Annotated in this window: 58 protein-coding genes, 1 pseudogene and 1 riboswitch (2 of these 60 cut by a window edge); of the genes and pseudogenes, 22 read left to right on the forward strand and 37 right to left on the reverse strand. The window is 64.8% G+C overall.

Features of this window, described 5'->3' with window-relative positions:
- Positions 1-722: the 5' portion of an NAD-dependent epimerase/dehydratase family protein gene (locus JCM7686_RS05730; RefSeq protein ID WP_020949914.1), read on the reverse strand. The gene continues 265 nt to the left of window position 1, outside the view; 722 of the gene's 987 nt are visible here — the first part of the coding sequence; the start codon lies at positions 720-722; the stop codon falls past the left edge of the window.
- Positions 722-1,744, reverse strand: coding sequence for a 3-oxoacyl-ACP synthase (locus JCM7686_RS05735; protein ID WP_020949916.1), 1,023 nt, complete (start codon positions 1,742-1,744; stop codon positions 722-724). The genes JCM7686_RS05730 and JCM7686_RS05735 overlap by 1 nt, the downstream gene beginning before the upstream one ends.
- Before the next feature lie 100 nt (positions 1,745-1,844).
- Between JCM7686_RS05735 and JCM7686_RS05740 the strand changes: the two genes are divergently transcribed.
- The 3 genes from JCM7686_RS05740 to JCM7686_RS05750 all read left to right on the forward strand — a co-directional run bounded on the left by JCM7686_RS05740 (position 1,845) and on the right by JCM7686_RS05750 (position 5,067).
- The gene (locus JCM7686_RS05740) at positions 1,845-2,480 is read left to right on the forward strand and encodes a TetR/AcrR family transcriptional regulator (protein ID WP_041527155.1); all 636 of its coding nucleotides are present in this window, start codon (positions 1,845-1,847) and stop codon (positions 2,478-2,480) included.
- Complete coding sequence (locus JCM7686_RS05745) at positions 2,480-3,508, forward strand: hypothetical protein (RefSeq protein WP_020949917.1); 1,029 nt, start codon at positions 2,480-2,482, stop codon at positions 3,506-3,508. Before JCM7686_RS05740 ends, JCM7686_RS05745 begins: the two co-directional genes overlap by 1 nt.
- 179 nt (positions 3,509-3,687) lie before the next feature.
- Positions 3,688-5,067, forward strand: a complete 1,380-nt coding sequence (locus tag JCM7686_RS05750; RefSeq protein ID WP_020949918.1) for an aspartate aminotransferase family protein — start codon at positions 3,688-3,690, stop codon at positions 5,065-5,067.
- Positions 5,068-5,130: 63 nt separating this feature from the next.
- Here JCM7686_RS05750 and JCM7686_RS05755 read toward each other — a convergent pair whose 3' ends face one another.
- Positions 5,131-6,000 (reverse strand): PfkB family carbohydrate kinase, encoded by an 870-nt coding sequence (locus JCM7686_RS05755; RefSeq protein WP_020949920.1) that lies wholly within the window; start codon positions 5,998-6,000, stop codon positions 5,131-5,133.
- 121 nt (positions 6,001-6,121) lie between these two features.
- Here JCM7686_RS05755 and JCM7686_RS05760 point away from each other — a divergent pair, with 121 nt between their 5' ends.
- On the forward strand, positions 6,122-6,508 hold the full coding sequence (locus tag JCM7686_RS05760; protein ID WP_041527156.1) for a rhodanese-like domain-containing protein: 387 nt from the start codon (positions 6,122-6,124) through the stop codon (positions 6,506-6,508).
- Between the two features lie 28 nt (positions 6,509-6,536).
- Here the strand turns inward: JCM7686_RS05760 and JCM7686_RS05765 are convergent, their stop codons facing one another.
- The 7 genes from JCM7686_RS05765 to JCM7686_RS05795 form a co-directional block, all read right to left on the reverse strand.
- A complete protein-coding gene (locus tag JCM7686_RS05765) occupies positions 6,537-6,950 on the reverse strand; it encodes a TonB family protein (protein WP_020949921.1) in 414 nt (137 codons plus the stop codon).
- Positions 6,951-7,053: 103 nt separating this feature from the next.
- Positions 7,054-7,947 (reverse strand): LysR family transcriptional regulator, encoded by an 894-nt coding sequence (locus JCM7686_RS05770; protein ID WP_020949922.1) that lies wholly within the window; start codon positions 7,945-7,947, stop codon positions 7,054-7,056.
- A gap of 85 nt (positions 7,948-8,032) precedes the next feature.
- On the reverse strand, positions 8,033-8,764 hold the full coding sequence (cobF, locus tag JCM7686_RS05775) for a precorrin-6A synthase (deacetylating) (protein ID WP_020949923.1): 732 nt from the start codon (positions 8,762-8,764) through the stop codon (positions 8,033-8,035).
- Complete coding sequence (locus JCM7686_RS05780) at positions 8,761-10,074, reverse strand: cobyrinate a,c-diamide synthase (RefSeq protein ID WP_020949924.1); 1,314 nt, start codon at positions 10,072-10,074, stop codon at positions 8,761-8,763. Before JCM7686_RS05780 ends, cobF begins: the two co-directional genes overlap by 4 nt.
- Positions 10,071-10,862, reverse strand: a complete 792-nt coding sequence (gene cobM, locus JCM7686_RS05785; RefSeq protein ID WP_020949925.1) for a precorrin-4 C(11)-methyltransferase — start codon at positions 10,860-10,862, stop codon at positions 10,071-10,073. The genes JCM7686_RS05780 and cobM overlap by 4 nt, the downstream gene beginning before the upstream one ends.
- Entirely contained in the window at positions 10,859-11,233 is a 375-nt protein-coding gene (locus tag JCM7686_RS05790) for a cobalamin biosynthesis protein (protein ID WP_041527157.1), read from the reverse strand. The genes cobM and JCM7686_RS05790 overlap by 4 nt, the downstream gene beginning before the upstream one ends.
- On the reverse strand, positions 11,230-12,417 hold the full coding sequence (locus tag JCM7686_RS05795; protein ID WP_020949928.1) for a bifunctional cobalt-precorrin-7 (C(5))-methyltransferase/cobalt-precorrin-6B (C(15))-methyltransferase: 1,188 nt from the start codon (positions 12,415-12,417) through the stop codon (positions 11,230-11,232). The genes JCM7686_RS05790 and JCM7686_RS05795 overlap by 4 nt, the downstream gene beginning before the upstream one ends.
- Here JCM7686_RS05795 and JCM7686_RS05800 point away from each other — a divergent pair.
- Entirely contained in the window at positions 12,416-13,162 is a 747-nt protein-coding gene (locus tag JCM7686_RS05800) for a cobalt-precorrin-6A reductase (protein WP_041527158.1), read from the forward strand. The genes JCM7686_RS05795 and JCM7686_RS05800 overlap by 2 nt on opposite strands.
- Here the strand turns inward: JCM7686_RS05800 and cobJ are convergent.
- The 7 genes and pseudogenes from cobJ to JCM7686_RS05830 form a co-directional block, all read right to left on the reverse strand.
- Positions 13,132-13,872 (reverse strand): precorrin-3B C(17)-methyltransferase, encoded by a 741-nt coding sequence (cobJ, locus tag JCM7686_RS05805; RefSeq protein ID WP_020949929.1) that lies wholly within the window; start codon positions 13,870-13,872, stop codon positions 13,132-13,134. The genes JCM7686_RS05800 and cobJ overlap by 31 nt on opposite strands.
- Complete coding sequence (locus JCM7686_RS05810; protein WP_201769416.1) at positions 13,869-14,606, reverse strand: precorrin-2 C(20)-methyltransferase; 738 nt, start codon at positions 14,604-14,606, stop codon at positions 13,869-13,871. The genes cobJ and JCM7686_RS05810 overlap by 4 nt, the downstream gene beginning before the upstream one ends.
- Positions 14,606-15,235 carry a precorrin-8X methylmutase gene (locus JCM7686_RS24895; protein WP_041527633.1) on the reverse strand — a complete coding sequence of 210 codons (630 nt, stop codon included), beginning with the start codon at positions 15,233-15,235 and terminating at the stop codon, positions 14,606-14,608. The genes JCM7686_RS05810 and JCM7686_RS24895 overlap by 1 nt, the downstream gene beginning before the upstream one ends.
- A gap of 807 nt (positions 15,236-16,042) precedes the next feature.
- Positions 16,043-16,270: pseudogene (locus JCM7686_RS25010) on the reverse strand (precorrin-3B synthase); the annotation flags it as partial.
- Positions 16,267-19,416, reverse strand: a complete 3,150-nt coding sequence (gene cobN, locus JCM7686_RS05820; protein WP_020949932.1) for a cobaltochelatase subunit CobN — start codon at positions 19,414-19,416, stop codon at positions 16,267-16,269. The gene cobN and the pseudogene JCM7686_RS25010, both read right to left, overlap by 4 nt.
- A gap of 1 nt (position 19,417) precedes the next feature.
- Positions 19,418-20,422 carry a cobalamin biosynthesis protein CobW gene (gene cobW, locus JCM7686_RS05825; RefSeq protein ID WP_020949933.1) on the reverse strand — a complete coding sequence of 335 codons (1,005 nt, stop codon included), beginning with the start codon at positions 20,420-20,422 and terminating at the stop codon, positions 19,418-19,420.
- The gene (locus tag JCM7686_RS05830) at positions 20,419-20,790 is read right to left on the reverse strand and encodes a DUF1636 domain-containing protein (protein ID WP_041527159.1); all 372 of its coding nucleotides are present in this window, start codon (positions 20,788-20,790) and stop codon (positions 20,419-20,421) included. The genes cobW and JCM7686_RS05830 overlap by 4 nt, the downstream gene beginning before the upstream one ends.
- A gap of 86 nt (positions 20,791-20,876) precedes the next feature.
- Positions 20,877-21,100: riboswitch (cobalamin riboswitch) on the reverse strand.
- A gap of 135 nt (positions 21,101-21,235) precedes the next feature.
- Here JCM7686_RS05830 and cobO point away from each other — a divergent pair.
- Positions 21,236-21,841, forward strand: a complete 606-nt coding sequence (gene cobO, locus JCM7686_RS05835; RefSeq protein WP_020949935.1) for a cob(I)yrinic acid a,c-diamide adenosyltransferase — start codon at positions 21,236-21,238, stop codon at positions 21,839-21,841.
- A 9-nt stretch (positions 21,842-21,850) separates the two neighbouring features.
- Positions 21,851-23,302 (forward strand): cobyric acid synthase, encoded by a 1,452-nt coding sequence (locus tag JCM7686_RS05840; protein ID WP_020949936.1) that lies wholly within the window; start codon positions 21,851-21,853, stop codon positions 23,300-23,302.
- Here the strand turns inward: JCM7686_RS05840 and JCM7686_RS05845 are convergent.
- The 3 genes from JCM7686_RS05845 to epsC form a co-directional block, all read right to left on the reverse strand.
- Positions 23,292-23,822: a hypothetical protein gene (locus JCM7686_RS05845; protein ID WP_020949937.1), complete on the reverse strand. Its 531-nt coding sequence runs from the start codon at positions 23,820-23,822 to the stop codon at positions 23,292-23,294. The genes JCM7686_RS05840 and JCM7686_RS05845 overlap by 11 nt on opposite strands.
- A gap of 112 nt (positions 23,823-23,934) precedes the next feature.
- On the reverse strand, positions 23,935-24,957 hold the full coding sequence (locus JCM7686_RS05850; protein ID WP_020949938.1) for an LLM class flavin-dependent oxidoreductase: 1,023 nt from the start codon (positions 24,955-24,957) through the stop codon (positions 23,935-23,937).
- A gap of 101 nt (positions 24,958-25,058) precedes the next feature.
- A complete protein-coding gene (gene epsC, locus JCM7686_RS05855) occupies positions 25,059-25,997 on the reverse strand; it encodes a serine O-acetyltransferase EpsC (protein ID WP_051201622.1) in 939 nt (312 codons plus the stop codon).
- Positions 25,998-26,474: 477 nt separating this feature from the next.
- Here epsC and JCM7686_RS05860 point away from each other — a divergent pair, with 477 nt between their 5' ends.
- A complete protein-coding gene (locus JCM7686_RS05860) occupies positions 26,475-27,065 on the forward strand; it encodes an RBBP9/YdeN family alpha/beta hydrolase (RefSeq protein ID WP_020949940.1) in 591 nt (196 codons plus the stop codon).
- Positions 27,066-27,082: 17 nt separating this feature from the next.
- Here JCM7686_RS05860 and JCM7686_RS05865 read toward each other — a convergent pair whose 3' ends face one another.
- Positions 27,083-27,634, reverse strand: a complete 552-nt coding sequence (locus tag JCM7686_RS05865; protein ID WP_236635872.1) for a helix-turn-helix domain-containing protein — start codon at positions 27,632-27,634, stop codon at positions 27,083-27,085.
- Positions 27,635-27,660: 26 nt separating this feature from the next.
- On the opposite strand from JCM7686_RS05865, the gene JCM7686_RS05870 reads away from it, so the two are divergent.
- Positions 27,661-28,593: a DMT family transporter gene (locus JCM7686_RS05870; RefSeq protein WP_020949942.1), complete on the forward strand. Its 933-nt coding sequence runs from the start codon at positions 27,661-27,663 to the stop codon at positions 28,591-28,593.
- Positions 28,594-28,647: 54 nt separating this feature from the next.
- Here JCM7686_RS05870 and glnQ read toward each other — a convergent pair whose 3' ends face one another.
- The 8 genes from glnQ to JCM7686_RS05910 form a co-directional block, all read right to left on the reverse strand.
- The gene (gene glnQ / locus JCM7686_RS05875; protein WP_020949943.1) at positions 28,648-29,373 is read right to left on the reverse strand and encodes a glutamine ABC transporter ATP-binding protein GlnQ; all 726 of its coding nucleotides are present in this window, start codon (positions 29,371-29,373) and stop codon (positions 28,648-28,650) included.
- Entirely contained in the window at positions 29,370-30,065 is a 696-nt protein-coding gene (gene glnP, locus JCM7686_RS05880) for a glutamine ABC transporter permease GlnP (RefSeq protein WP_020949944.1), read from the reverse strand. Before glnP ends, glnQ begins: the two co-directional genes overlap by 4 nt.
- 78 nt (positions 30,066-30,143) lie before the next feature.
- A complete protein-coding gene (gene glnH / locus JCM7686_RS05885) occupies positions 30,144-30,884 on the reverse strand; it encodes a glutamine ABC transporter substrate-binding protein GlnH (protein WP_020949945.1) in 741 nt (246 codons plus the stop codon).
- Positions 30,885-31,073: 189 nt separating this feature from the next.
- Positions 31,074-31,907, reverse strand: coding sequence for a sulfate ABC transporter permease subunit CysW (gene cysW / locus JCM7686_RS05890; protein WP_020949946.1), 834 nt, complete (start codon positions 31,905-31,907; stop codon positions 31,074-31,076).
- On the reverse strand, positions 31,904-32,749 hold the full coding sequence (gene cysT, locus JCM7686_RS05895) for a sulfate ABC transporter permease subunit CysT (protein ID WP_020949947.1): 846 nt from the start codon (positions 32,747-32,749) through the stop codon (positions 31,904-31,906). Before cysT ends, cysW begins: the two co-directional genes overlap by 4 nt.
- Positions 32,746-33,744 carry a sulfate ABC transporter substrate-binding protein gene (locus JCM7686_RS05900; protein WP_020949948.1) on the reverse strand — a complete coding sequence of 333 codons (999 nt, stop codon included), beginning with the start codon at positions 33,742-33,744 and terminating at the stop codon, positions 32,746-32,748. Before JCM7686_RS05900 ends, cysT begins: the two co-directional genes overlap by 4 nt.
- Complete coding sequence (locus tag JCM7686_RS05905) at positions 33,741-34,853, reverse strand: sulfate/molybdate ABC transporter ATP-binding protein (RefSeq protein ID WP_020949949.1); 1,113 nt, start codon at positions 34,851-34,853, stop codon at positions 33,741-33,743. Before JCM7686_RS05905 ends, JCM7686_RS05900 begins: the two co-directional genes overlap by 4 nt.
- A 366-nt stretch (positions 34,854-35,219) precedes the next feature.
- Entirely contained in the window at positions 35,220-35,981 is a 762-nt protein-coding gene (locus JCM7686_RS05910; protein ID WP_020949950.1) for a CDGSH iron-sulfur domain-containing protein, read from the reverse strand.
- 202 nt (positions 35,982-36,183) lie between these two features.
- Between JCM7686_RS05910 and JCM7686_RS05915 the strand changes: the two genes are divergently transcribed.
- From JCM7686_RS05915 to JCM7686_RS05960, 10 genes are all read left to right on the forward strand, one after another.
- Positions 36,184-37,218: an XdhC family protein gene (locus JCM7686_RS05915; protein ID WP_020949951.1), complete on the forward strand. Its 1,035-nt coding sequence runs from the start codon at positions 36,184-36,186 to the stop codon at positions 37,216-37,218.
- Positions 37,211-37,843 carry a nucleotidyltransferase family protein gene (locus JCM7686_RS05920; protein ID WP_020949952.1) on the forward strand — a complete coding sequence of 211 codons (633 nt, stop codon included), beginning with the start codon at positions 37,211-37,213 and terminating at the stop codon, positions 37,841-37,843. The genes JCM7686_RS05915 and JCM7686_RS05920 overlap by 8 nt, the downstream gene beginning before the upstream one ends.
- Before the next feature lie 75 nt (positions 37,844-37,918).
- Complete coding sequence (locus JCM7686_RS05925; RefSeq protein WP_020949953.1) at positions 37,919-39,244, forward strand: c-type cytochrome; 1,326 nt, start codon at positions 37,919-37,921, stop codon at positions 39,242-39,244.
- A 62-nt stretch (positions 39,245-39,306) separates the two neighbouring features.
- On the forward strand, positions 39,307-39,780 hold the full coding sequence (locus JCM7686_RS05930; RefSeq protein ID WP_020949954.1) for a (2Fe-2S)-binding protein: 474 nt from the start codon (positions 39,307-39,309) through the stop codon (positions 39,778-39,780).
- Positions 39,773-42,124, forward strand: a complete 2,352-nt coding sequence (locus tag JCM7686_RS05935; protein ID WP_020949955.1) for a xanthine dehydrogenase family protein molybdopterin-binding subunit — start codon at positions 39,773-39,775, stop codon at positions 42,122-42,124. The genes JCM7686_RS05930 and JCM7686_RS05935 overlap by 8 nt, the downstream gene beginning before the upstream one ends.
- A gap of 162 nt (positions 42,125-42,286) precedes the next feature.
- On the forward strand, positions 42,287-42,553 hold the full coding sequence (locus JCM7686_RS05940; protein ID WP_020949956.1) for a DUF2171 domain-containing protein: 267 nt from the start codon (positions 42,287-42,289) through the stop codon (positions 42,551-42,553).
- A 262-nt stretch (positions 42,554-42,815) separates the two neighbouring features.
- On the forward strand, positions 42,816-43,118 hold the full coding sequence (locus JCM7686_RS05945) for a hypothetical protein (RefSeq protein ID WP_020949957.1): 303 nt from the start codon (positions 42,816-42,818) through the stop codon (positions 43,116-43,118).
- A 280-nt stretch (positions 43,119-43,398) separates the two neighbouring features.
- Positions 43,399-43,833, forward strand: coding sequence for a 50S ribosomal protein L21 (gene rplU, locus JCM7686_RS05950; RefSeq protein WP_020949958.1), 435 nt, complete (start codon positions 43,399-43,401; stop codon positions 43,831-43,833).
- A 5-nt stretch (positions 43,834-43,838) separates the two neighbouring features.
- Positions 43,839-44,111: a 50S ribosomal protein L27 gene (gene rpmA, locus JCM7686_RS05955; protein ID WP_020949959.1), complete on the forward strand. Its 273-nt coding sequence runs from the start codon at positions 43,839-43,841 to the stop codon at positions 44,109-44,111.
- A gap of 102 nt (positions 44,112-44,213) precedes the next feature.
- Complete coding sequence (locus JCM7686_RS05960) at positions 44,214-44,762, forward strand: GNAT family N-acetyltransferase (RefSeq protein ID WP_020949960.1); 549 nt, start codon at positions 44,214-44,216, stop codon at positions 44,760-44,762.
- A gap of 91 nt (positions 44,763-44,853) precedes the next feature.
- Here JCM7686_RS05960 and JCM7686_RS05965 read toward each other — a convergent pair whose 3' ends face one another.
- Positions 44,854-45,375 (reverse strand): hypothetical protein, encoded by a 522-nt coding sequence (locus JCM7686_RS05965; protein ID WP_041527161.1) that lies wholly within the window; start codon positions 45,373-45,375, stop codon positions 44,854-44,856.
- 131 nt (positions 45,376-45,506) lie between these two features.
- Here JCM7686_RS05965 and JCM7686_RS05970 point away from each other — a divergent pair, with 131 nt between their 5' ends.
- Entirely contained in the window at positions 45,507-45,914 is a 408-nt protein-coding gene (locus JCM7686_RS05970; RefSeq protein ID WP_020949962.1) for a SufE family protein, read from the forward strand.
- Positions 45,915-45,976: 62 nt separating this feature from the next.
- Here JCM7686_RS05970 and mnmA read toward each other — a convergent pair whose 3' ends face one another.
- The gene (gene mnmA / locus JCM7686_RS05975) at positions 45,977-47,146 is read right to left on the reverse strand and encodes a tRNA 2-thiouridine(34) synthase MnmA (RefSeq protein WP_020949963.1); all 1,170 of its coding nucleotides are present in this window, start codon (positions 47,144-47,146) and stop codon (positions 45,977-45,979) included.
- Between the two features lie 159 nt (positions 47,147-47,305).
- On the opposite strand from mnmA, the gene sciP reads away from it, so the two are divergent.
- Both sciP and JCM7686_RS05985 read left to right on the forward strand, forming a co-directional pair.
- Positions 47,306-47,581, forward strand: a complete 276-nt coding sequence (gene sciP / locus JCM7686_RS05980) for a CtrA inhibitor SciP (RefSeq protein ID WP_020949964.1) — start codon at positions 47,306-47,308, stop codon at positions 47,579-47,581.
- 91 nt (positions 47,582-47,672) lie between these two features.
- Positions 47,673-48,359, forward strand: coding sequence for a response regulator (locus JCM7686_RS05985; protein WP_020949965.1), 687 nt, complete (start codon positions 47,673-47,675; stop codon positions 48,357-48,359).
- Here the strand turns inward: JCM7686_RS05985 and JCM7686_RS23875 are convergent.
- The 6 genes from JCM7686_RS23875 to JCM7686_RS06015 form a co-directional block, all read right to left on the reverse strand.
- Complete coding sequence (locus JCM7686_RS23875) at positions 48,258-49,268, reverse strand: tyrosine-type recombinase/integrase (RefSeq protein WP_020949966.1); 1,011 nt, start codon at positions 49,266-49,268, stop codon at positions 48,258-48,260. The two genes, JCM7686_RS05985 and JCM7686_RS23875, sit on opposite strands and share 102 nt — an antisense overlap.
- A gap of 279 nt (positions 49,269-49,547) precedes the next feature.
- Positions 49,548-49,808 (reverse strand): hypothetical protein, encoded by a 261-nt coding sequence (locus JCM7686_RS06000; protein WP_020949967.1) that lies wholly within the window; start codon positions 49,806-49,808, stop codon positions 49,548-49,550.
- 73 nt (positions 49,809-49,881) lie between these two features.
- The gene (locus tag JCM7686_RS06005; protein ID WP_041527641.1) at positions 49,882-50,700 is read right to left on the reverse strand and encodes a YfdQ family protein; all 819 of its coding nucleotides are present in this window, start codon (positions 50,698-50,700) and stop codon (positions 49,882-49,884) included.
- Between the two features lie 64 nt (positions 50,701-50,764).
- Positions 50,765-51,091 (reverse strand): hypothetical protein, encoded by a 327-nt coding sequence (locus tag JCM7686_RS06010; RefSeq protein ID WP_020949522.1) that lies wholly within the window; start codon positions 51,089-51,091, stop codon positions 50,765-50,767.
- A 71-nt stretch (positions 51,092-51,162) separates the two neighbouring features.
- Positions 51,163-51,315, reverse strand: a complete 153-nt coding sequence (locus JCM7686_RS24650; protein WP_020949523.1) for a hypothetical protein — start codon at positions 51,313-51,315, stop codon at positions 51,163-51,165.
- Positions 51,312-51,756 carry the 3' portion of a tellurite resistance TerB family protein gene (locus JCM7686_RS06015; protein WP_236635873.1) on the reverse strand. The gene runs 86 nt beyond the window's last position, so 445 of the gene's 531 nt are visible here — the last part of the coding sequence; its start codon lies off the right edge, out of view; it ends in the stop codon at positions 51,312-51,314. Before JCM7686_RS06015 ends, JCM7686_RS24650 begins: the two co-directional genes overlap by 4 nt.

Genomic DNA, 51,756 nt, shown 5'->3' on the forward strand with positions numbered 1-51,756 from the left:
GGGTAAGAGCGCCCCGAGGTGATGTTGAAGGCGCGCCCGCCTGCCTGCTCGGCATGGTCCGCGGCCAGACGCATGGCGCGGGCGGCATCGCTGACATGGGTGAGGTCGATCAGGCTGGCGCCGCCGCCGATCAGCGGTACGCTGCCGCGCCCGATCGCCGCCATCAGTCGCGGCATCAGAGCACGGTCGCCGCGCCCGTAGATCGCGCGCGGTCGCAGCGCCACGGTGCGCATCCCGCCCGGCTGGTCGGCCGCCAGCACCAGCCGCTCGGCCTCGTATTTGCTGCGCGCATAGGCGGTGGCAAAGCGTGCGGGTAGGGCCGCATCCTCGCGCAGATCGAGCCGGTCGGTGCCATCGGCATAGATGCTCGGGGATGAGGCGAAAACAAATCGCCTCACCCCCGCTTCGCGTGCCGCGTCCAGCAGATTGGCGGTCGCGGTGACATTGACTGCCTGAAACAACCCGGCCGGTCCCCAGGCAGAGGAGAGGGCCGCACAATGATAAACAGTCTCGACCCGCCACAGATGCGGGAGGAGTTGCCGCGCCGAGGCCTCTGGCGCGCGAAAATCGAGCGGCAGAAAATCGGCCCCGGCACGGACCAGATCAAGAGCATCAGAGAGGTTCCGACCCTGAGCTGTAACAACACAACCAGATTGCAGCAGCTGATGCGCAAGCGCATTGCCAAGGCAACCCGTCGCTCCTGTGACCAGCACCCGGCCCATTAGAAGCGAAGAACCATGCCACCGAGCGAGAGCCCGGCGGAAGTACCAACAAGAAGGGTCAGATCGCCACGTTTGACCCGGCCAGACTGGACGGCTGAGTGCAATGCGGTCGGGATCGAGGTGGCGATCTGATTGCCAAACATGGCGAACGTTTTAACAACACGGTCTTGCGGGATGCCGAGACGCGACAACCCGTGCTCCAGCGCCAGGCCAGAGGCCTGATGCGGGATGATGCAGGCCAGATCCGACAGCGCGGCACCGGCCTCGCCCATCAGCCGGCGCAGGAAGCGCGGCAGATGGCGGGCGGCGGTGCGGAAGGCTGCCTGACCGTCCATTCTGAAATACGAGGCCCGGGCTGCGGCAATCGGGTCGCGCGCCGCGGAAATCCGCGTACCGCCCCCTTCCAGCAGACAGGCCTGACCGCCCGAGGAATAGGTCTCGAAACGGCTGGCATGAGGACCTTCCCCGTGGGCGCCAAGAACCACTGCGGCGGCACCATCGCCAAAGATCGCGGCGGTGTCGGGGTCGCTCCAGTCCAGACCGACCGAGGCGATATCGGCGGAAAAGACCAGGATATAGCGCGCCTGACCAAGCCGGATCTTCATCGCGGCAAGGTCAAGCGCCTGCACGAAGCTCAGACAGGTCGCATTGACATCATAGGACGGAATACCACTGTCCCCGAGGCCAAGGCGCGCCTGCACCAGCGTCGCGGTCGACGGGATCGCCTGCTCCATGACGCCACAGGCGCCAATGATCAGGTCCAGCTCATTCGCTTCGATCCCGGCAGCGGCCAAAGCCTGGCGCGCCGCCTCAGTGCCCATCATGGAACTCGTCTCATCACACTCGGCAACATGGCGCTTGGCCAGACCATACCGCGCCTCGCAGCTGCCTTCGGCCCAGCCCAGGCGACAGTCGATCTCCGAGGAGGCGACGACCCGGCGGGGCAGGTAAGCCCCGGTTCCAAGGATATGCATCCCCGGGACGGCAGCTTTGAAGGTTTCTGTTTTGGAGCGGGGCCACATGGCGTCACACCGTTTAATGAACACTGTTCACTTATTTAGCGCTGGACGAAACGAGTCGTCAAGGATATTTTTGAACAGTGTTTTAAAAAAGGTTATTCCCATGAGCAGACCCCTTCGCCAGCCCCGAGAAGAGCTGCGTAAGTCCATTGTCGAGACAAGCAAATCCATCCTTGACCGCGAGGGGGCAGAGGGGCTGAGCGCGCGCGCCATCGCCCGCGAGATCGGCTATACCGCCGCCTCGATCTATAATGTCTTCGAATCGATGTCCGACATCTTGATGGAGGTTAACCGCGAGACCCTGGCCGAACTTCAGGCTTTGTTCGAGAACCTGCCCCGCGAAGCCAGCCCCCGGCTCAGACTTCAGGCGCTGTGCCTAGGCTATGTCGCCTTCATGGAAAGCAATCCCGCGCGCTGGAACGCACTCTTTGGCGGAATGCGGCAGCGCGAATCCTTCCCCGATTGGTATGTCGGCACGATAGATCAGCTCAAGGGGCGGCTCGGTGCGCTTTTGGTCGAACATGCCGGTGAGTGCGGCCACAGGATCACCGAGGCCGAGGCGCTCGGGATGGCCGAAAATCTCTTCATCACCATCCATGGCCTTTTGGCGTTGGATGTCGGGCGCAGGCTCGATCTTTTCACCCGACGCAGCCCCGAGGAGATGGCGGGCTTTGCCATTGATCTCACGCTCGCGGGGCTGGGCGCGGGATCCGGCGCAGAAGCCGGCATAGGCCGCTGATGCAAGGCGCTTTCATCCTCGGCTCGGCGCGCTGCGGCTCGACCCTCGTCTCCGAGATCTTGCGCAGCCATCCCGCGATCCTCAGCTTGTCCGAGGTGTTTTCCATGGCCGGTCCCGCCGCTTTCCCGGCGGGCCGGATCAGCGCAGGCCGCTTCTGGCGCGGCCTCGCCCGCCCGACGCGGCTCGGCTCGACCATCGGCAACCCCAAGGTCGCGCCGCAAGAGTTCCTCTATGGCCGCCAGCCGAACCCGCAACACGACCCGTTCTTCTGCCCGCCGATCCTCGCCATCGCCTTGCCGCATCTGAGCACGGATCCCGATGCGCTTTTCGACAGGCTCGCCGAAACGGCACTTGCGGCGCCGCGGCAGACGGCGCCGGATCATTACCGCAATCTCTTTGAAACCCTCGCCCACATGCAGGGCAAACGCCTCTGGGTCGAACGCTCGGGTGGCTCGCTTGCCGCAACCGCAACGCTCGCCGCGGCTTTCCCGGACAGTCGCCATGTCTTCCTGACCCGCAGCGGCGTCGAGACCACGCTCTCCATGGCCGACTATCCCGCAACCCGGATGGCGGTCTGGATGTGGAAACGTCTCGCCCCGCTCGGCCTCGACCTCCTCGACCCGCAAAGCCATTACGGTCGGGGCCGGATCTGGCGCCTGCTGCAACCGCTCTGCGGCCTGGCCCCGCTCGGACGCATCCTCGCGCAAAAGCCGGACCTCTGCGATGTCGCTGGATTCTGGTCGGCGATGACCCTGCGCGCGCTTCCGGCCTTGCGCGCGCTCCCCAAAACAGACTTTCACCACCTCTCCTACGAGGCGCTGATCGCCGAGCCCGGCCCGCAGGTGGCAGCCCTCGGCCAGTTCCTCGCCGGAGAGGCCCCGCTAGACTGGCTCACCACCGCCACAGCGCTCCCCAAATCGCGCCCGCCGCGCAGCGCGACGCTCGACCCAGCCCTGCGCAACCGCCTCCGCGACGCCTGTGCGCCCGCCGAAAGCGCCATCGCTGAATTCCTCGCGACCCGCAGCTAAAGGCCTGCGCTTTCTTCATCACCCAAATACCCCTGCGACGGGTCCGCCGGGCGCGGCGCGACCGCAGAGCGCGCCATCATGCTCTTGCCTTCCGCGCGCGCTTCTTCATCCTGTCGCCAGGCCCCCGCCGACTCAGCAAGCCAGCAGGCGGACCGGGCAGGGGTGAATCGGAGAAGACCATGACGAAATCGAATTCCAGCCATATCAGCGACATTGCCCATCACCTCCATCCCTATACCAATGCGATCCGCCACGAATCCGTCGGCCCGATCGTGATGGAGCGGGGTGAGGGCATCTATGTCTATGACGATCAGGGCAACCGCTATATCGAGGGCCTCGCCGGGCTCTGGAGCGTGGGTGTCGGCTTTGGCGAAAAGCGTCTGGTCGAGGCGGCGCGCAAGCAGCTCGACGCGCTGCCCTTCTATCACACCTTCGCCCATAAATCGAACGGGCCCGCGATTGAACTGGCGGCGAAACTGGCCGAGATCACGCCCGAAGGTCTCAATCATGTCTTCTTCACCAACTCGGGCTCGGAAGGCAATGACACGGTCATCAAGATCGTCTGGTATTACAACAATGCCCTTGGCCGTCCGAAGAAGAAGAAATTCCTCGCCCGCACCGGGGCCTATCATGGCGTGACCATTGCCTCGGCCAGCCTCACCGGCCTGCCGAACAATCACCGCGATTTCGACCTGCCCGCGATCCCGGTCCATCACCTGACCTGCCCGCATTTCTACCGCTACGGCCAGCCTGGCGAGACCGAGGCGCAATTCTGCGACCGTCTGATCGCCGAGCTGGAAGAGGTCATCGCGCGCGAAGGCGCCGATACGATCGCGGCTTTCATTGGCGAGCCGATCATGTCGGCGGGCGGCGTTCTGCCGCCGCCCGAGGGCTATTGGGCCCGCGTGCAAGAGATCTGCCGCAAGAATGACATCCTCGTCGTCGCCGATGAGGTCATCACCGGCTTTGGCCGTCTCGGCACGGCGTTTGGCTCGGATTTCTACGGGATCAAACCCGATCTGATGACGCTCTCGAAACAGATCACCTCCTCTTATCAGCCGTTGGCTGCGGTGATGATCTCGGATGAGGTTTATCGGGTGATTGCCGAAAACAGCGGCAAGATCGGCACCTTCGGGCATGGCTATACCGCCTCGGGCCATCCGGTCGCGACGGCGGTCGGGCTTGAAAACGTCAAGATCATCGAAGAGCGCGGTCTGGTCGCGAATGCCGCTGCCATGGGCAAGATCCTGCACCAGCGGCTCGCGAAATTCCGCGACCATCCTCTGGTCGGCGAGGTCCGGGGCGCGGGGCTCTTGGCCGCGGTCGAGCTTGTCGCCGACAAGGACAGCCGCGCGAAATTCCCCGAGCCGGGCAAGGTCGGCGGGTGGTTCTTCAACCGCGCCCATAGCCACGGGCTCATCGTGCGCAATATCGGCGATGCGCTGGCCTTCTGCCCGCCGCTCATCATCACCGAGGCGCAGATCGACGAGATGGTCAAAGCCTTCGAGATCACGCTCGACGAAACCGCCACATGGGTCGCAGCGGGAATGCCTGCCTGATCTTGCCCTCGCCGGGCAGCGACATTCTCGCTGCCCGGCCTTTCTTCCTCCGGCGGCGCTAGCTCAATCGGGCAGCGCCTCTTCGGCAAGGCGCACGCCCGCCGCTAGCGCCGCAAGCATGTCATTGCCCTCTGTCCGTGCCGCCAGATAACCTGCGTTGAAGCGATCCCGCGACGGATCGAGGTTGCTTGGGGCGGAGGCACAGCTGACCTCGCTGCGCCCGGCCTGCCAACCGACTACCGGCCCGGCATCGCAGCGCAGCACGATTTCCCGAACGCGGTGGCCTTGATAGCGCGCCAGCACCGCCTCGGTTGAGGCATCGCCAAAGGCGCGGATCTCGTCTTCGGCTGAGGTCAGGACCAGATCAGCCCCGCGCGCGGCCCGGCTGATCCAGCGGCACATCTGGCTTTGATCGCGCCAAACCTCGGGGCAAAGATGCGGGGCAAGAACGATCCGCGCGCCGCCTGCACGCGCCCGTGCAAGCGCGTCCAGAAGCTGCTCGCGGTCGCGGTCCCGCTCGAGAATGGCAAGCGTCATTCCGGTCAGATAGAGCTCCGGCGCCGCAGCTAAAGCCCGCGCGAGCCAGACCGGATCGCGCGCCAGAAGCCGCGCCGCCGACTGGTCGCGCCACGACGACAGCCGGTCCATGCCCGCACCCGGGCTGATCGCACAAACGCCGACGCTGCGGCTTGGATCTGTCGTGATCCAATCGGGGGAGATGCCCTGTGCGGCAATGAAAGCGCCCATCTCGCGCGAGATCGCATCCGTGCCGATCCGCGTGGCAAAGCCGACCCGGTGGCCCAGCCGCGCCAGAGCCTCGGCCGTCGCTAAGCTGTCGCCGATGAAGCGGCGCCGGAACGCCTCTTGGTCCCCGGCGAGGGGCGCGAATTCGACGATGCATTCGCCGATGCAGAGGATGTCGAGGGCGGACATGAGGGCTCCTGCTCGTCGAGGGGTTTGGCGCGCGAAGATGCCGCCAGTGGCGCGGGACTTGCAAGAGAGGGCATCGGGGCGCAGGCTGAGCGGGGCAACACCGATCCAAGGAGGAGGGGAGATGGCCAAGGGTTATAAAGACATGCTGGCCGAGGCGGATGCGCTGGTCCATTCCGTCACGCCCGAGGAAACCGGGCCCAGACCGGCTGCCGATCTGGTGCTGGTCGATATCCGCGACCCGCGCGAACTGGCGCGTGAGGGCATGATCCCCGGCGCCTTCCATGCGCCGCGCGGGATGCTTGAATTCTGGATCGACCCGGAAAGCCCCTATCACAAGCCGCGATTTGCCGAAGGCAAAACCTATGTCTTCTATTGCGCCTCGGGCTGGCGCTCGCTTCTGGCGGCGCGGCTGGCTCAAGAGATGGGGCTCGAGGCGCGCAGTCTTCGCGGCGGGTTCACGGCATGGAAAGCGGCAGGCCTGCCGGTCGAGACGTCCGAGGAGGCCTAGCCGGTGAGAGGCAGCTGACTGCAGCCCGTCAGGGCACCGCGATCTCGACCGAGACGGTCGTCGTCTCGGAGGTCGCATTGACGGGGGCGGGCGGCATTTTGGGCATTTGCCCAGCCGCCTTGAGAACTTTGCGGTCAAGCTCCGCCGCGCCAGAGCTTTTCGCGACATGCAGCTCGCTGATCGTGCCATCTGTGGCGACACTGAAGCCGATCGTCACCACACGGTTGTGGCCGAAATCCGCAGCCGAAAGAAGCGGCCTGAGTCTCACCCGAATCTGGGTCTGGAACCGCAACTGGATCTGGCGCTTCCAATCTGCCTTGTCTTTGGCCTGCGGGGTCAATTGGGCATAGGGCTCGGCCTGCGCCGGGGTGGTGATCGCGGCGGGCGCGATGGCAAGGGCCACGGCAAGCATCCGGGCGAGCAGGGCGTGAGGTCGGGTCATGGGCGGCTCCTTGGCATTTGCGCGAGCTTAGCGGGGGGCAGGCCGGGGTTTCCACCATATTCCAGAAGCTTGCGCCTTTTCGCCAGCCTTCGCGGGCCGTGGCTCACGCGATCGGGGAATTGTCGCGCGTGACCTCCCAGACGCGATCAAGAAAGCCGCGCGCGCGCTCGGTGTTGCGGTAGAGGCGGACCTCAAGCTCGAAGCTTTCGCCAAGCCGGGTCAGGCGGCCAAGCGCCAGATCATCCTCGATCAGCGATTGCGGCAGCCAGGCGAGCCCAAGCCCTTCGCGCGCCATTGCCCGCAGCGCCTCGGCCATGGAGTTCTCGTTCACATGGATCAGATAGGTCGGCACCGACCCCGGCCGCCCCTGCGCGATCTTGGCCATCAGCCCAAGAAACGAGCCGCGCGAATATTGCAGCAAGGGCAAGGGCCGCCCGTCGCGGGCCAGTTGCTCTGCCAGCGCGGGCGTCGCCACCGGCACAAGGTGATCGCGGGCAATCGTCAGGAACGGATAGGTCTGCTCCGAGAGGTTAATCGGCACCTCGGGGTGATAGAAGGTCATGAAGAAATCATAACCGCCCTCGGTCAGCGCATGGAGACAGGTGTTGAAATTGTCAGGCAGAACCTTGCTCGTGAAGGGGCCGAGCTTGGTTTGCAGGACCGAAATCCACTTTGGCAGCACGCTTTGGGCAATCGTATGGAGGGCGGTGACCGAAAGCGAGGGCATCCGCGTGCCTTTGCGCGCGCCTTGCAGATTGTCGCGCGCCGCGGCCAGCGCCGCCACGACCTCTTGCGCGGTTTCCAGAAACTGCTTGCCCTCGGCGGTCAGCGCCACCGGATAGACGCTGCGATCAAGCAGATCGGTGCCGAGCCAGATTTCCAGCGCGCGGATGCGGCGGCTGAAGGCGGGCTGGGTGACATTGCGCTCTTCGGCCGAGCGCGAAAAGCTGCGGGTCGCGGCCAGCGAGAGGAAATCCTCGAGCCATTTGAGTTCCATACCCGCGACCTCCCCTTGGTTTGCCGAGTGGTAAAGAAAAGCGGCGCGCGGGAAAACCGCGAAAGCGTCGCGGAGGAGGCCAAAATCAGGGGCGGCGCAGGAGATACAGATCCATGATCCAGCCATGCTGGGCGCGCAGCGCGGCGCGGGTTGTGGCGATCTCGTCTCTCAGATCGCCCAGCCGCCCGGCGATCAGCGCCTCCTCTTCCATGCCAAGATAAGCGCCCCACCAGATCAGGCAATCCTCGGGCTGGTCCGCCAGCGTCGAGCCGTCGTCGAGAAACACCGCCAGCGTGGCGATCCCCTCGGGCCAGCCCTTTTCGCGCAAGACGCGCGCGGGCAGGATCGCCACGGCATCGCCCAAGCCATTCAGGGGAATGCGATGGGCGGCGGTCAGCATCGAGAGCGAGGTGATCCCGGGCACGACCCGGATTTCCGGCGCGGGGCTGATCCGGGCGGCGATGCGCAACGTGCTGTCGTAAAGCGAGGGATCGCCCCAGACCAGCAGGGCCACATGCTCGGGATGGCCTGCCTGCGCGATCTCGGACAGCCAGCAAGCCGCGATCTCGTCGTGCCAGTCGTTCACGCCCGCCAGATAGCCCTGATCCTTGCGCCGCTTCGGCATGGCAAAGCTGCGTTGCGGGACCGTTCGGGTCAAATGGCGCGCAAGCAGCTTTGCGCGCAGATGGGCGAGTGCGGCTTTCTCTTCGCCCTTGTCGGGCAGAAGGATCAGATCGGCGCGATTGAGCGCGGCAATCGCCTCGATGGTCAGATGGTCGGGATTGCCGCAGCCGATGCCAATCAGCGAAAGCTTCATCGCCGGTCCTCAGCGATCATGTGGAAGAAGCTGCCGGTGACCAGCCCCCGGCGCGAGCCGGTTTGCGTGACCTCGGCCCCAGTCGCATCGCTGACGCGGGCCAAAGGCGCATCGGGCTGGGCGAGGATGGTCGAATAATGGAACTCATGCCCGCGCAGGCGGGTGCCTGCCGGGATCGCGCCAATCGGGGCTTCCAGCGTGGCCAGACGGTAGCCCAAGTTGAGCTTGCGCTTCGCAAATGAGGTTTGCAGCCCCAAAAGCCCGGCCATCCGATGCGGCGTGCCCTCCTTGTCGGTCAGGCTTTCGCCTAGAACCATATAGCCGCCGCATTCGCCATGCACCGGCTTCGTCGCGGCAAAGCGGCGCAGCCCGTCAAGGAAGCGGCTGGCCGCCGCGATGCGGCCCGCATGCAGCTCCGGGTAGCCGCCGGGCAGCCAGACCAGATCGGCGCTGGGGTCCGGGGCCTCATCGGCAAGGGGCGAGAAGGGCAAAAGCTCGGCCCCCTCGGCCCGCCAGAGCCGCGCGAGATGGGGGTAAAGGAAGCTGAAGGCCACGTCCTGCGCGACGGCAATGCGCTGCGCGGGCGGGGCGAGATGGGCGGTGAGCGTCAGCACATTGGTGCCGACCATACCAACCGCGCCCCGGATCGCATCGAGATCGACATGCTGCGAGAGCATCGCGGCGTAATCGCCAATCGCCGCTTCGAGCGAGGGATGCTCGACCGCCTGGACAAGGCCGAGATGACGCTCGGCCAGCACCAGATCGGACCGGCGCGGCAGGCAGCCAAAGACCGTGATCCCGGCCCGCGCCATGGCGTCACGCAGCAGGCTTTCGTGGCGGGGCGAGTTCACCCGGTTCAGGATCACCCCGGCAAAGGGCAGGCCCTTTTCGAGGCTGGCAAAGCCAAGCGCGGTCGCCGCCGCCGATTGCGCCTGTCCCGAGGCGTCAATCACCAGCACCACCGGCCAGCCCATGCGCCGCGCAATGCTGGCGCTCGAGCCATTCGAATAGGCGCCGGGCTGGATCACGCCGTCGAACAGCCCCATCGAGCCCTCGGCGATGACCAGATCGGCGCCGCGCGCCTCAAGGCCCATCGCGTCGATCATCGCGCCGTCCATGGCCCAGCCGTCGAGGTTGAAGCTCTCGCGACCCGCCGCCGCCAGATGGAAGGCGGGGTCGATGTAATCAGGGCCGCATTTGAAGGGCTGAACCGTCAGGCCCCGGTCGCGGAAGGCGCGCAGAAGGCCCAGCATGACGGTGGTCTTGCCGGTGCCCGAGGCCGGGGCGGCGATGAGGATTCCGGGGGTCATTCGCGGCCCTCGGGAAAGCGCGGCGCGGCCCCGACCGGGCGGAAGCGGCGGTCGTAATCGCCCGCGTAAAGGCGGCTCTCGCCAAAGCCATCGGGCGCTTCGGCCAGATTGCGCCCGACGAGGATCAGCGCGGTGCGCTCGGATCCCTTCGCCGCGAGCGTCGCAAGTTCGGCCAAAGTGCCGCGCTCGATCTGCTGGTCGGGCCAGCTCGCGCGCCAGACCACCGCAACCGGGCAATCGCCGCGCAGATAGGGGATCAGGCGGCGCTGGACCTCATCGGAGACATGGATTGAGAGATGGATTGCCAGCGTCGCGCCGGTCGCGGCAAAAGCTTCAAGCGTCTCGCCTTCGGGCAGCGCGGTCGCCCGCCCCGAGGTTCGCGTCAGGATCACCGATTGCGCCTGACCGGGCAGGGTCAGCTCGGCCCCAAGCGCGGCAGCGGCTGCCGCAAAGGAGGGCACGCCCGGCGTCACATCATAGGGGATCCCCAGCTCGCGCAGGCGGCGCAGCTGCTCGCCCATCGCCGACCAGACCGACAGATCGCCCGAATGCAGCCGGGCGATGTCATGGCCCTCGGCATGGGCGCGGGCGATCTCGGCCATGATCTCGTCAAGCGAGAGGGACGCCGTGTTCACGATCCGCGCACCCTCGGGGCAATGGCCCAGCACCTCGGCGGGGATCAGCGAGCCCGCGTAAAGACAGACCGGGCAGGCGGCGATCAGGCGTGCGGCCCGCAGGGTCAGCAGATCGGGCGCGCCGGGGCCTGCTCCGATGAAATGGACGGTCAAGCTGGGTTCCTTTCAGCGAAGGCGATGGTGGCGCGGCCCGAGTGGGCGATCTGGCGCGGCCCGGTCAGCCGGGCGCCGGGACCGGCGGCAAGCAGCGCGCAGGCCTCGGCCAGCGAGCCGGTGCCAAAACGCGCGATCTGACCCGGCGAGCGGGTGAGGGTGGGCACCGCGGCCAAATCCGCGCGTGCGATTTCGCGAAGCGGCAGGCCGGTTTCGCGGCAAAGCGCGGCAAGGGCCGGGTGGCGGGCTTTTTCGGCAAGGGTCGCAAGCCCCGCAAGCGGCGCGGGGGCCAGCGCCAGCAGATCGCGCAGATCGTCGGGCAGGGCGGCCTCGCGCAGGCCGATCCCGGCGAAGAGGTCGGGGGCGGTCATAGCTGGGTGATCCATTGCGTAACCGGCCGCGTCGCCTTCCAGCCGCGCATCGTGCCCAGAGGGGCGGCCTCGGACAGCTCGACCCGCAAGAGCCGGCCCTCGTCTTGCGCCAGCCGCACCAGAAGCGATTCGGTTTCAAGCGTCACCGCATTGACCACCAGCCGCGCGCCTTTGGCATGTTTGCGCAAGAGCGCGAAAAGCGTCTCGGAAAAGCCGCCGCCGACGAAAACCGCATCGGGGTGGGGCAGGGTGGCCAGCAGCGCCTGATGGTCGCCCTCTTCCAGCACCATGCGCGCGCCAAGGCCGAAGCTTGCGATATTGGCGGCGATATTGCGCGCGCGCGGCGCCTGCGATTCGACCGCAATGGCGCGCCCGCCCAGACGGCACCATTCGACCGAGATCGAGCCAGAGCCCGCGCCGAGATCCCACAAGAGCTCGTCGCGGCGGGGCGCGAGTGCGGCGAGCGTCAGCGCCCGGATCGGGGCCTTGGTGATCTGGCCGTCATGGGCATAGGCGCGCTCGGGCCGCCCGGCGGCGCGCGAGCTTGCATCTGCGGCAAGGATCTGCAGCGCGACGGCAACCGGGGCCTGATAGGCCTCGGTCGCGGCATAGGGGGTGATGCGCTCGGCCGGGCCATCGAGCCGCTCGAGCACGGTCATCGCCGCCGTCACCTGCCAGCTCGCAAGCTGGCGCGCGAGCGTATGGACCGCCGCACCGTCGCGCATGAGCAGGATCAGCCGCGCGCCGGTGCTGGCCTCGTCGCGAATGGTCTCGAAAGGCGCGGCATGAAGCGCGCGGCAGATCGTCTCCTCAAGCGGCCAGCCAAGCGCATTCGCAGCGAGCGAAAAGGTCGAGGGCGCGGGCAGGCTCACCCATTCGCCGGGCGTCAGCGCCTGCGAGAGCACCCGCCCCGCGCCATGCGAAAAGGGATCGCCCGAGGCCAGCGCCACGACATTTTGTCCCCGCGTTTCCAGCACGGGCTCGATCGAGAAGGGCATGGGCCAAGGCCGACCGCGCGCGCCTGCGCCGACCAGTTCGAGATGACGCGGGCCGCCAAAGATGATATCGGCAGCCTCGATTGCGGCGCGGGCGCGGGCGCCAAGGGCCTCGGCCCCGGCCTCCTGCACGCCGACGATCGTGAGCCAGGGGCCTTTGTTCGGAGACGTCATCATGTCAGCGGCCATGTCTCGCATCCTTCTTCTGGGCGGCTCGGCCGAGGCGGGCGCTTTGGCCGAGCAACTGGCCGAGGCGGGGATCCCGGCGGTCTATTCCTATGCGGGCGCGGTGGCGCGGCCCAAGGCTCAGCCCTTGCCGCAGCGCATCGGCGGATTTGGTGGGCTCGATGGGCTGTGCGCCTATTGCGCGGCAGAAGGCATCACGGCGATCATTGATGCGACCCATCCCTTTGCCGCGCGCATGAGCAATACCGCCGTTGCGGCCGCCGCGCGCCTGAACCTGCCGCTGATCGCGCTCGAGCGCGCGCCTTGGGAGCGCCTGCCCGGCGACAATTGGCACGAGGTCGCTGATATGGCCGAGGCCGCGCGCCACCTGATCGGGCCGCGCATCTTTCTGGGCATCGGCCGCAATGAGCTGGCGGCTTTTGCGAATGCTCCGGGCCATTTCCTGCTGCGTCTGGTCGATGCGCCGGAAAGCCCGCCCTTGCCGCGTGCCGATTGGATCGTGGCGCGCGGGCCTTTCCGCTTCGAGGATGATCTGGCGCTTTTGCGCGATCACGCGATCACCTGCGTCGTCAGCAAAAATGCGGGCGGGAGCGGCGCCTATGCCAAGATTGCCGCCGCGCGCGCGCTTGGCCTGACGGTCGTGATGATCCGCCGCCCCGAAATCGCGCTGCGCCTCCGGGTCGAGACGGTCGCAGAGGTCATGGGCTGGCTCGCCGCTCATGCCTGCTCCCAGCTGCGGGGGGTATAGACCCAACGGCCAACGCGGCGGGTCTGGGCATTGCCGATCAGAACGACGGTGCGCATATCGGCCATCTCTTCGCGCGCCTCGGCCAAGGTCGTCACGGTGATCGCCTCATCCGGGGTCGAGACGGCGCGGGCGAAGATCACGATGCGCTCGGGCTCGCAGATCTCGCGCAGCACCTCGAGCGCGCGGGCAAACCCATCGGGCCGGGCTTTCGAGCGCGGATTGTAAAACCCAATGGCAAAGCCGCCCAGAGCCGCGTGGCGGATACGGTGGCGAATGGTCTCGGCGGGTTTGAGATTATCCGAGAGGTTGATCGCGCAGAAATCATGGCCCAGAGGCGCACCCGCCCGCGCCGCGGCGGCCAGCATGGCGGTGATGCCGGGAATGACGGTGATTTCGGGATGATCCTCGGGTGCGATCTCTTCCAGTGCCTCGAACACCGCCGCGGCCATGGCGAAAACGCCCGGATCGCCCGAGGACACCACGACGACGCTTTTGCCCGCTTGCGCCAGTGAAATCGCATGGCGGGCGCGGTCAAGCTCTTCGCGGTTGTCGGTTTCATGCAAAGTCAGGCCCGGACGCGGGGCAATGCGGCGGACGTAGGGGATATAGCCCAAGACATCGGTGGCGCGCGCCAAGGCCGCGCTGGCCTCGGGCGCGATCAGGCCTTCCGCGCCGGGGCCAAGGCCCGCGATGGTCAGATGCCCACTCATGCCAGATCATCCAGCGAGGGACGGCGGCCATTGCCATGCAGGATCACGGTCGCGAAATAGGGGCAATCCTCGGGATCGACGCCCGCCAAAGGCGCGATGCGCTGGCCCTCCATCGTGCCGCGCACGCAGAGCCAAGCATCGCCAAGCCGACCTGCGGTTTCCAGCGCCGCGCGGATCTGGGGCAGGTTGCGCCCGGTCTTCATGATGACCGCGGCATCGGTGTCTTGCAGGCGGCGCGCAAGCTCGGCCTCAGGCAAGGTGCCGGGCAGGACGGTCAGCACATCATCGCCCCAGGTGATCGGCACGCCGGTCGCGGTCCAGCAACCCGACATGCCGGTGATGCCAGGGATGACCTCGATCTCGAGCCGGTCCTGCAAACGCGAATGCAGATGCATGAAGGAGCCGTAGAAGAAGGGGTCGCCCTCGCAGAGCACGACGACATCGCTTTCGCGCGCAATCGCGGCAAGACGGTCGGCCCAATCGTCATAGAAGAGCGCTAAGGCCTCGCGATAGGCGGGCGAGGCAAAGGGCAGTTCGGTCGTGACCGGATATTCCATCGCATGTTCGACCGCCTCGGGGTGCAGCATCCCCTCGACGATGGTGCGCGCCATGCCCTTGCGGCCTTTTTTGCGGAAATAGGCGACCTCACGCGCGCCTTCGATCACGCGCGCGGCGCGCAGGCTCATCAGATCGGCCGCACCGGGGCCAAGGCCCGCGCAGATCAGCCGCCCCATCATTCCTTCTCCGAGGCGAGCGCATTGACCGCAGCCACGGTCACCGCCGAGCCGCCAAGCCTGCCGGTCACGACCATCGCGGGAACCGGTGGGGCCGCGATCAGCGCCTCTTTCGATTCGGCCGCACCCACGAAGCCCACCGGGCAGCCGATGATCGCGGCGGGACGCGGGCAGTCCGGATCTTCGAGCATATTGAGCAGATGGAAAAGTGCGGTCGGCGCATTGCCGATCGCCACGACCGCACCGGCGAGATGGGGCCGCCACAGTTCCAGCGCCGCCGCCGAGCGGGTGTTGCCCATCGCCTCGGCCAGCACGGCGACCTCGGGGTCGTGCAGCGTGCAGATGATTTCGTTCTTCGCAGGCAGCCGCCCGACCGTGATCCCCTGCGAGACCATGCGCGCATCGCACAGGATCGGCGCGCCTGCTTGCAGCGCCTCGGTCGCGGCGCGCGCGAAATCGGGGGTGAAGCGGATGTCGCGTTCCAGCCCGACCAGACCGGCGGCATGGATCATGCGCACGGCGACCCGCTCTTCGATGGGCGAGAAGCGCGCCAGATCGGCCTCGGCGCGGATAATGGCAAAGGAGCGGTCGTAGATCGCCTGTCCGTTGGTCTCGTAGCTGTGGCGCATCGGCTGCTCCGGGTCTTGAATGGGGCCACCACCGGGCAGGCAGAAGCCTTGGGCCGTAGCGGTCAGCGTGATCGTCGTGGGGGCGGGATGGGCGCAATGCTTGGCGCAGCCCGCAACATGCAGGGTTTGACCGAGGCCGAGCCGGTTTGCAAGGCGGCGGGCCAGAGGACGGGTCGGGGCAAGACCTTGGGCGCAGGCGGGCGCGCCGACGCAGGCATGGACGCGCAGGAGGGGCGAGGCGGAATCAGTTATGAGATCCGGGTCATCGAGCGCGCTTCGCAGGCCGATCATCCGCCAGGGCGTGAGGGTGATCGGGCCGGTGGTTGCGGCACGCTCCAAAAGATCAGCCGACAGTGCCCCGAAGGGCAGAAGATGCAAGATGTGATCTGCGAAAGGCCCCGGCACGGGCTGATGGGCGGGGGCAAGCGGCGCCGCGCTTTCGCCGAAATCATGGGTCCAGTCGCGCATCCGCCCCCGACCGCCGCTGATCCCTTCGGCGCAAAAGGCGGTGAGGATTTGGGCCAGCACCTCGGGCAGATTTTCGCGGGTAACGGGCAGGGCAAGCGCGCGGCCCTCGATCCTGAGGCACAGGCCCGAGGCGCTACGCTCCAGCCGCAGATCGCCCGGGCAATCGCGCAAGAGCGGCGCGGGGCCGCAATCAATCACCAGCCCGAATTTCGAGGGCAGGCCGGGAAAGCGCGCCAGCACCGGTGCGAGATCATGAGCGAGTGTGAGCCCGTCGAGATAGGGCGCGAGCGTGATGGCCGCGAGCGCGCCCTGATGCTCAATCCCCAAGGCGCCCAATTGGCGCTGGCAGGCGGCAAGGCGGCTCTGCGGCACGCCGCGCAGTTGCAGCGAGCCGCGGCTGGTCAGCTCCAGCTGGCCATTGCCGTAAAGCTTGGACGCCGCCGCGATCCCGCGCGCCTGTTCCGCCGTCAGCCGCCCGCCAAGCGGTTTGAGCCGCATGAGCCAACCATCCCCCGTCTCCATCGGGCGCGCGGGCGAGGGGCACCAGCCTTTGACCTCGAAGCTCATGGCAGCGCCTCAATCGGGGCCTCAATCGGGGCGAGACGGGCGAGGATTTCATTGTGGCGCGTTGACCAGAGACCCGATTGCAAAAGCGTCTCGAAGATCTCCAGAAGTCGCGCATGGGCGGCGGGGTTTTCGGCGCGCAGGAACTCCATGACCTCGGGTTCAAGCAGCGTGGCCTTGGCGATCTCGTCGAAAAGATGCGGCGCGACGCGGCCGGTCAGCCGCGCAAAGGCGGCAAGATGGTCGAGCGAGGCGGTGATCTCGCCCGCGCCGCGCGCGCCGTGGCGCATCATCGCCGCGATCCAGGCGGGCGCGCCCGCGCGGGTATGGGTGATGCGCGCAAGCTCGGTCCCGATCTCGCGCAGGACGACGCGATCCTGCCTTGTGTTATCAAGATGATAGAGCGCGGCTTGGTTCTCGACGGATTGCAAGGCCGCGGCGACACCGCCGATATGGGCGGCGTAATCCTCGGCCATGAGAAGATCGGTTTCGGGCAGATCCTGCGTGTGGAGATGCGCCGAAAGCCGCTCGATCGCTTGGGCCAAAGCCTGCGCTGCCGGGGCCGAGGGCGTCTGGCCATCATGGGTAAAGCCGCCATTCGCAAGCCAAGCCGCGCCGACCTCGGCGGGGGCGGCATCAAGCGCGATCCCGGTGCCATAGACCCCGTCCTTCGGGCCAAAGACGCGCGGCGCGCCGTCGAGATAGGGGTTGTCCGAAGGGTCTTCCTCGCGCCCCGAGAGCATCCGGCAGCCAAGGGTGAACAGCTGAATCAGCACCGGGAAACTGTCGCGGAAAAGTCCCGAGATCTTCAGGATGACGCCGATGCGCGGGCGGCCAAGCTCGGCCAAGGGTGTGACCTCGATCCCCGTCACCCGGCCCGTGCCGGGATCGCGGATCGGGGCCAGCCCGGCCAAAGCCAGCGCCATGGCGAAATCCTCGCCCCCCGTGCGCATCGTGGCCGAACCCCACAGATCGATCATCACCGATTGCGGCCAGTCGCCGTGGTCCTGCAGATAGCTGCGGATGAATTCGGCGGCCATGCTCCGGCCCTTTTCGACCGCCTCGGGCGCTGGCAAGGCGCGGGGATCGACCGCGTAAAGGTTGCGCCCCGTCGGCATGACATCGGCGGCGCCCCGCCACGGGCTGCCCGAGGGCCCCGGCGCAACGTGCAGGCCCGCCAAGGCGCGCGCCAGCCCCTCACGCTCGCCCGGGGCCTCGCCCCAGATATGGAGCCCGTCTGTATAGCGGCTTTCCTTTAGCTCGCAGACGAAACGGTCGAGCTCGCCCAACGCCTGCGCCTCATCCGAGACGGCAAGGCCAAGCTCGGAAAAGAGGCCCAAGGCCCCGGCCTCGTCGCGGATCATCCCGGCCAGCCGGTCGCGGCGGGCGGGGTCGATGCCGTCGGCGGTGGAATAGCGGTCGAGCATCTGCTCGAGGCCCACGAATTTCTCCGGCAATTGCGCGGGTTTCAGCGGCGGCGGCATATGGCCAAGCGTGACCGCACCCAGACGGCGGCGGGCTTGGGCGGCCTCGCCCGGATCGTTGACGATGAACGGATAGATCACCGGCAGCGCGCCGGTCAGCGCCTCGGGCCAGCAGGCGGCGGATTGCGCGACCGATTTGCCCGGCAGCCATTCCAGCGTGCCATGCGCGCCGATGTGGATGATCGCGCCGACCCGGCGGCTGAGCCAGAGATAAAAGGCGACATAGGCATGGCGCGGAGGCGCGGTCAGGTCGTGATAGCCGGTCTCGCGGTCGTCAAGGCGACCGCGCTCGGGCTGCAAAGCGATCAGATGGGGGCCTTCGCGCAGAGCCGGAAAGCGCAGCATTTGCCCGGTGATCTGGGGGTCGGTTTCCGGCGCGCCCCAATGATCATGCAGGGCTTGGCGCAGCGGCGCAGGTAGCTCGGCCAAAGCGTCCAGATATTCGGCGAGCGGCCAGTCGATCACCTCTTGGCGCAGGCGGGGCGCGAGGGGCGCGGGGGACTGGCCCAGATCGCGCAGGATCGCCTCGGCCGAGAGACAAGCATCCAGCCCGACGGCATGGGCATCGAGCCACGCCTTGCCGGGATAGGTCGAGAGCACAATCGCCAGAGGCGGTGTGCCGCTTTGCAGCGCGGTCCAGCCCAAGACGCGATCCACCAAAGCCGCGATCCGCTCGGGCAAAGGGGTGTGGCGTGGCACGGCGATTTGCAGATCGGGATCGGGTGCGGCGGCGCCTTTCAGCGAGATGATCTGCGCGGGAATGCGGCCATCGACCTCGGGCAGCACGACATGCATCGCCATATCGGCGGGCGAAAGGCCGCGGCTGCTTTCCTCCCACAGACGCGCCTCGGCGGTCGAAAGCACAGCCTGAAAGACCGGCGGACCAGAGCGCAGGGCGCAATCCGCATCTTGGGTCGAAAATGCGGTTGTGTTGATAATCGCCTGCGGCGGATGCGCGGCAAAGGCGGCTTTCAGAAAATCCTGCGCGGTGCGGGATTTGAGCGAGGGTAGGAAGATCCCGCGCGCCGTCACCCCGCGTTCGGCAAAAGCCGCGATCAAAGCCTCGATCGGCGCGGTATCGCCCGCCAGCATCCACGAGCGGTAAAAGGGGATCGCGATCCAGTTGCCCTCGGGCGGCGCGCCAAGCCAGCCGACCTCGGGCAAGGGCGCCGGATCTTCAGCCTCCAGCCCCGCCATCAGCCGCAAAGCCGCGCCCGCCGCCAGATGCCCGCCCATCGCGCAAAGCCGGTTCAGCCGCTGCCACAGTGCAGGCGCAACGGTCGAGAAGCCTTGGAGCGCGGGATCGTCGCGCCCGTCGCCGCGCAAAAAGGCCAGCGCGATCCCTCGTCGCCGCGCCAGATCCTGCAGCGCCATGACCCCATGCGGCCAATAGCTTTGCCCGCCCAGAAGCCGCACGAGAATGAAGCGCGCGCCCATGAGCGTCGCCTCGATATATTGATCGACCGAGACCGGATGGGTCAGCCGCGCCAAGGGCGCGAGGCGCAAGCCGGGCAAATCTGCCCGCCCGCGCCGCCAGCCTTCCGCAAAATCGGCGAGATCGCTGTCTGAAAAGGACAGCACCACAAGATCGGCAGGGGTCTGGCCGAGATCTTGCGGCGTGGCGCTGTCCTCGAGCCCGCCGGCTTCGCGAAAGATGACGTGCATATTACCCCAGCAGAATGGCGCGGATCGCCTCGGGGTCAATATCGTGATGCTCGGCGATGACCACAAGCTGCGAGCGACGCGGACCCGACCAAGGCTGGTCATATTGGTGACGCACGCGCGCGCCGACGGCCTGCACGAGCAGGCGGAGCGGCTTGCCCTCAACCGCGACATGGCCCTTGACGCGCAGGACATGCTGGTCGCGGGCGAGCCGCTCGATCCGGGCGACCAGATCGGCGGGATCGGTGATTTCGGGCAGGTCGATCACGACCGAGTCGAAATCATCATGCTCGTGATCATCGGCGCCGTCGTGATGCGAGGGGCGCGCGGCCAGATCATCCTCGGCCTTGGCATCAAGGCCAAGGATCACGCGCGGGTCGATCACGCCCTCGGCAATCTCGATCACCGGGAGTTCGCGATGGGCGATCTCTTTCAGCTTTTCGCGCGCGGCGGATTTGACCGCATCCGAGGCAAGATCGGATTTCGTCAGCAAGATGATATCGGCGCAGTTCACCTGATCCTCGAAAACCTCGGCGAGCGGGCTGTCATGCTCGGTCCCCTCGGTCTCACCCTCGTCGAAGGCCCCGGCGGCCAAAGCCTCGGTATCGGCCAAAGCGATGACGCCATCGACGGTGATGCGCGAGCGGATCGCGGGCCAGTCGAAGGCTTTCAGAAGCGGCTTCGGCAGCGCCAGCCCCGAGGTTTCGATCAGGATGTGATCGGGCGCTTCGGGCAGCGCCAGCAGACGCTCCATCGCGGGCAGGAAGTCATCGGCGACGGTGCAGCAGATGCAGCCGTTGGCCAGTTCGACGATGTTGTTTTCCGGACAATCCGCGCTGGCGCAGGATTTCAGGATCTCGCCATCGACGCCGGCCGTGCCGAATTCATTGACCAGAACCGCGAGGCGGCGGCCCCCGGCATTGGCGATCAGATGGCGGATCAGCGAGGTTTTCCCGGCGCCGAGAAAGCCGGTGACAACGGTAACGGGGGTTTTGGCAAGCGAGGTCATAGCGTGTCCTTGGTCAGCGCAAAGGGAGGAATGCGGGCGATGGTGTTCTTGCGGAAAAGGGCCGAGCGTTCGCGCCAGGGCACGACACCCTCGGCGCTTTCGGCATATTGGCGGGCCATGGTCAGGACTTCGGCGGCGTCCTCGGGGGTGATGCCGCCCTGCACATAGGTCCAGGAACCGGGACGGCCAAGCGCCACGGCGCAGCCTTTCGAACAGGCGGAAAGGCAGGCGACCGGCTCGATGCGGATGCCTTGGGGCAGGGCTTCGGCCTGAATGGCCGAGAGCAGCCGCTCGCCGGGGACGATGCCGTCATCGGGCACGGGCGCACCCATGCGGCAGGTCTGGCAGATGTAAAGCGTCGCCTCCATGCGCGGCCTTTCAGATCTCGCGGAGGGGACAAGGGCGGCGGGCAGGCGGGGCCATACCATCCGTCCGCAGCGCACCCCGGCCGCATCTTCGGTTATCTCGCATGGCAGGTCTCCCGGCTTGCGGATGCGGGTCTGGCCCTCGCTTCTCCGGCCTTCCCGGCCCGGGGGCCAGTGGCGGTGGAGAGGCTCTCCGGTCACGGTCGCGGGGGCGGCTGCGCTTGGGGCCTTGGGACCGATCCGGTCGGCGGGGCCTTGGCGCATTCCCTCTTAGCCTGCGTCGCCACAGGAACCATTGCGCGCCCTTGATGGCGGCAAGAGCGGGGGCAAGTCAAGGCGCGGCAGTCAGGAAGGCCCTTGTCAGAAGGTCTGAACCCGGCGTAGGCCAGAAGGGCGTATCCTGCGCCAAAGCCTCCAATTCCTGCCGATCAGAAGGTTCATTCGGATTATGAGAAGTGACGAAGAACATACTGAAAAGATGAAGAAGATAAAATCAGCGCGCGACCGTATCATGGAAGAGCGGCAGGGCGAGAAGGGTTTGATCGTCGTTCACACCGGGCCGGGCAAGGGCAAGTCGTCCTCGGCCTTTGGCATGGTGATCCGCGCCATTGCCCATGAGATGCCGTGTGCGGTCGTCCAGTTCATCAAGGGCGGGCGCGAGACCGGCGAGCGCAAATTGCTGACCACGCATTTCAGCCATCTCTGCCAGTTCCACACGATGGGCGAGGGCTTCACCTGGGAAACGCAGGACCGCGCTCGCGACATTGCGGCGGCTCAGGCGGGCTGGGATAAGGCCAAGGAGCTGATCCGCGATCCGGCAATCCGGCTGGTGCTGCTCGATGAGATCAACATCGCTTTGCGCAATGATTACCTCGATATCGCCGAGGTCTGCGCCTTCCTGCAGGGTGAAAAACCCGAGATGACCCATGTCATTCTGACCGGCCGTAATGCCAAGCCCGAGCTGATCGAGATCGCCGATCTCGTGACCGAGATGGAGGTGGTGAAACACCCGTGGCGCGCGGGGATCAAGGCCCAGCCGGGCATCGAATTCTAAGGCGCGGTTATGGCGGGGTTGATGATTCAGGGGACCGGCTCGAATGTCGGGAAATCGCTGGTCGTGGCGGGGATCTGCCGCGCCTTGCGCCTGCGCGGGCTCTCGGTCGCGCCCTTCAAGCCGCAGAATATGTCGAACAATGCCGCCGTGACCGCTGATGGCGGCGAGATCGGCCGGGCGCAGGCCCTGCAAGCCCGCGCGGCGGGCTTGGCGCCTCATACTGATATGAACCCGGTGCTGCTCAAGCCCGAAAGCGAGATGGGCTCGCAGGTGATCGTTCAAGGCCGCCGTCTGGGCACGTTTCGCGCCCGCGATTACTGGGCGATGAAGGCCGAGCTGATGGGGCGGGTGATGGAGAGCTATCGCCGCCTTGAGGCCGCCCATGATCTCGTGGTGGTCGAGGGGGCGGGCAGCGCCTCGGAGGTCAATCTGCGGGCGACGGACATTGCCAATATGGGCTTTGCCGAGGCCTCAGGCGTGCCGGTCTTTCTGCTCGGCGATATCGACCGGGGCGGCGTGATCGCGCAGATCGTCGGCACGAAAGCGGTGATCGCGGATGCCGATGTCGCGCGCATAAAAGGTTTCGTTATCAATAAGTTTCGCGGTGATCCTCAGCTGTTTGCCGATGGCTATCAGATGATCGCGACGCAAAGCGGCTGGCCCGGTTTCGGCGTCCTGCCGGCCTTCGAGCAGGCGCATCTTCTGCCCGCCGAGGATGCGCAGGACATCCCGACGCGCCGCGTGGGGAGCGGATTGCGCATCGGCTGGCTGGTGCTCTCGCGGGTGGCGAATTTCGATGACCTCGACCCACTGGCGGCCGAGCCGGGCGTCGATCTGGTCGCGATCCGCGCCGGCGAGCCGATCCCCGGCGATCTCGATCTGGTCATCATTCCGGGCTCGAAATCGACGCGGGGCGATCTCGATTATCTGCGCGCGCAGGGCTGGGACATCGACCTTCTCGCGCATCACCGGCGCGGCGGGCGCATCCTTGGCATCTGCGGCGGCTATCAGATGCTGGGCCGCGCGGTCCATGATCCCGAGGGGCTTGAGGGCGCGCCGGGCAGCTCAACCGGGCTGGGGCTGCTGGAGGTCGAGACCGTCTTGCAAGGCGACAAGGCATTGCGCGAGGTGACCGGCGTGCATCTGGCCAGCGGGCGCGCGCTCAAAGGTTATGAGATTCATCTGGGCGTCACCACCGGCGCGGATCGCGCGCGGCCCTTTGCTCGGATCGGCGGGCAGGATGAGGGTGCGATCTCTGCGAGCGGCCGGGTCGAGGGCAGCTATCTTCATGGGCTTTTCAGCGATGACGGCTTTCGCGCCGCCTATCTGGCGGGCTTTGGCGCGGTTTCGGATCTGAGCTATGAGGCGCGGGTCGATGCGGTGTTGGACGCGCTGGCGGCCCATCTTGAGGCGCATCTCGATCTCGACGGGATGCTGGCCGCAGCCGGGATCACAGGCTGAGGAAAAGCGCCGGGTCGTAGCGCTCGGCGAGCGGACGGATAAGCGCGGGATGGCTCCAGCTGAGTTCGCGCAAGATGGCGCGGAGGAGGGTTGCGGGCGCCTCGGGCAGGGGCTGACCGTTGAGGATTGCGTCGCGCAGATCTTGCCTGAGCGCGCGCTCTTCGGGCGCGAAAAACTGCGCGAAGGGATGCGGCCCCGGACCGGGCGCGCGGGCCGATGAGAGCCCCGCGACATGCCAACCGGGCGGGGGCAGCAGATGGCGCGGCAGCTTGCGCGGCTCGCGCGTGCCGGGCTGGAAGAGCACAAGGCCGAAATTGCAGAGCCGGGGTTGCGCCGACAGCGCCTGATAGGCGCGGGGATAGAGCGGCGGGTCAACCGGCCAGGGCTTTGGCGCGCAGCAGAGCGTCGTCAGATCGACCGCGCCGATCTCGGCCAGAACGAAGGTCCAGTCAAGGGCTGCGAGCGCGTCGGCATCGCTGCGGGTCAGGGGCGTGAGCGGCGGGATGAGTGTGTCAGTCATGGCGCGGTTCGGGCTGGAAGCGGGTGAGGCGGTTTCGGTAGCGCGGTCGGAATTTGGGTATTTGGGTGATGAAGAAAGCGCGGGGCTCTGGCCTTTCGGGCGGCCACGGCGCTTAGCGCCAGCCGAGTTCCGGCGCGATCTGGGTTAGGATCGCCTCGATGACATGGGCATTATAGGCGACCCCGAGCTGGTTTGGCACCGTGAGGAGCAGCGTATCGGCCTCGGCGATGGCTTCGTCTTCGGCGAGCTCTTTGATGAGGCGGGCAGGTTCGGCGGCGTAGCTGCGCCCGAAGATTGCTCGGGTCGAGGCATCAATATAGCCGATCTGATCGGCGCTTTGGCTATCGCGGCCGAAATAGGTGCGGTCGCGGTCATCGATCAGCGCGAAAATGCTGCGGCTGACTGACACGCGGGGCGCGTGAGCGTGGCCTGCCTCTTTCCACGCGGCGCGATAGGCGCGGATCTGATTGGCCTGCTGGATATGGAAGGGCTCGCCGGTTTCATCGGTCTTGAGGGTCGAGCTTTGCAGATGCATCCCGAGCTTGGCCGCCCAGATCGCGGTCGCGATCGTGCTGGAGCCCCACCAGATCCGGTCGCGCAGCCCCTCGGAATGAGGCTCGAGGCGCAAGAGACCCGGGGGATTGGGAAACATCGGCTGGGGATTCGGCTCGGCAAAGCCTTCGCCTTTGAGCAGGTCGAGCAGCACCTCGGTGTGGCGGCGGCCCATCTCGCTGTCGGTTTCCTTGTCGTCGGGCTGGTAGCCGAAGTAACGCCAGCCATCGATCACCTGTTCGGGCGAGCCGCGGCTCAGGCCAAGCTGGAGCCGTCCGCCCGCGATCAGATCGGCGGCGCCGGCGTCTTCGGCCATATAGAGCGGGTTTTCATAGCGCATATCGATGACGGCGGTGCCGATCTCGATGCGCGAGGTCTGCGCGCCAATGGCTGCGAGGAGCGGGAAGGGCGAGGCGAGTTGGCGCGCGAAGTGATGGACCCGGAAATAGGCGCCATCTGCGCCCAGCTCTTCGGCGGCGACCGCGAGATCGATCGACTGGAGGAGCGCATCGCCAGCCGTGCGCGTGCCCGATTGCGGGGAGGGCGTCCAATGGCCGAAGGAGAGAAAACCGATCTTCTTCATCGCAAGCCTCCGCGGCGCAGGGAATGCGCCCTGTCGTGAGAGGTGGCCTTGTCCCGAGTTTGCCGGGGCAAGATGGTGGTCGCGGTCGTTCTGGCGCCGCCTCAGCCCGGCGTGGTGGCCGGGTGGAGGACCGAGAGCTCTGGTGCGGCCTGAGTGACGATTGCTGCAGCGGGAACCGGGCGGGTCAGCCAGACGCCGCCGCCGATCACCGCGCCGCGGCCGATGGTGATGCGGCCCAAGATCGTCGCACCGGCGTAGATGACGACATCATCCTCGATCACCGGATGGCGCGGGCGACCCTTGATGAGCTGGCCGTTGCCGTCATCTTCGAAGCGTTTCGCGCCAAGCGTGACCTGCTGGTAAAGCCGGACATTGCGGCCGATGATCGCGGTCTCGCCGATGACGACGCCAGTGCCGTGGTCGATGAAGAAGGCCGGGCCGATGCGGGCGCCCGGGTGGATGTCGATGCCGGTCATCGAATGGGACTGTTCGGCCATGATCCGGGCGATCATCGTCGCGCCGAGCCCATAAAGCACATGGGCGATGCGGTGGCGCAGGACGGCGGCGATGCCGGGGAAGCAGAAAATGATCTCGTCGAGGCTTTTTGCCGAAGGATCGCCCGCATAGGCGGCAGCGATATCGGTGTCATGGAGATCGCGCAGCACCGGCAGGGATGCGACGAAGGCGAGGCTTGCGGCCTCGGCGCGGGCATAGGTCTCTGTCGGGTCGGCATCGTCGCTCAGCATCCATTCGAGCGCGATCTGGCGCGCGATCCGCGCCTGCACCGTAGGCAGGGTGCGCGCGACATAGGCCTCGGTTTCATTGTGGCACATGCCGACCGGGCCGAAATGAGCGGGATAGAGCAGGCCGACGGTCTCGCTCAGGATCTCGTCGATCAGCGAGCGCGAGGGCAGGCAGGGGGCGGGGCGGTCCTTGTAGCGCTTTTGTTGCGAGATCATCCGGATCAGGCGCAGCTTCTCGGCCACCTCGCTCAGCGCGGCGGTGTCCGGTTCTGGCTGGCCTTGAAGCATCTGGTTCATCTTTGCCGGACCTTCCTTCATCGCTGTCATCCCAAATTAGGCCGGTTCGCCTAAATTTCCAATGGGCGTGACCTTCCATTTTTGCGCCCCGCCCGCAAGAGGGCGGCCGAAAGCTAAATCGTCGCGACAGCAACGCTTTCTTTACCTTTACCCGCTATGAGCGGCGGCGATTGTCAGAGGCGGGTTCGGTGAAAGCCGATCACGCCACGGTTTGGCGCCGAACTGCGCGCGCCAGCCGATTAAGAGAATTTGAAGGAGAAGATGGTCTTATGTGGGATTTCTTGTATTCTGCGGGAAATGCAGCAGCTCGGCTGCGATTCCGGCGGGCGGGCGGCGCAAAGCGCCCAGATGGCGGAAATCTTTTCCTGAGCTCCTGCCTCATGGAATGCCTTTCTGCGGGCGGTTGTATTTTTAGCGCCCAAAAATACGATAAACATGGTAGAGATTTATAAGTAAAGCCGTTTGGCGGAGTGGACCATGACCAGAACTCTTCTCGTCCCCGGGCTCGAAGGCTCGCCGGCCCCCCATTGGCAGCATTGGTGGGCTCTGACCGACCCGCGTGCGATCACGGTTGATCTTTCTGATCCCGGATCGCCCGATCCGATTATCTGGGAGGCAGAGCTTGCCGGCCAGATCCTTCAGCATCCCGACAGCGTGCTGGTCGGGCATTCGCTGGGTGCCGTGCTGATCACGCGTATTCTGGCCAAATGGCCGCAATTGCGGGTGCGCGCGGCCATGCTGGTGGCGCCCGCTGATCCAGCCGAACACAGCCGGATCGGTGGCTTTGCCCCGGTGGCCGAACATGCGCTGAGCGTGCCTGCGATGGTGATTGCCAGCCGCAATGACCCTTGGATGGGGTTTGAGCGGTTGCGCCAGCTGTCCCGGGCCTGGCGTGCGGATTTCGTCGATCTGGGTGACGCGGGCCATATCAACTCGGAGGCGGGCTATGGGCCTTGGCCGCAGGGCAAAGCCTTGCGCGACGAGCTTTTGGCGCGCAGCGCGACCGATCCCGATGGCGCGCATCCGGGCGATGTGCTGACCCTGACCCGGCGCAAGACCACCGTCTGAACGTCGGGTGTTAGGCCCTAGCCGACCACCGTGCGGAAGAAGCGTAGAACCCCCTCGCCGGCATTGACCAGACGGTAGCTCTGCGCCGAGTTGAAGATTGTGAAATCGCCCGCCTCGACCGTGAGGGGGGCGGTTTCTAGTTCGACGCGCAGCCTGCCCTCGGTCACCGCAATCATCTCGTGCCAGCCGATCGGATCGGCTTCGGCCTGATAGGTCTCGCCCGGGGCCAGCGACCAGCTCCAGAGCTGGGTTTCGTGGCGGGCCGGGACCGAGCCGAGCAGGACGCCGCGGCTGTCGGGGGAATGCCCGCGCCAGGCCAAAAGGCCGATACGCTTGGGATCGACCGCGGGCTCGGCGACCAGATCGACAAAGCCCACGCCAAGCGCATTGGCCAGCTTGTCGAGGCTCGAGAGGCTGATATTCGCGCCCTCGCCCTCAAGGGCCGCGATCATGCGGCGGCTGATGCTTGATGCCTCTGCCAAAGCCTGTTGGCTCAGGCCCGCAGCCTGACGGAAGCGCCGCAGATTGGCGCCGAGATGGGTGAGAACGGTGGGGTCTTGACTGTGCATTATATTGCTCATAGGGATTGTGCATTATGCTGCACAATCCGCCCAAACGCAAATCCCTCGCCCTTACCTTCTCGCGTCAGGAACTGGCGCTGATCGCGGTTACCGTGATCTGGGGCGGCACCTTCCTGATCGTCCAGCAGGCGATGACCGTCAGCGGCGCGCTGTTCTTTGTCGGCCTGCGTTTCCTGATCGCGGGGCTGCTCGGTGCCTTGGTCTTTCGCCGCGATATGGTGGGGCTGACCCGGACCGAGGTCAGCGCGGGGGTGATGATCGGGCTGATGCTCTGCCTTGGCTACGCCTTGCAGGGCCATGGGCTCAAGACGATCACCACCAGCCAATCGGCCTTCATCACCGCGCTTTATGTGCCGATCGTGCCGCTGTTGCAGTGGGGGCTCTTGCGCCGCCCGCCGGGGCTGATGAGCTGGCTTGGCATCGGGCTGGCCTTTGCGGGCCTCGTGCTGCTCGCCGGGCCAGATGCGGGACAGGTGTCTTTCTCCAGCGGCGAGCTTCTGACGCTTGGCAGCGCGGTCGCGGTTGCAGCCGAGATCATCTTGATCAGCATGTATGCCGGGCGCGTCAACAGCCGCCGGATCACGGTGATGCAGCTTCTTGCGGGCAGCGGTTTTTGCTTCCTGCTGATGCCGGTCGCGGGGGAAAGTCTGCCGGCCTTCCATTGGATCTGGGTCACGGCGGCCATCGGTCTTGGCGCGGCCAGCGCGCTGATCCAGCTGACGATGAACTGGGCGCAGAAGGTGGTTTCGCCGACGCGCGCCACGGTGATCTATACCGGAGAGCCGGTCTTTGCCGGGATCTTCGGCCGGATCGCGGGCGAGCGGCTGCCCGCCCTTGCCATGATCGGCGCGCTGCTGATCCTGATCGGCGTGATCGTAAGCGAGCTGAAGCCCGCCAAAGCCACGAGCAAAGCCGCTGGCAAAGCTTCTGCCACCACACCGAGCTGACCGGGCTCGGCTTCGGAGGCTGTGGAGGCGGCAGGTCATAGTTCCGACCGCCCCTTAAACATGCTGCAGAAAATCGCGCAGCCGCTCGCTTGGCGGATGGTCGATCATCTCGCGCGGGTCGCCATCGACCGAGATCTTGCCATGCTCCATGAAAATCAGCCGACTGCCGACCTGTTTGGCAAAGCCCATCTCATGGGTGACGACGACCATGGTCATGCCCTCTTGCGCGAGCTGGCGCATGACATTGAGCACCTCTTGCTTCAGCTCTGGATCAAGCGCTGAGGTCGGCTCGTCAAAGAGCATGACCTTCGGGCGCACCGCCAAAGCGCGCGCAATCGCCACACGCTGCTGCTGGCCGCCAGAGAGCTCGGAGGGCAGATGGCCCGCGCGCTCGCGCAGGCCGACCTTGTCCAGAAGCGCGAGCGCCTGCGCCTCGGCCTCGGCTCGGCTGGCGCCCCGGACTTGACGCGGGCCGAAGGCCACATTCTGCAGGGCGGTCATCTGGGGAAAGAGGTTGAACTGCTGAAAGACCATGCCTGCTTCCTGCCGGATGGCGCGCAGGCTTTTCGACCCGGCCTTGACCGATTTCCCGTCCACGATCAGATCGCCGCCCGAGATGGTTTCCAGCCCGTTGATGCAGCGCAACAGCGTCGATTTCCCCGAGCCTGAGGGCCCGATCAGCACGACGACCTCGCCTTGGTCGATGTTGAGATCCACCTGATCGAGCACGGTCAGATCGCCGAAGATCTTCGAGGTTTTGTGAAATTCGATAATGCTCACAGGATCCTCATGCGCTTTTCAATGAGACGCAGGATCAGCGAGAGAATCCCGGTCATAATGAGGTAAATGACACCGACGGCGGTCCAGATCTCGACCGCGCGAAAGTTCGAGGCCATGATTTCCTGCCCCGTCCGGGTCAGCTCGGCGACGCCGATGACGATGAAGAGCGAGGTGTCCTTGAGCGAGATGATATATTGGTTGCCAAGCGGAGGGATCAGGCGGCGGAAGGCCAGCGGACCGACGATATAGGCCAAGACCTTCCAGCGCGGCAGCCCCATGGCAAGCCCGGCCTCGCCCAAGCCCTTCGGGATCGACAGAAGCGCGCCGCGCACGATCTCTGCAATATAGGCGCCCGCGTTGATCGAGATCGCGATGACGGCGGCGGTCATCGGATTGATGCGCAGGGTTTTCAGCATGGCGATGTCGTAATCGGCGCCGATCTTCTTGGCGATGATCGGCAGCGCGAAGTAAAGAAACATCACCTGAACGACGATGGGCGTGCCGCGGATGACCTCGATATAGATCAGCGCCAGCGCATTGACGATGCGGTTGCCATAGGCGCGCATCAACCCGAAGAGAAAGCCGATCGTTGTGCCAAACACCAGTCCCAGAAAGGCGATGAACAGCGTGACGCGCGCGCCCGCAAGCAGTTGCGGCAGGAATTGCGGGATGACGGACCAGTCGATTTCCATCGCGGCCTCCGTTGTCTGGTGAGGCTGGGCAGGGGCTGAAGCGGCACTCCCGCTCCAGCCCGAAGGGAGAAGCGCGGCTTAGTTTGTCGGTTTCTGGCCGAACCATTTCTCATAGATGGCGTCATAGCGCCCATCCGCTTTGATCTTGGCCAGAGCCTCGCTCACCTTGGCGGTGTTCTCGCTGCCCTTGGGCAGCGCGATGCCATATTGCTGGCCTTCAAGCTTGTCGCCCACCGCTTTGACCTGACCGTTGCCCGCAGTCTTGATGTAGTAAAGCACGTTCGGCAGATCGTGGAGCGCGGCGTCCACATTGCCGGTGCGCACCTCCAGATAGGCGTTGTCGATATTCGGGAACTGGCGCAGCGTCGTGTCGGCGAGGTTTTTCTTCGCGTAATCCTCGGACGAGGTGCCGGTTTTCACCGCGAGCGTCTTGCCCTTGAGATCGCCCACGCCAGTGACGGTGCTGTCGGCGGGCACCATCAGCATGAGGCCGCTGTCATAATAGGGCGCCGAGAAATCGACCGCATTCTTGCGCTCATCCGTGATCGTGATCCCGGCGATCGCCGCGTCGATCTGGCCGGTTTGCAGCGCCGGGATGATGCCCGAGAAATCCATCGGACGCAGCTCATAGGTGACGCCGATTTCCTTGGCGACCGCATCCCATAGATCGATGTCGAAGCCGACGTATTTATCGCCCTCCTTGAACTCGAAGGGCACGAAGGCGGTGTCGGTGGCGACGACCAGATCGGCGGCATGGACAGCCGTGCTCAGACCAAGCGAGAGGGCGGCCGCAGAGACGAATCTTAGGAATTTGTTCATGTCGGTTTCCTGTTGGGCGAGTTGAGATGGGCGGTCGGCCCGATCGAGGGCAAGCTTTGCATGGTTGCGAGGCCCTTGCAACAATTGAGCAATTGGCTTTGGGACAGGCTTTTCACCCAGAGAAAACGCCAAGAAAAAACGCCCCGGTTTGCGACCGGAGCGTTTCAAGATTGGCCTGAGGCGACCCCATCAGGCCTTGGACTTGCGGCCTTCCAGCACCGTCTTGGCGACCAAGGCCACCAGCGCGATCAGCGTCAGCGTCGAGGCGGCGGCAAAAGCACCGACGACGTTGAGGTCGTTAAACAAGAGCTCGATCTGAAGCGGCAGCGTATTCGTCTGCCCCCGGATGCTGCCCGAGACGACCGAGACGCCGCCGAACTCTCCGACCGCGCGCGCCGTGCACAGGACTGCGCCGTAAAGCAGCGCCCATTTGATATTCGGCAGCGTCACGCGGCTGAAGATCTGCCAGCCATTCGCGCCAAGCGTGACGGCGGCTTCTTCTTGGTCGGTGCCCTGCGCCTGCATCAAGGGCAGGACCTCGCGCGCGACGAAGGGGGCGGTGACGAACATCGTGACCAGCACGATGCCGGGCAGGGCGAACATCACCTGTAGGTCATGGGCTTGCAGCCACGGACCGAGCAGGCCTTGGCGGCCGTAAAGCAGCAGGTAGCAGATGCCCGCGATGATCGGCGAGATCGAGAAGGGGATCTCGATCAGCGTGACCAGAATGGCCCGGCCCGGGAAGCGATGCTTGGCAATCGCCCAAGCTGCAGCGACGCCGAAGACGATATTGACCGGCACGACGATCGCCGCCGTGATGCTGGTCAGCCAGATCGCGTGCAGCGTGTCGGGCTTGAGGATATTGGCCGCATAGGCCGACCAGCCCGCCGAAAGCGCGCGGGCAAAGATATAGGCCAAGGGTGCCACGACCAAGAGCAGGGTCAGCACGACGGCCAGACCGATCAGCAGGCGCGGCAGGAGCCGGGACTGGCCGGGCGCGTGGCTCAGAGCGATTGCGGTCATTTCGCCTCCCGGTAGCGCGAGGCCCAACGCTGCAAGAGGTTCGAGACCACCAGCAGGATGAGCGCGAAGATCAAGAGGACCAGCGCAATCGCCGCCGCGCCCGCGTAATCATATTCCTCAAGCCGGATGAAGGCGAGGAGCGAGGCAATCTCGGTTTCCATCGGCTTGTTGCCCGCGATGAAGACGACCGCGCCGAACTCGCCCAGACTGCGGGCAAAGGCGATGGTTGCGCCGGCAAGAAAGGCGGGCAGGATCGCGGGGAAGACGACGCGGGCGAAGATCACCCAAGGCCGCGCGCCAAGCGTCATCGCGGCTTGTTCCAGCGTTGGGTCAAGGTCTTCGAGCACCGGCTGGACCGTGCGCACGACAAAGGGGATCGAGGTGAAGGTCATCGCCAGAATGATGCCCCAGATCGTATAGACGACCTGAATGCCCATGCTGTCGAGAAACTGCCCGAACCAGCCATTGGCCGAGAAAAGCGCGGTCAGCGACAGACCCGCCACGGCGGTCGGCAATGCGAAGGGAATATCCATCAGCGCATCAAGCAGGCGCTTGCCGGGAAATTCATAGCGCACCAGCACCCAGGCCATCAGCAGCCCATAGACCGCGTTGAAGACCGTGGCCACTGCCGCCGCCGTCACCGTGACCTTCAGCGCGGCCAAAGTGCGCGGCGAGGTGACGATGCGCAAAAACCGCTCGGGCCCGATCTCGGCCCCTTTCAGCACCAACGCCAACACCGGGATCAGGATGATGATCGTCAGATACAGAATCGTCGTGCCGAGGCTGAGTGTCAGCCCCGGCAAAACGCGTTTCGAGCGGATAGGAGCCGCCGTGTCGCTCATTGGTTGACGAAGACCTGATCGAGGATGCCGCCTTCGGCGAGATGCTCTTTCTTGATCTTGTCCCAGCCGCCGAAGACTTCGTCGACGGTCACAAGCTTGACCTCGGGGGTGGTGGCCGCATGTTTCGCCGCAACATCCTTGTCGGTGACGCGGTAGAAGTTATTGGCCAGCACTTCCTGGGCTTCCGGCGTGTAAAGCCAGTTCAGATAATCGGTCGAAACCTCGGTCGAGCCGTTCTTGTCGGCATTGGCTTTCACCAGCGCGACCGGGAAAGCCGCGAAGAGCGAGACCGAGGGCGTCACACGCTCGAAGCCCTGCACTTCATATTCCTTGGCGATGCCGCCGGTTTCGGCCTCGAAGGTCACCAGAACGTCGCCGATATTGCGCTCGGCAAAGGTCTGGGTCGCGGCACGCCCGCCGGTGTCAAAGACCGGAACTTGGGCCAGAATTTTCTTCACCAGCTCTTGTGCCTTGGCCTGATCGCCGCCGTTCTTGTCGAGCCCGTAAGCATAGGCCGCGAGATAGGTATAGCGCGCATTGCCCGAGGTTTTCGGGTTCGGGAAGACCGGCTGGACATCGTCACGCGCCAGATCGTCCCAATCCTTGATGTTCTTGGGGTTGCCCTTGCGCACGAGGAACGAGGGCAGCGAGTAATAGGGCGAGGCGCCGTTCGGGAAGGCCTCGCGCCAGTTCTTCTCGACCAGCCCACCGTCAGCGAGCACGTCGATGTCGGTTTCCTGGTTGAAGGTCACGACATCGGCGTTCAGCCCTTCAAGGATTGCGCGCGCCTGTTTCGACGAGCCGCCGTGGCTTTGGTCGATGGTGACCTCGCGGCCGGTCTTTTCCTTCCAATGCGAGGCGAAATGCGGGTTGAGCTCTTCGAAAAGCTCGCGCGCCACGTCGTAGCTGACATTGAGGATATGGTCTTGGGCCGCGACGGGCGAGGCGCCCAGCACAAAGGCGACGGCAGCCGCGCGAAGATAGGGAAAGTTCATCTGTTGCTCTCCTTGAGAAGACGGGTAGCCGGGATCGAGCTTTGGGCCAAGGCCTCGGGATCGCGCGAGCCGGGGAAGATGGCGCCGGCCTCGGGGCGCAGATGCACCGAGACGCCGGGTTGCAGCGCGCGCGCCTCGGGCGCACGGCGGGGAAGGGCGGTTTCAATCAGCACGCCGTCGCGGCCGCGAAGTTGCGCGCGCAAAGTGGCGCCGGTGCTGGTGGTCGAGGCGACGAGCCAAGCGCCCTCGGCATCCACGATGGGGGTGATGTCCTCGGGGCGCAGGAAAAGCCGCGCGGGACCATCGGCCAAGGCGCGACGTTCCAGCCGCGAGGCATCAAGGCCCGGTGCTTCCGCGCGGCCCGCGCGCAGATGGACCGGCAGCTCGACGGTTGCGCCCATGAAGCGGGCGACGAAGGGTGAGGCCGGGTGGTCGTGGATCTGGTCGGCATTGCCGATCTGCTCGATCTGGCCCTCGCCCATGACGACGACGCGGTCGGCAAGTTCAAAGGCCTCTTCCTGATCATGGGTCACGAAGATCGAGGTCGAGCCGGTCGCATCATGGACCGAGCGCAGCCAGTTGCGCAGATCGCGCCGGATCGCGGCATCAAGCGCGCCGAAGGGCTCGTCGAGCAGCAGGACCGTCGGCTCGATGGCGAGCGCGCGGCCCAAGGCAACGCGCTGGCGCTGACCGCCCGAAAGCTGCGTCGGGTAGCGGTCGCCAAGATGGGCGATTTGCAGGAATTCGAGGAGTTCCGAGACTTTCGCGGCAATGATCGCCTTGCCCGGACGCTCGGCGCGCGGGCGCACGCTGAGGCCGAAGGCGATATTGTCGCGCACGGTCATATGCGGAAAGAGCGCGTAATGCTGGAAGACAAAGCCGATGCGGCGGTCTTGCGCGGCAAGGTTCAGCCAGTTCTGGCCATCGACGTTCAGCGCGCCCGAATCCGGCCATTCGAGACCGGCGATGATCTTGAGAAGCGTCGTCTTGCCCGAGCCCGATGGCCCCAGAAGCGCCACGAGTTCGCCCTTTTCGATGGAAAGGTCGATGCCGCGCAGAACCTCGGTCTGTCCGAAGCGTTTGCGCATTCCGGCAATCGTGATCGTCATTCTGGCGCGTTCCTTGTTGTTTCACGCCAAATCTTAAGATCACATTTTCGCGCGAACAAGGAACCAGACGCCGGGATAGCGGCGCTTGAAGGGAAGAAAATTCCGAATCCTGTCCGAAAATTGCCGGTTGTCGGGTGAAATTTTCCGATGATGAAAACCTCGTCCGCGATTGCCTTTGGCTATCGCGACGGTGTTCTTTTCTTTAAACCCGCCTCGTTTAGTCGGGATTTAACCCGAAACCCGGCGCTCGCGCCGCCCTAGAGGCTCCATGTCGCATTTTGCGATTCGCCGCGCTCGACCACCCGACTGGACAGCAGGCGTCAGATGGCGCGGCGAACGCGGGGCAAAGTCGCAGGTTCTGGCCGCTCAGAGCCCGTCCTTGAAGCCGATCGAGGCATGGGTTCCGTCGCAAAACGGCTTGTTCTGGGACTGACCGCAGCGGCAAAGCGCGACGCGGTTGCGCCGCTCGTAGACGAAGCCGTCCCCGGCCTCGACCGTGATCCCGCCCTGAACCCAAAGCGGACCGGAAACGCCCTCTGCCGGGTCCTCGATCACACTGATTTCGGGGTCGTGATGGGTCTCGATGGGCTTGCCGGTGCGGTTGTCCCAAGCGACCAGCCGCCCGCCGGGGCAGGCGTTGGCTTGTGCCACGAATTGCTGGGCGCGGCTCGGGTCATCGGTCGCGGGCGGCTGGCTCCAGATCTGGCCATGCGGATCGCAGAAGCGGGCAAAGGCGCAGAGGGTTTCATCATCCGAGAGCGACATCGCCGAGCCCGGATAAAGCTGGGCGCGAGTGATGTATTCGGCGCGGTCGGCGGTCTCGCTGCCATCAAAGCCAAGGCGGGTATGGCTGCCGTCGCAGAAAGGCTTGGTCGCCGAATGGCCGCAGCGACAAAGCGCATAGGTCGCGGGCGCCTCGATCGGGCCGTCCTCAAGCCAGGCGACGGATTCGCGCTTGGCATTGGTGCCGATGGTCTTCTTGCTCAGCGGGACGCTGCCGCTGACCAGATAGGGGCCGTCCTTGCTGACGCGGATGCGGGGTGGTTTTGCCGGTCGCGCATCCGTTGCGGGGCGCTCGGAACCTGCGGGGCTGGGCGCTTCGGAATGGGATTGGCTCGAATTGGACATGGTGGCCTCCTCGTGGCTGGCATGACGCTGGCTGGACGTGGCTCTAGAACATTGTGACGCTAGGAAGATGTGGCGCAGGCAAAACGTGGCACTTTCGAAAAGGGTTCCGAGATTGGCCAAGGTGCTTGCATCGCGCGGCCGGGCTGCCAACCTAAGAAAGAGGCCGGGGCAGGTGACGAACGGGCCAAGCGAAGGAGACGCGATGATCCCCCAGACGGCACAGATCCTCGGCAAACTCGCCCTGTCCGAGCCGGAAACGGCTGAGGTCGCGCCGATCGCGGCAACCGAGGGGCAGGCGCTGACGGTGGCCGACGGTCAGGTGGCTGACTGTCAGGTGGGCGCCTGTCTGGCGCCGCTTGCGCAAAGCCCGGGCGTGCTCGCAATTGTCACCGCCGTCGAGGGGCCGTCCTACCGTCCTTTGGGCGCGGTCATGTCCTTTGTCGGCGAGCATCGCTTTGGCGCGCTGTCTTCGGGCTGCATCGAAGCCGATCTCGCACGCCATGCTGAAACCGCGTTGCAGCGCGCCGAGCCCCGGCTTTTGCGCTATGGGGCGGGCTCGCCGTTTTTCGACATCCGTCTGCCCTGCGGTGGCGGGCTTGAGATCCTCCTGGTGCCGTGCCCGGACCCCGAGGTGCTGGCGAAGGCCTTGGCCGCGCATCAGGCGCGTTTGCCCTTCGCGCTGCTGTTCGACCTTACGGAGGGGCTCATCGGCGTCGAGACCGGCTCGGATTGCACGGGCGAGACCGGCGCACTGGCCGGGAACGGCTGGCGCTTTCGCGTCCTCGTGCGACCCGAGCCGCGCTTTCTCGTCTTCGGCAAAGGGCCCGAGGCGATGATCTTTGCCGGGTTGGCGCGGGCCGCGCGCTTTCCGGTCGAGCTTTTATCCCATGACCCCGAGACCTTGGCCGAGGCGCGCCGCGCGGGGATCGACGTGCGGGCGATCGGCACCGCGCTGCCGGAGCTCGCGATTGATCGCTGGACGGCGGCGCTGCTTTTCTATCACGACCATGACCGTGAGCCTCCGCTTCTGCGCGATCTGCTGACGACGCCCGCCTTCTATATCGGGGCGCAGGGCAGCCAACTCGCGCGGGCGGGGCGGGACGCGGAACTGCGCGCTTTGGGGGTGAGCGAGCCCGCGATGGCGCGGCTGCGCGGCCCGATCGGCCTGATCCCCAGCACGCGCGATCCGCGGCTGCTGGCGATCTCGGTTCTGGCCGAGGTGCTCAGTCTTGTCTGAGAGGGCCGCCTTGCCTTCGGGGCCGCCCGAGACGCTGGGGGTTTTGCTGGCGGCCGGGGCCTCGCGCCGCTTTGGCGCGGCGGATAAGCTTTTGGCCAATTGGCAGGGGATGGCTTTGGTCCGGGTCTCGGCGCAAATTTTGGCGTGCGCGGGCTGTGACCGGTTGGCGGCGGTTGTGTCCCGCCCCGAGGTAGGGGCGGCCTTGCCCGACGGATTTTCCACGGTCTCGATTGCGCCGGGGCAAGAGATGGCGGCCTCGTTTCACGCAGCGCTGGATCTGGCCGCCCAGATCGGGGCGAAACGGCTGCTGATCGCTTTGGGCGACATGCCCCGGATCTCGCCTTTGCGGTTGCGCGCTTTGCTGTCGCTGCCCGGGCGCGGGGCGGTGCTGTGCGCGGATGGCCGCCGGATGCCACCGGTGCTGTTGCAGGCCAAGGATTTCGCGCAAGCCCGGGCGCTCGCCACGGGGGATCACGGCGCGCGCGCGCTTCTGGCGCGCTTCACCCCGTCCGAGCTGATCGCGCTCCCTGAGGGTGAGGCCCTCGATATCGATCTGGCGACCGATCTTGCCCTTGCCGACCAGCCTGCGCTTGGGACCGGAACTGATCCGGCCTCGCCGCGTTGAGCTTGCGGAATACGCTTCCCTGACGATCTCCGCCACATCGCGCCGCACCGGTGCGACCAGCCAGGATAGAAAAGGATGCTGAAACGGACGATCTATGGCCTTCTGGCTTTGGGCGTTGTCGCTGTGATCGGCTTCGCCATCTATGCTTATCGCCCCGCCTTGCCCGAAATCAGCGCCGAGGCGCGCCCGCAGTTTGACGCGGCCACCATCGAGACCGGCCGCGTTCTGGCGGCGGCCGGTTATTGCGAGACCTGCCATACCGCGCCGGGGGGCGCGCCTTATGCCGGGAATTACGCGCTCAACACGAATTTCGGCACGATTTATGCCTCGAATATCACGCCCGACCCCAAGACCGGGATTGGTTCCTGGTCGCCCGAGGCGTTCCGGCGCGCGATGCAAGAGGGCGTGAGCCGGGACGGCGCGCATCTCTTTCCGGCCTTTCCCTATGACCATTTCACCAAGATGAGCGATGCCGATATTGATGCGATCTATGGCTATCTCATGGCCAAAGTCGCGCCGGTGTCGCAAGAAACCAAACCTGCCACGATCGCCTTTCCGCTGAACCAGCGCGTGCTTCAGGCGGGCTGGCAGCTGCTTTTCGTCGATTTCGGGCGCTACAAGCCGGATCCGTCGAAATCCGAGGCCTGGAACCGGGGCGCCTATCTGGTCGAGGGCGTCACCCATTGCGGCGCCTGTCACACGCCGCGCAACCAGCTTGGCGCCGAGCGCAAAAGTGAGGCTTTCGCGGGCGCGCCGATTGATGGCTGGACGGCACCTGCGCTGACACGCGACAATCCCTCGGCGGTGCCGTGGACGGCGGCGGATTTCACCCAATATCTGCAAACCGGCGCGGGCACTTATCACGGCGTGGCCGCCGGCCCGATGTCGCCGGTGGTTCATGCCGGTGTCGCGCAGCTGCCCAAATCTGACCTTGAGGCGATCGGCATCTATCTGGGCGATATCGTCGGCGCGCCGCAAAGCGATCCGGCCCAGAATGCGGTGGTGGTTTCAAGCCTGGCCGCGAGCCGCCCTGACCCTTCTTACCGCAAGGATGAGGGCGAGCGGCTTTACGTCGCCGCCTGCGCCGCTTGCCATTACAACTCCGATAAAGTGCTCGCCATGCGGCCACTTCTGGGCATCAATTCTTCGGTGCGCCTGTCGGACCCGTCGAACCTGATCCGGGTGATGCTGAAAGGGATCAGCGTCAAGGAAGGCTCGGGCGGGGTGGTCATGCCCTCTTATGGGCAGGTCTATAGCGATGCCCAGATTGCGGCGATTGCCAATTATCTGCGCAAGGATCTCGCGGGGCTCGAGCCTTGGCCGGATCTTGCCTTGAGCGTGGCTCAGATCCGGGGCGGCGAGACGGCTCCGGTCGCAACTGCGCGGGCGAGCACGCCCTAAGACGGACTGCCTCGGCGCGTGCGTGTCACGCGCCTGAGGGCAAAGACCAAGGAGGCTGAAAGATGATCGAATTCACCGTCAATGGCCAGAAGGTCAGCACCGATGCCGACCCGGATACGCCGCTTTTATGGGTGATCCGTGACGAGATCGGGCTGACTGGCACGAAATTCGGCTGCGGCATTGGCATGTGCGGGGCCTGCACGGTTCATGTCGGTGGCCGCGCGACCCGCGCCTGCGTGACCGAGGTCTCTGAGGTTGCGGGGGCCGTGGTCACCACGATCGAGGGGCTTGACCCCAAGGGCGATCATCCGGTCCAGCAGGCATGGCGACATTTGCGAGTGCCGCAATGCGGTTACTGCCAGTCGGGGCAAATCATGCAGGCTGCGGCGCTTTTGAAAGACATGCCCCATCCGAGCGATGACGATATCGACGCGGTGATGACCGGTAATCTCTGCCGCTGCATGACTTATAACCGCATCCGGGCCGCCGTGCGCGAGGCCGCAGGCGCGATGCGGGGGGAGACGGCAAATGGCTAACGACATTTTCTTTCCGGGACGCAGCTTACCGGGACGCCGGGGCCTTGATCGTCAGGCGGGGCCTGCGCTCAGCCGACGCGGCTTTCTGGTCACCATGTGCGCGGCGGGCGCGGTTTTCGGCTTCCCACGCGAGCTTTTGGCCGCAATCAATCCGGCCGTCCCCGGCGGCGCGCCGCTTGAGGCGGTGGGCGCGCGCTATGAGCCGTCGATCTGGTATTGGATCGACGGCAAGGGGCAGGTGAACGTCAATATCGCCCATACCGAGATGGGTCAGCATATCGGCACGGCGCTCGCCCGGGTGCTCGCCGATGAGTTGGGCGCGGATTGGGCGAATGTGCAGATCGAGCATGTCGATTCCGATCCGAAATGGGGGCTGATGATCACCGGCGGCAGCACCTCGGTGCCGGGGGGCTGGCCGGTTTATCGTCAGGCGGGTGCTGCGGGTCGGGTGGCTCTGACCGAGAAAGCCGCCGCGCTTTGGGGCATCGATGCCGCCGGGATCAGCATCGAGGGCGGTATCCTGCGCGCGGGCGACAAGTCGATCAGCATGGGCGAGCTCGTCCAGCAAGGCCTCAGCCGCAGCTTCACCGAGGATGAGCTGAAGGCGCTGCCGCTGAAACCGAACTCGGCCTTCACCCTGATCGGGCGCGATGTGACGGCGCTTGATATTCCGCTGAAGACGACGGGGCAGGCGCTTTACGGCATCGATGCCAAGGTCGCGGGCATGGTCCATGCCGTGCCGATCCTGCCGCCGACGCGCTATGACAGCGTCATCACTGCAATCGACGATACGGCGGCCAAGGCGGTCCGGGGCTATCAGCAGGTTCTGAAGCTCGACGATCCCTCCGGCAATGTGCCGGGCTGGGCCATGGTGATCGCGGACAGCCATTGGGCCGCGCAAAAGGCGGCGCGCGAGATCAAGGTCACCTATAACGCTGCGCCTTCGGCCAAGGTCACCGAGGCCGATCTGATCGCCGAGATGCGCAAGGCGATTGCCGATCCTGCGCAGGGCACGCTTCTCGATACCGGGCCCCATGATGTCGATCCGGCTTTTTCTGCCGCTGCCGAGACCATCGAGGCCGAATATACCACCGCGACCGTCCTGCATTTCCAGCTTGAGCCGCTGAATGCGCTGGCCTTCCAGAATGCCTCTGGCATCTGGGAGATCCATTGCGGCAACCAGTTCCAGACCCAAGCGGTGATCTGGCTGCAAAAGGCGCTGGGCGTCGGCGATGGCAAGGTCGTGATCCATCCCTATCTCGTCGGCGGTGGCTTCGGGCGTCGGTTGAACAGCGATTACACCGTGCCGGTGGCACTCGCCTCGAAGGCGCTGGGCGGCAAGCCGGTGAAGATGGTGATGCCGCGCGAAGAGGATGTGCATTTCGACTCGGTCCGCTCGCCGACGGTGCAGAAGCTGCGCATGGCCTTTGACAGCGCGAAGAGCGTGACCGCGATGGATACGGCCATCGCTGCCGGGTGGCCCTCGGCGGTGCTGGTACCGGGCGGTGGGCTGAACAAGGGGCTCGAGGGCGGCGAATATGACGGCTCGGCCACCGATGGCGCGGATCACTGGTATGAGGTCGGCCAGCAAAGGCTGCGCGCGATCAAGGACGAGCTTGCCGAAAAGACCCTGCGCGTCGGCTGGCTGCGCTCGGTCGGGCCGGGCTTTACGATCTGGGCGGTCGAGAGCTTTCTCGACGAGGCGGCCAAGAAGATCGGCAAGGACCCCGTGGCCTTCCGGCTGGAGCAGCTGAAAGCCGAGGGCCGCAATGCTGGCACTGCGCCGATGTCGGTCGGAGGCGCGGCGCGTCAAGCCCATGTGCTGTCGCGCGTGGCCGAGATCTCGGGCTATGGCAAAGCGGCGCTGCCTGCTGATACGGCGATCGGCATCGCGACCTCCTTCGGGCAGTCGCGCGACCTGCCGACCTGGGTCGGGGGCGCGGTTCAGGCTCATGTCGACCGCCAGAGCGGACAGGTTCAGGTCCAGAAAATCTGGCTCGTGGTCGATTGCGGCACAGTGATCGACCCCGATGGCGCCCATGCTCAGATCGAGGGCGGCGCGCTTTGGGGCCTGTCGATGGCGATGTTTGAGGGCACTGAGATCGAAAGCGGCGCGCCGCGCGACCGCAATCTCGACAGCTACACCCCTCTGCGCATGGTCGATACCCCGCCCGAGATCGTGGTGGAGCTGGTCGAAAGCACCGAAGCGCCGGTCGGTCTGGGTGAGCCTGGCGTCACCTTGATTGCGCCTGCGCTTGCCAATGCGATCGCGAGCGCGGTCGGTGTCCGGCTGCGTCATCTGCCGATCACGCCCGAAGCGGTGAAGGCGGCTTTATCCGCCTGAATTTGCGACCGGGCAGGGGCTTGTTTGGCCAAGCATCCTGCCCGGTATGGCACCCAAAGAGCTGTCCGGTCGCGATCCTGTGCACAGAGAAAAGGGAACAAAGGGCGGTATCTCTGGTTGTGCTGATGATGGACGGATTTTTCAGCACAAGGAATGCTCACCATGAGCTTTGAAGAGAGTGTCAAACCGGGCGTCGAAATCGTTGGCGCGGATGGGGTGCATGTCGGCGTGGTTGACGCGCTGGACGGCGACCGCATCCGGCTGAAACGCAAGGATGTCGCGCATGGCGGCGAAAGCCCGGGCGCACGCTATATTTCCGTTAACAATATCGCCTCGACAGAGGGCGGAAAGCTCTGGCTCTCGGCCAATGCCGATCTGGTGGCGCTGTTCGAGGAAGAAACCCAATCGGGGCGGCCGGTCCGGCTTTGACCCAATCGGGGCCGGGGGCTGCGCGCCGTCGGCCTTTCTTTCCAAAGCCGCCGAGGCCTGCGCGCGACGCTTGGCACCATGATTAGACCATCCTGACCGTCGGTGCGTCGGCGGCTTTGTCATGGCTCTCCCTTATTTTGAGCGGGAGAGCTTGGCCGCCACAGCTGGCGCGGCCAGTTGCCTGATTTGCGAATTTTGATTGCGATACCAACTTTAACGTGCGTTCAGTTGATAAAGGCTAAAGGTCTTTGTGAGGCCGAACATGGCACCGATCCTGACAGGTACGATCAGCGGCATGCTCTGCGCTCTTGTGGTCCTGATCTCGGGCTGGGGCTGGGGTGTTGCCTTTCTGACCTATGTGATCACGGGCGTTTTGGCGACGCTCGGAGACGCCATCTGGATTGTCTATGGCCGCGCGTATCTGGGGCGGCGGCGCGCCGTTTCGCATGAAGACGAGCAGGGCAAGCTTGGCATCCTCTCGCGCCTGACTGGCGCGAATAAACGCAAAAGGGCGGTCGGCTCGTCATCGCGGGGCTCGAATGGAGAGGGCGGCGGTTGCGATTGACGCGCCGCTGCGGGGTTGCGATAAAAGCCGCGTGATCGCCTTGGCGAGAACCGCGCAAACCCTCGGCGGGCCTGTGCCTGCGCTGGGGCTTTGCCGTGATTGAGATTGACTTTCCCGCCCGAATCCGGCAAGAGGCAGCATCCGAAGGGCGCATTGTGTCCAGCGGGTGATCTAATTTTCATTCATCCCATTGGGGATGCGCTGTCCGACGGCGGGCGAAAGCCTTCAACATCTGCCCCGCGCAGAGGCCACAGGACGCGGCAGAAGCAAGGAAGACGAAATGTTCGCAGTTCTCAAGACGGGCGGCAAGCAGTACCGGGTTCAATCCGGTGACGTGCTGCGCGTCGAAAAACTGGCCGCTCTGGCTGGTGAGAAAGTTCAGTTCAACGACGTGCTGATGATCGGCGCGACGGTCGGCGCTCCGCTGGTTGCCGGCGCTGCGGTTCAGGCCGAGGTCATTGACAACATCAAGGCCGACAAGGTCATCACCTATGTCAAACGTCGCCGCAAGCACAGCTCGCAGCGTACCCGTGGTCACCGTCAGCAACTGACGCTGGTCCGCATCACCGACCTGCTCGAAAAGGGCGCGGAGAAGTCGGACGTCAAGGCCGCCGTGGGTGCTCGCACCGCCGGTGCCGCAGCTGCTGTTGCAGCCGCCGCCGTTGCTGCCGAAGCAAAGCCTGCCAAGGCTGCTAAAGAAGCCAAGAAGGACTAAGAACCATGGCACATAAGAAAGCAGGCGGTTCGTCCCGCAACGGTCGTGATTCGGCTGGTCGTCGTCTCGGCGTGAAACTTTTCGGTGGTCAGGCCGCAGTTGCGGGCAACATCATCGTGCGTCAGCGCGGCACCACCTGGTGGGCCGGTCAGAACGTCGGCATGGGCCGCGATCACACTCTGTTCGCCCTCACCGACGGCCATATCGAGTTCCGCAAGGGTCTCAAGGGTCGCACCTACATCTCTGTTCTGCCAGCCAATCTCGAGGCTGCTGAGTAAGCCGATTGTAACACTCAGGTGTTAAGAGGGGATCGGCGCAAGCCGGTCCCCTTGACGTTTCTGGGGGTCCATCCTCAGATAGAAGGAAAAGGGAGTGAGGATATGCAGGAACTGATGGACGCGCCGTCGCATGTTCAGCCGGAGGTCCGGACGGAGCGTTTCCTTCTTCGGCCATTGCGCAAGTCGGACGCCGGTTTGATCGCGCATTACACTGCGGACAGGCGGGTTGCCGAGGGCACCCGCTCGATCCCCCATCCGCTGCCGCCGGGCGCCGCAGAGGCCTATGTGGCCCGCGCCATGGCCGAGAAGCGGGAAGAGGATGTCTGGGCCATCGACGGCAGCGGCAGCCAGCTTGCCGAGCTTCTGGGCGTGGTCTCGCTGACCCGGATGGAGGGCCAGCAATCCGAGCTTGGCTTCTGGATCGGGGCGGGCTTCTGGAACACTGGCTTTGCGACGGAAGCGGTCGCGGGGCTCGTCACGGCCAATCCCCATCAAGCGCGCACGCTCTTTGCCGAAGCCTTCCAGGACAGCCCGAGCTCGGCGCGGGTTTTGACGAATTGCGGCTTCAACTATCTGGGCGATGCGGAAAGCTGGTCGGTGGCGCGGGATGCGCGGGTGCCGACTTGGACCTATCTGCGCAAGATGGACTGATCAGGCGCTTTCGCCGGAATGACAAAGGCGCGGGGATCTCCCGCGCCTTTTGTTTTCAGGGCAGGGCCCGCGCGATTAACGCCAGCCCGCCCTATTTGCGCTTGATCGAGACCGCATTGGTCGCGCCGGTGATCACCACTTCGCGCAACCCGTCCAACGCCTCATGCGAGAGCGTCAGGCTGACCGTCACGCTGTCGCTGCGCAGATCGGCGGGGGTCGCGGCTTCAAAGCTGTTGTCGAGCGGGGGCAGGCCGACCAGCCGCAGGCGCAGCACGCCCGTATCATCGGCATGGATGCGCCCGGCGGGCATCGGCACTTCGGTGACCAGCTTCATCGCCCACCAGCCCTTGGTTGCCGGCAGCGCGGTCACGGTCAACATGCCGCCTTCGTAAAGCGGCTCCCATTTCGCAGCGGTGATCCGCGCCACCAAAGCGCGGCCATCATCGGCACGCGCGGTCGGATAGCCGCCATCGGGCATCAGCGTGGTCGCTTGTTTCGAGCCGCCGCCGAACCATTGGAACGGATTGAGGCTGCTGCTGGCACTGCCGCCGCCCCCGCAAGCCGCAAGGCTCAGGGTGGCTGCCATCAGAAGGCCGATTGTTCGTCTCTGCATCAAAGGCCCCCGTTCCTCGCCTCGGAAATACTGGCCCTTGATAGGCGAAGAGCGCGGCGCGCGAAAGCCTCTTTGACCTTCCGCGCGCATCGCGCTATCCCCTTCGGCAAATTTGCGAAAGGAGGCCGGTCATGGCCACTCCGGCATTTGAAGAAATTGCTGAGACCTTCGACTTTCTCGATGATTGGGAAGATCGCTATCGACATGTCATCGAGCTGGGCAAAGCCATGCCCGCGATGGATGATGCGCTGCATGTTCCGGCCACCAAAGTCGAGGGCTGCGCCAGTCAGGTCTGGATCATGCCCCGGATCGACGAAGGGCGCTTCGATTTTCAGGGCGACAGCGATGCGCTGATCGTGCGTGGGCTGATTGCCATTCTGCACGCGCTCTATTCCGGCGTGCCGGTCGGCGAGGTGCTGGCGGTGGATGCGCCCGCCGAGCTTGGCCGTCTGGGGCTGAACGAGCATCTCTCGGCGCAGCGCTCGAACGGGCTGCGCGCGATGGTCGAGCGGATCCGGCTGATCGCCAGCGAGGCCTGATGCAGACAAAAACGGCGACCTTTGGGTCGCCGTTTTCGTTTCAGCCTGTCGTGGCGCGATTCTCAGCCGCCGCGGCGATGCGAGATCCAGCCGCCGCCCAGAACTCGGGTCGAATCGGGGGCATAGAAGACGCAGGCCTGACCGGGGCTGACGCCTTCTTCGGGGTCGAGCAGCTCGATCTCGGCGCGGTTGGAGCCGGTGGCGCGCAGGATCGCCGGGCGCGGCGGTCGGGTCGAGCGGATGCGGGCGCTGATCTGGATCTCGCCCTCGAAGGGGCCGTCGCCCAGCCAGTTCACCTCGGTCACCGGGACGATCTTGGTCCGCAGCGCCTCTTTCGGTCCGACAATGACGCGGCGCGCATCGGGATCAAGCCTCACGACATAAAGCGGATCGCCAAGGCCGCCGATCCCCAGCCCACGGCGCTGGCCGATGGTGTAATGGATGACACCGCGATGGGTGGCCAGCACATTGCCGTCGAGATCGACGATCTCGCCCGGATCAGCCGCGCCGGGGCGCAGCTTTTCGATGACGCTGGCATAATCGCCATTCGGCACGAAGCAGATGTCCTGACTGTCCGGCTTGTCGGCAATCGCAAGACCGTATTGGGTCGCCATTTCGCGGGTCTCGGCCTTGCTAGCCAGCCCCCCCAGCGGGAAGCGCAGGAAGGAGAGTTGCTCGGGCGTGGTCGAAAAGAGGAAATAGCTTTGATCGCGCTGCGGATCGGCCGCCATATGCAGTTCAGGCCCATGCGCGCCCACCGTGCGGCGAATATAATGCCCGGTCGCCATGCAATCGGCATCGAGATCCTTCGCGGTTTCCAGAAGGTCACGGAACTTCACGCGCTCATTGCAGCGGATGCAGGGGACCGGGGTCGCGCCGGCGAGATAGGCGTCAGCGAATTCCTCGATCACCGATTCGCGGAATTTGTTTTCGTAATCAAGAACGTAATGCGGGAAGCCCACGCGCTCGGCGACGCGGCGCGCGTCATGAATGTCCTGACCGGCGCAGCAGGCGCCTTTTTTGGCCAGCGCAGCGCCATGGTCGTAAAGTTGAAGCGTGACCCCGATGACATCATAGCCCTCGGCCGCGAGATGGGCCGCGACGACCGAGCTGTCGACGCCGCCCGACATGGCAACCACCACGCGGGTTTCGGCCGGAGGTTTCGCAAAACCAAGCGAATTCAGAGGAATATCCCGCGCCTCTGCGAGCGGGATCGGGGTCGTCAGTGTCATGGATCATCCTTTCGCGGTGGTCAGGACCGCCGCATTTGACGAAAAAATAGGGAAAACACGCGATATTCTCAAGGGGCGGAGCGCCGATTTCCCCCGCTGGTTTCACCGCGGATTAAGAGAAGTCAGGCAGAAAGGAGAGAACGACGACAGGTGATTTCCATGTTTCTGAAGAAAAGCACGGGGCCGCGCACGGTGACCCTGCCGGATGGTCGCATCCTCACGCAGGCCGATCTGCCGGCTCCGAACACCCGCTGGGTCGCCAGCCGCAAGGCCGTCGTGGCCGAGGCGGTTGAATACGGGCTCTTGACCCGCGACGAAGCTTTGAGCCGCTACGGTTTGACCGAAGAAGAGCTCGATTGCTGGGTCGAGGCCATTCGCGGTCATGGGCGCGAAGCGCTCAAGGTGACGCGGATTCAAAGTTTTAGACAACTGTAGATTGATTATTTTTATAATTGATCCACAGTAACGGGAAATTAACTATTTGCGCGCATCCTGGAGCTGGACTGGACAAATCAAGGACCGTCACATGCGTATTTTGCTGGTCGAAGATGACCCAACGACTGCCCGCAGCATCGAGCTGATCCTGGCGAATGCCAGTTACAACGTCTATCGCACCGACATGGGCGAAGAGGGTATCGATCTCGCAAAGCTCTATGATTACGATCTGATCCTGCTCGATCTCGATCTGCCGGACATGCACGGGATGGAGGTTTTGCGTCAGCTGCGCATGTCCCGGGTCGACACGCCCATTCTCATTCTGACCGGCTCGGATGATACCGAAAGCAAGCTGCGCGGCTTTGGTTTCGGCGCTGACGACTATATGACGAAGCCCTTCCATCGCGAGGAAATGATCGCCCGCATTCAAGCAATCATTCGCCGCTCCAAGGGCCATAGCCAATCGGTGATCCGGACCGGCAATGTCGTGGTCAATCTCGACGCCCGCTCGGTCGAGGTCGGGGGCAAGCCCGTGAACCTCACCGGCAAAGAATATCAGATCCTCGAACTTCTGAGCCTGCGCAAGGGCACGACGCTCACCAAAGAAATGTTCCTGAACCATCATTATCTCCTCCTAGTAGTTTGTATTTGTTTAGAATTAAATCTGCGGAACAAGTTACGGTACAATGTTCTCATTTTTGCCGCGGGCCTTCTGAGCTTCTTTCGCTCTCGCTTTTTGGGCCGCAGCCCCCGCGTAAAGCTTCACCATCTCGCTTGAACTGTGGCCAGTGATCGCCTTGACGTGCTCTTCGGTCATCCCTGGCAACGCTGAGATTTCGGAGGCAGCGGAATGTCGCAGCGAGTGAATATCCCAAGCTTCCGCTTTCACGGAATCCAGCTTGCGTGCTTCCATGATCCATTTCCAGGCAAGGCTGTAGCTGACGGGCGATCCGTTCTTTTGCGCGACAATGGTCGCGCCGATGCGTGGCGTTTGGGCAAGGATCGCGGCTAATGCTTCGGTGACCGGAATCCATAAGACTGTTCCTGTCTTCGTTTGCCGCAGTGCGATACCACCGTCTTCGAGATCGCCCCATTGCATTCGAAGCACATCGCCGATTCGTTGACCGGTGCCGAGCAGAAGTTCAAAGACCAATCGTGTTTGCGCGTCCGCAGCATCTCTGAACGCGTTGATCTTGTCTGCAGGCCAAGGCTTGCGCGGCGGTCGCCTCCCTTTCAGCTGCATAACCCCAATTGCCACATTCCGATCGAGCCACCCTATTCGGATGGCGTGGCCCAAGAGGGTCACGAGCGCTCCCACCTTTCTGTTGGCATCGGTCGGCGTTTCTTTGAGGGCGTCCCGCATCTCATAGACATGAACGGTTCGGAGGGTAGCCGGATCTATCGTGCCCATCACCTCCTCGAAGTAACGGAAGTGTCGAAGATAGCTGATGCGAGTATTCTTCGCTAATTCCGGCCAGCGCTCGCTTTCCATGTACTTCTGAATAAGGCCTTTGATCGTCCGTTTGGGGGCGGGCGGTCTGCCTTTCAGCATCATTGCATATTCAGCTGCAAACTCTGCTGTTCCGGGCAGAGAATGCATACGTTGGCACTTACCGTAACGACAATAGTAGATGTGGAGATTGCGGCCCCTACGGTAGACGTACTTGGGAAGCTCTTTCTTGGTCAACGCCGCCTCGTCCAATTTACCATGTCTATGGGCTGCACTTGATCGCTCGCGTCGACTGCGTCTCTAGCGAATTTTATTACGAACTTGCCGCCTTCGATGTGAGCTTCTGTCACGATCTTTCCCTGCTGCTGACAGACGGCGAGGTATTCTCCAAAGAGGTCCGCAACTCTCGGTCGCCCCATCACCCAACCCTCGTGTCTTCTTTGGTGACCAGATGCTGGCAGTGCGTGCCGCCGATGGTGGCGCGGTCGATGATCATGGGCAGGTGCAGCCGATAGGTCATGCCAGTTCCTCCGGAAAGCAGAGCGGACAGGGGATATAGGCAAGCCAAGCGAAATCCTCCTTGCCGGTACCATTACAGGACGAGCAGTCGGGATCGGGCGTGCCGAGGTGAATGTTGATCTGAACGCGCGCGGCCTCGACCGTCTCGGCGGTGCCGCGGGCGTTGCTCTCGTCATGCGTCCAGGTCACCGGCGCGCCGGGAACGTCGGGACGAACGATCTCGATGCCGCGGTGGGTGAGGGGTTTGTGGGCTTGCATCTTGCGTCCTATCAGCTGGCGCTCGGGATGCTGGCCCGCCGCGGGGCCAGGCACCGAAGGGTCGCTTAGGGGGTCAGGCAAACCGGCCCATGTAGAAGGGCAGGCCGGTTTCCTCAGATGCGGTGAGTGCGATTTGCGTGAAGTGCGCGCGACGTTGGTATTCGACGCGATGCCATTGAAATCCGAGACCAACCGCGCCGCCACCCATGGCGCGCCAACGGAAAAGGCAATTCAGTTCTTCCGGCTGCTCGCCGTTGTAGATCGGAATGGAGAGCGTGAACTTCTCGGGGATCACGACGCCGTTCTGGACCTTGGTATCGGTCTCGAAGACCAGCTTGCGGTCGCCGTTGTCCAGGCGCAGGGCGGATTTGTAGGTTTGTCCGACCGTGGCCTCGAAGTCGCGGCTGATCTCGATCATGGTCGCGGCTTCGGGATGCCCGATGTCGACGCTGTTCTCTTCGAGGAAGCGCGCGAACTCGTCTTGGGGATGGATCTTGCCTTCCATCGCATCCCAGCGGGCAAACTCCTCCGAGGGGCGCAGCTTTAACGTGACGGCATGGGCGTTGTAACCGGGGGCGGGGAAGTCTTCGCCAAGGTTATGCTCGTGCCAGTCAAGGCGTGCCGACACGGTGAGCGCGTCGAAATCCGCAATGATAACCGAGCGATCAGATTTGAAGCGGTTGGCATAAGCTGAGAGCGATGCGCGATCATCGACCGTGACCGCTTGCTGGACCCGCGAGGGAAGCCGGTTCGGGTCGGAAATGTCGAGTAGGCTGAAACTTTTCGGCAGCGCAGCGTATTCACGGCCGTCCTGGCCGAAGATGGTCGGCGCCGCGATGCGTGCGGCCTCCAGAACGGTTTCGAGGGTGCTGCGTGGATCCGCAGCAAGCACGGTGACTTGGCCGAATTGTTCGGAGCTTTGAGACATGGTTGGTCCTTTCGGGTTGGGGACGGGATCAGACGTCGATCGCGCGTCGGCGTTCGAGCTCGTCTTCGAAATCCATCTGGTTGGGGTCGCGGCGGGTAAGGCGGCCATCATCGGTGGCGAAGTAAATGCCGGTTCCCATGCTTCGGGTCGGTTTCTTGATCGAGATGTCGGGGACGACTTCGAGCTGGCCGGCTTTGTTGACCTTGATGCCGACCTTCATGGTCAGGCTACCGCCATTGCCGGTTTCGCGGATCGCCTCGATCAGCTCGGAGAGCTTGTTGTCTCCGGTTTCCAGCAGTTCGCCACGGCGAAAGCTCTGGATGAATTCGAGGAAGTTGAGTTCGTTGCGCGCCATGGCGGTTGCCTCTGTGCAGGTTGCAATAGGGGGACGGGATGCCGGTCCGCGCGGGACCGGTCACCGGAGGGTCAGGCTTTCTTGGCACGCCAACCGATGGTGGCACCGCAGCCGAAGATCGCGAGGGATGCGATCAGATCGAATGCTGCGGGGAGGATCACCTGTGCGATGATCGCAGCTGCGGCGATGCCAAGCGCGGATGGTAAGCTAAGATGCTCGATCATGCGGCTAGCCGCGACAGGTCGATGCCCAGATCCTTTGCCACGGAATCCAGAACCTTCTGCTCTTCTGGTGCAATCGATCCGTCCGCCTCCGCAACATCGAGCATGGTCAGCACAACGGCCTCTGCCATCTCGGCATCTTTGGCGATCTCGCTGATTTCCTTGCGCAGCCCCGCGCGACCGACGCGCCCGCCGCCTGCGCGATCCAGCATGGAATTGATCGTCTTCTCGATCACCTGGGGCTCAAAGCCCTGTGCGAGCACCTTATTTGCCTTCACGGCTTTGACGGTCGCGCTGACTTCGTCGTCACCAATCTCGCCGTCAGCAGCGGCCACGAGTGCTGCACCGGCACAAACGGCTTCGAGATAGTCGGTCCGGCCAGAGAACTTCTGGACGACAGCCTCTGCCTTCTTGCCAAAGAGCTTTCCAAGCATCTGATTTCCT

This window comes from Paracoccus aminophilus JCM 7686 (genome assembly GCF_000444995.1).
Classification (GTDB): Bacteria; Pseudomonadota; Alphaproteobacteria; order Rhodobacterales; family Rhodobacteraceae; genus Paracoccus; species Paracoccus aminophilus.

What these genes read in the sequence shown, in the direction of transcription:
- JCM7686_RS05735 (WP_020949916.1), bottom strand. Translation starts at nt 1,744, where the DNA reads ATGTGGCCCCGCTCCAAAACAGAAACCTTCAAAGCTGCCGTCCCGGGG.
- JCM7686_RS05740 (WP_041527155.1), top strand. Translation starts at nt 1,845, where the DNA reads ATGAGCAGACCCCTTCGCCAGCCCCGAGAAGAGCTGCGTAAGTCCATT.
- JCM7686_RS05745 (WP_020949917.1), top strand. Translation starts at nt 2,480, where the DNA reads ATGCAAGGCGCTTTCATCCTCGGCTCGGCGCGCTGCGGCTCGACCCTC.
- JCM7686_RS05750 (WP_020949918.1), top strand. Translation starts at nt 3,688, where the DNA reads ATGACGAAATCGAATTCCAGCCATATCAGCGACATTGCCCATCACCTC.
- JCM7686_RS05755 (WP_020949920.1), bottom strand. Translation starts at nt 6,000, where the DNA reads ATGTCCGCCCTCGACATCCTCTGCATCGGCGAATGCATCGTCGAATTC.
- JCM7686_RS05760 (WP_041527156.1), top strand. Translation starts at nt 6,122, where the DNA reads ATGGCCAAGGGTTATAAAGACATGCTGGCCGAGGCGGATGCGCTGGTC.
- JCM7686_RS05765 (WP_020949921.1), bottom strand. Translation starts at nt 6,950, where the DNA reads ATGACCCGACCTCACGCCCTGCTCGCCCGGATGCTTGCCGTGGCCCTT.
- JCM7686_RS05770 (WP_020949922.1), bottom strand. Translation starts at nt 7,947, where the DNA reads ATGGAACTCAAATGGCTCGAGGATTTCCTCTCGCTGGCCGCGACCCGC.
- cobF (WP_020949923.1), bottom strand. Translation starts at nt 8,764, where the DNA reads ATGAAGCTTTCGCTGATTGGCATCGGCTGCGGCAATCCCGACCATCTG.
- JCM7686_RS05780 (WP_020949924.1), bottom strand. Translation starts at nt 10,074, where the DNA reads ATGACCCCCGGAATCCTCATCGCCGCCCCGGCCTCGGGCACCGGCAAG.
- JCM7686_RS05790 (WP_041527157.1), bottom strand. Translation starts at nt 11,233, where the DNA reads ATGACCGCCCCCGACCTCTTCGCCGGGATCGGCCTGCGCGAGGCCGCC.
- JCM7686_RS05800 (WP_041527158.1), top strand. Translation starts at nt 12,416, where the DNA reads ATGTCTCGCATCCTTCTTCTGGGCGGCTCGGCCGAGGCGGGCGCTTTG.
- JCM7686_RS05795 (WP_020949928.1), bottom strand. Translation starts at nt 12,417, where the DNA reads ATGGCCGCTGACATGATGACGTCTCCGAACAAAGGCCCCTGGCTCACG.
- cobJ (WP_020949929.1), bottom strand. Translation starts at nt 13,872, where the DNA reads ATGAGTGGGCATCTGACCATCGCGGGCCTTGGCCCCGGCGCGGAAGGC.
- JCM7686_RS05810 (WP_201769416.1), bottom strand. Translation starts at nt 14,606, where the DNA reads ATGGGGCGGCTGATCTGCGCGGGCCTTGGCCCCGGTGCGGCCGATCTG.
- JCM7686_RS24895 (WP_041527633.1), bottom strand. Translation starts at nt 15,235, where the DNA reads ATGCGCCACAGCTACGAGACCAACGGACAGGCGATCTACGACCGCTCC.
- cobN (WP_020949932.1), bottom strand. Translation starts at nt 19,416, where the DNA reads ATGCACGTCATCTTTCGCGAAGCCGGCGGGCTCGAGGACAGCGCCACG.
- cobW (WP_020949933.1), bottom strand. Translation starts at nt 20,422, where the DNA reads ATGACCTCGCTTGCCAAAACCCCCGTTACCGTTGTCACCGGCTTTCTC.
- JCM7686_RS05830 (WP_041527159.1), bottom strand. Translation starts at nt 20,790, where the DNA reads ATGGAGGCGACGCTTTACATCTGCCAGACCTGCCGCATGGGTGCGCCC.
- cobO (WP_020949935.1), top strand. Translation starts at nt 21,236, where the DNA reads ATGAGAAGTGACGAAGAACATACTGAAAAGATGAAGAAGATAAAATCA.
- JCM7686_RS05840 (WP_020949936.1), top strand. Translation starts at nt 21,851, where the DNA reads ATGGCGGGGTTGATGATTCAGGGGACCGGCTCGAATGTCGGGAAATCG.
- JCM7686_RS05845 (WP_020949937.1), bottom strand. Translation starts at nt 23,822, where the DNA reads ATGACTGACACACTCATCCCGCCGCTCACGCCCCTGACCCGCAGCGAT.
- JCM7686_RS05850 (WP_020949938.1), bottom strand. Translation starts at nt 24,957, where the DNA reads ATGAAGAAGATCGGTTTTCTCTCCTTCGGCCATTGGACGCCCTCCCCG.
- epsC (WP_051201622.1), bottom strand. Translation starts at nt 25,997, where the DNA reads ATGAACCAGATGCTTCAAGGCCAGCCAGAACCGGACACCGCCGCGCTG.
- JCM7686_RS05860 (WP_020949940.1), top strand. Translation starts at nt 26,475, where the DNA reads ATGACCAGAACTCTTCTCGTCCCCGGGCTCGAAGGCTCGCCGGCCCCC.
- JCM7686_RS05865 (WP_236635872.1), bottom strand. Translation starts at nt 27,634, where the DNA reads ATGCACAGTCAAGACCCCACCGTTCTCACCCATCTCGGCGCCAATCTG.
- JCM7686_RS05870 (WP_020949942.1), top strand. Translation starts at nt 27,661, where the DNA reads ATGCTGCACAATCCGCCCAAACGCAAATCCCTCGCCCTTACCTTCTCG.
- glnP (WP_020949944.1), bottom strand. Translation starts at nt 30,065, where the DNA reads ATGGAAATCGACTGGTCCGTCATCCCGCAATTCCTGCCGCAACTGCTT.
- glnH (WP_020949945.1), bottom strand. Translation starts at nt 30,884, where the DNA reads ATGAACAAATTCCTAAGATTCGTCTCTGCGGCCGCCCTCTCGCTTGGT.
- cysW (WP_020949946.1), bottom strand. Translation starts at nt 31,907, where the DNA reads ATGACCGCAATCGCTCTGAGCCACGCGCCCGGCCAGTCCCGGCTCCTG.
- cysT (WP_020949947.1), bottom strand. Translation starts at nt 32,749, where the DNA reads ATGAGCGACACGGCGGCTCCTATCCGCTCGAAACGCGTTTTGCCGGGG.
- JCM7686_RS05900 (WP_020949948.1), bottom strand. Translation starts at nt 33,744, where the DNA reads ATGAACTTTCCCTATCTTCGCGCGGCTGCCGTCGCCTTTGTGCTGGGC.
- JCM7686_RS05905 (WP_020949949.1), bottom strand. Translation starts at nt 34,853, where the DNA reads ATGACGATCACGATTGCCGGAATGCGCAAACGCTTCGGACAGACCGAG.
- JCM7686_RS05910 (WP_020949950.1), bottom strand. Translation starts at nt 35,981, where the DNA reads ATGTCCAATTCGAGCCAATCCCATTCCGAAGCGCCCAGCCCCGCAGGT.
- JCM7686_RS05915 (WP_020949951.1), top strand. Translation starts at nt 36,184, where the DNA reads ATGATCCCCCAGACGGCACAGATCCTCGGCAAACTCGCCCTGTCCGAG.
- JCM7686_RS05925 (WP_020949953.1), top strand. Translation starts at nt 37,919, where the DNA reads ATGCTGAAACGGACGATCTATGGCCTTCTGGCTTTGGGCGTTGTCGCT.
- JCM7686_RS05930 (WP_020949954.1), top strand. Translation starts at nt 39,307, where the DNA reads ATGATCGAATTCACCGTCAATGGCCAGAAGGTCAGCACCGATGCCGAC.
- JCM7686_RS05935 (WP_020949955.1), top strand. Translation starts at nt 39,773, where the DNA reads ATGGCTAACGACATTTTCTTTCCGGGACGCAGCTTACCGGGACGCCGG.
- JCM7686_RS05940 (WP_020949956.1), top strand. Translation starts at nt 42,287, where the DNA reads ATGAGCTTTGAAGAGAGTGTCAAACCGGGCGTCGAAATCGTTGGCGCG.
- JCM7686_RS05945 (WP_020949957.1), top strand. Translation starts at nt 42,816, where the DNA reads ATGGCACCGATCCTGACAGGTACGATCAGCGGCATGCTCTGCGCTCTT.
- rplU (WP_020949958.1), top strand. Translation starts at nt 43,399, where the DNA reads ATGTTCGCAGTTCTCAAGACGGGCGGCAAGCAGTACCGGGTTCAATCC.
- rpmA (WP_020949959.1), top strand. Translation starts at nt 43,839, where the DNA reads ATGGCACATAAGAAAGCAGGCGGTTCGTCCCGCAACGGTCGTGATTCG.
- JCM7686_RS05960 (WP_020949960.1), top strand. Translation starts at nt 44,214, where the DNA reads ATGCAGGAACTGATGGACGCGCCGTCGCATGTTCAGCCGGAGGTCCGG.
- JCM7686_RS05965 (WP_041527161.1), bottom strand. Translation starts at nt 45,375, where the DNA reads ATGCAGAGACGAACAATCGGCCTTCTGATGGCAGCCACCCTGAGCCTT.
- JCM7686_RS05970 (WP_020949962.1), top strand. Translation starts at nt 45,507, where the DNA reads ATGGCCACTCCGGCATTTGAAGAAATTGCTGAGACCTTCGACTTTCTC.
- mnmA (WP_020949963.1), bottom strand. Translation starts at nt 47,146, where the DNA reads ATGACACTGACGACCCCGATCCCGCTCGCAGAGGCGCGGGATATTCCT.
- sciP (WP_020949964.1), top strand. Translation starts at nt 47,306, where the DNA reads ATGTTTCTGAAGAAAAGCACGGGGCCGCGCACGGTGACCCTGCCGGAT.
- JCM7686_RS05985 (WP_020949965.1), top strand. Translation starts at nt 47,673, where the DNA reads ATGCGTATTTTGCTGGTCGAAGATGACCCAACGACTGCCCGCAGCATC.
- JCM7686_RS06000 (WP_020949967.1), bottom strand. Translation starts at nt 49,808, where the DNA reads ATGCAAGCCCACAAACCCCTCACCCACCGCGGCATCGAGATCGTTCGT.
- JCM7686_RS06010 (WP_020949522.1), bottom strand. Translation starts at nt 51,091, where the DNA reads ATGGCGCGCAACGAACTCAACTTCCTCGAATTCATCCAGAGCTTTCGC.
- JCM7686_RS24650 (WP_020949523.1), bottom strand. Translation starts at nt 51,315, where the DNA reads ATGATCGAGCATCTTAGCTTACCATCCGCGCTTGGCATCGCCGCAGCT.